We start from the raw sequence: 56373 nt of genomic DNA on the forward strand, positions 1-56373 counted from the left end.
CTGGCTCGACGACAGCGAATCGGTCAAGTCGGTCGCCATCCTGCCGCTGCGCGTGGGCGCGTCGCCGGATGCCTTCGGCCTGCTGGTCCTGGGTTCGCCCGATCCCGGCCGTTTCACCTCCGACATGGGTATCGATTTCCTCACCCGTATCGGCGAAACCGGCAGCGCCGCCCTGGCCTGCCTGCTGCGCTGATCAACCAACGGCGACAGATGAAGCCGCGTGCACCTGGCGTGACGCGGCAACATGGGCTGGAAAGCGGATGAGCATGGACACCACGACATCCTCACTGATCGGACACTACCTGTCCTTCCTGCGCTCGCAGCGCAAGCTCTCACCACATACGCTGGACAACTACGGCCGCGACCTGCAGGAGCTGCGCGCCCTGCTGGCACCCGCCGGCGATGCACAGGCCGACGTCGACCTGCCGCGCACCACCCAGGCCCAGATCCGCAAATGCGCCGCGCGCCTGCACGCCCGCGGCCTGGATGCCCGCTCGATCGCCCGCAAGCTGTCGGCCTGGCGCGGTTTCTTTGACTGGATGTCGCAGGAGGTCGCCTTGACGGCCAATCCGGTCGAGGGCGTCAAGTCCCCCAAGAAGAGCAAACCCCTGCCCAAGGCGCTGGCCACCGATGATGCCGTGCGCCTGGTGTCGCAGGGCGATCCGGCGCGCGACCCCGATTCCACCCTGGCTGCCTGCAACCGGGCCATGTTCGAATTGCTTTACTCAAGCGGGTTGCGGGTCTCCGAGCTGGTCGGCATCGATGTGGCCGATGTGCGCGAGCACGGCCACGAGTCGGCGGGCTGGATCGATATCGCCGAGGCCGAAGTCACCGTCACCGGCAAGGGTGGCAAGAAGCGCAAGGTGCCAGTCGGCCAGGCCGCCCTCCAGGCCATCACTGCCTGGCTGCCACTGCGGGCCGGACTGGTCAAGGCCGATGGGGGTGCTGATGCGCATGCGCTGTTCCTGAGCGAACGCGGCACCCGCATGTCGCCGCGCGTGACGCAGCTGCGCCTGAAGGCGCACGGCCGGGCGCTGGAGATGGCCGGCGACGTCCATCCACACATGCTGCGCCATTCCTTCGCCTCACATGTATTGCAGAGCTCCGGCGACCTGCGCGCGGTCCAGGAGATGCTGGGACACGCCTCCATCAGCGCCACCCAGGTCTATACCGCCCTGGATTTCCAGCGCCTGGCCCAGGTCTACGACCAGGCCCATCCGCGCGCCCGCAAGGGTGGTGGCAAATAGGCCAGCGCGGCAAGGCAGGGGAAAGTCCCTCCCGCATGGGCTAAAATAGCGAGGCAAGGGACGTGGTCCGCTACGTTCGTCTTTCGCCAGTCGCCTGGCCCCTTGAATCCTCCAGCAGATGCCGACCATGAAAGCCAAAGCCGCCGATCACCCCACCGCCAGCAGCACTGCCCAGGCCGCCGCCATGACGGTGCTGGCCGAGGCCCAGCTGCGCGAAGCCGGCGTGCGCGTGACCCAGGCACGGGTCAATGTGCTGGGCGCCTTGCTGGAAACCCGCAGCGCGGCATCGCACCAGGATATCCAGGACCGCTTTGCCGGCATGGACCGCGTCACCCTCTACCGCGCGCTGGATTGCCTCACCGAAGCCGGGCTGGCGCACAAGATTTCCAGTGACGACCGCATCTTCCGCTACAGCGCTGGTACCGACCATACCGAACACGGCCTGCACGACCACACCCAGGGCAAGCAGCACCAGCACGGCCATTTCAAGTGCACCCGCTGCGCCCGGGTGTTCTGCCTGGATGCCAGTGACGGCACCGACTTCCTGGCGACCGTCCTGCCGGATGCGGACAAGCATCGCTCCACCGCCGCCCAGTTGCAGTCAGCCCTGCGCAAGACCCTGGGCAAGGGCTTCCAGAGTCACGAAGTGGAACTCACCATCAAGGGCTGGTGCGCCGACTGCGCCGACTGACACCAGCCGGCATCCTCAGCGCAGCGCCGCCAGCCGGCGCGGCAGCTGGCGCACCGAGCGCACCTTCACATCGACATAGCCCGGAAACCGGCTCAACACCCGCTGTCCACCGATATGCCCCAGCAGGGCCTGGCTGCCGCGCAGGTACTGGGTCACCCAGGCCGTGCGCACGCCCAGCTGGCGGGCCGTCTTGAGGTTGTCCACGGTATCCTCGACCAGGATGCAACGGTGCGGCGCGATCTTGTGACGCGCCAGCAGCTTGCGCAACATCAGCCGCGAAGGCTTGGGCCGCAGCTGGCGGTGCACATGCATGGATTCGATGGAGAGATGGTGCGAGAAATGGCGATGCAGCCCCAGGTGTCGCACCAGCTCGCGCGAGTAACGGTGCGGCGCGTTGGTGAGCAGGATCTTGCGACCCGGCAGCTGGCGCAGCCAGCGGCCGATGCCGCGCTCGGCCCTGACCATGCCGGGCAGGTCATCGAAGAGATGTGCCTCGTGCAGGAAATCCTCGATGCGCACGCCATGGTGGCGCACCATGCCCAGCAGGGTCGCACCATACAGCTTCCAGTAATGACGACGCAGGTGATTGACCGCCGCCTCGTCGCTGGGATGCCCGCCCTCCTCCAGCACCCGCGTGATGATGCGATTCATGTTGGCATTGATCGCCGGAAAGATCGCATGCGACGCGTTGTGCAGGGTATTGTCGAGATCGAACAACCAGAGCGGTGTAGTATTGGACGCCATAAATCAGAAACGACCGCCCCCGGCGACGAGCGCAGGCGCGGATCAGCAAGCAGAAAAAGAGAATAGAAAGGCCAGCAGTGACCGGTGTGATGCAACGACTGATTATAGTGATATTGACCTGGCTGTCCTGCTTTTACTTGCCCGAGGCGCTCGCGCAAGTACCGTCGGCCCCCACCCCGGCAGGCCCCCATGCGGCGCCACCACGCGGCGCGCTCTACCAGATCTCCGATGGCCACCATACGCTGCTGCTGTTCGGCACCATCCACGTCGGCGCTGCCGACTTCTACCCGCTGGAGCCACGCCTGGCACAAGCCCTGGCCGAGGCCCCGGTACTGGCCCTGGAGCTGGATCCGGGCAATGCCGTCGCGCTGCAGGCGGCAGTCCGGCGCCATGCACTCTATCCGGACGGCCAGCGCTTCCAGGACCAACTCGACCCCGCGCTGACGCAGCGCACGCTGGCCGCGCTGCAACGCTACCAGTTGCCGCTGGCCCCGATGCAGGCCATGCGTCCCTGGATGCTGGCCATGGCGCTGACCGTGCAGGCCTACGAACAGCATGGCTACCATGCCGAGCTGGCGGTCGACAGCTACCTGGCCAATGCCGTGCGCCAGCATGGCGGGCAAGTGATGGAGCTGGAAAGCGCGGAACGCCAGATGGGTATCTTCAGCCGCCTGAATGGCGCGCAGCAGGCGCAGTTCCTCAAGGACAGCCTGGACGAGCTGGAGGACGACGACCTCACCCGCAAGCTCGATGAACTGGTCGGCGCCTGGCGCCACGCCGACAGCGCCGGCTTCGCTGCCGCCCTCAAGGAACTGCGGGACGACGACAGCTTCAGCAACCGCTTCACCCTTCAGGCGCTGCTGGAGGAACGCAATCCCGGCCTGGCCGACGGCATTGCCAGCTTGCTGCGCAAGAACGACCAGGCCATCGCCGCCATCGGCATCCTGCACCTGATCGGCCCGGACGGCGTCCCGGCCCTGCTGGCCCGGAAAGGGCTGCAGGTCAGGCAGCTCTACTGACGGGATGACATGCCGGGGACCTGCCCCGGCCACTGCGGATAAAAAAAGGGATGAGCATGCTCATCCCTTTTTCACTTGCGCTATTGCATCGGCCGCGCTCAGTTGGCGGCCTTCAGGTCGGCAATGAAATCACGCTGGATCTGCTCCATCTGCGGTTGCATGCTCACCGTCAACTGCTGGATCAGCGCCGTGTTCTTCTGCATCAGCACAGGCATCTTGTGGATCACGGCCTGCCCGGCCGGGGTCTTGTAGAACGCCAGCATGCCCGTCACCTCTTCTTCGGTGAAGGTCTCGCTGTAGAACTGCAGATAGGACGGCTCCATCTTTTGCCAGGAGACCGTGTCCTTGACCAGGCTCAGCAAGCGCACCTTGAGCTTGTCGGCGGCCTGTTGCTGCTTGGCATTGGGCGCATTGCCCCTGAGCGCCTGCTTGACGACGGCATCCACCAGGTTGCCATACTGCAGCTGCACGCCGTCGATCACCTTGCGGGCCTGGGTAACCTCGAGCAACTGGCGAATCGACGCATCGCTGGCCGGGGCGGCCGAGGCGATGCCGGATGCCGAGACAAGGGCGGCAGCGAACAGGATGTGCTTGAGCAATTTCATGACTTCTCCGTGAGCGTGAATGGGCAAAACAATGGACGGCAGACTAGCACGCCGTACCTGCTGCGACAATGCGCCGCGCCTGCAGGCGAAAAAAAGGGATGAGCCCGCTCATCCCTTTCCTGTTGACCCTGTTGATCCTGTTGATACCGGCAGTCGTACTCAGTGCGAGCGGATCATGGTGCCGAACGCCTGTTCGGTCAACACTTCCAGCAGCAGCGAGTGCTCGATGCGACCGTCGATGATGTGTACCGTGTTCACACCCGACTTGGCCGCATCCAGGGCCGAGGAGATCTTGGGCAGCATGCCGCCGGAGATGGTGCCGTCGGCAAACATCTCGTCGATCTCGCGTGCCGACAGGTCGGTCAGCAGGTTGCCGGCCTTGTCCTGGACACCCGCGATGTTGGTCATCATGATCAGCTTTTCGGCATGCAGGATCTCGGCGATCTTGCCGGCCACCACGTCGGCGTTGATGTTGTAGGCCTGGCCATCGTCACCGAAGCCGATCGGCGAAATGATGGGAATGAAGGCGTCATCCTGCAGCGCCTTGACCACCGCCGGGTTGATCGCCTCGATCTCGCCCACATAACCGATATCCAGGAACTGGCCCGGGTTCTCCTTGTCCGGCATCTGCATCTTGCGCGCGCGGATCAGGCCGCCATCCTTGCCGGTCAGGCCCACCGCCTGGCCACCATAGTGATTGATCAGCATCACGATGTCCTGCTGCACTTCACCGCCCAGCACCCATTCCACCACTTCCATGGTTTCTTCATCGGTAATGCGCATGCCCTGGACGAAGGTCCCCTGCTTGCCGATCTTCTTGAGCGCGGCATCGATCTGCGGGCCGCCACCGTGGACCACCACCGGGTTCATGCCCACCAGCTTCAACAGGATCACGTCACGGGCGAAGCCGTGCTTGAGGCTTTCCTCGGTCATCGCGTTGCCGCCGTACTTGACCACGATGGTCTTGCCGTGGAATTTACGGATATAGGGCAGCGCCTCGGCCAGGATTTCGGCTTTGATCTGGGGGGCTACGTTGGTCAGGTCGGTGGTCATGGCAATGTCCTGTGGCTGGATGGGATGGGTTAGGAGCGGGATTTTACATGGAAAGAAGCCGGGCTTCGCACTGCAACATGCAGCGTGTGCGATCCTGACAACGCCGCCGGGCTCAGGCGCTGCAGGCGCGGATTTCCTGGTCCGGGAAGGCGCTCTTGATCTGGTCCAGGGCGCTGCGCGCCTCCGGGCTCAGGTCGTGCAACTGGAACACCTGCTTGCCGGCCCCGGAACGGCGCGCAATGATGCGCGCACTGCGCACGCCGCGCGAGATCAGCTGGCTGACATAGGCCTTGGCCGCGTCTTCGGTACGGAAGATACCCAGCGAGACGCCAGAGCGCAGCGCCGGATTGGGGAAACTGTCGGGAATCACGTAGAAATCGCCAATCCCCAGGCGGCGCAGCTCGGCCACGCGCCGGTCCGCCCCCTCACGGCCATCCTGGGGCGGGATATAGACCATGTGGCTGGTGACGTCCTGGGTCAGCTTCTGCACCAGCTTGTCACCCAGGTTCAGGCTGGCTACCTGTTCCGAGAAGCGGCGCGCATCGGCCACGCTGAAATTGCCCACCTCGGTACAGGAAGGTGCCACCGCAGCAACTGGCGCTGGCGCAGGTGCCGCCGTCGGCGCCGCCGAAGCAGGCGCTGCATTGGCCACGGCCGGGCTGGCGGCGGCCGGCTGGGCACGCAGTTGCGAGGCCAGCTTCTCGCTGTTGGCCGGCAACACGCTGAGCAATTCCGGATGCAGCTGCTCGGCCAGGCGCTGCGGCTCGCGCCGCTCGGTGGCGCTGGCGCCGAAATAGCCACGCGGCAACCCGAACAGGATCACGTTCCCGACCAGCAGTAGCCAAAAAAACAATTTCAGCTTCATCCGCGCGTTGTCTTCCTTGCCCTTGTCAGATGTTTCAATGTCAGTTCCAGATGAGGAAGCGCGCTACTGGCGTTCCTGCTTCATCGCTTCATGCAAGCCGATGAGCACCAGATTATCCACCTTTTCCAGCGGGACATCGCCCAGATCCAGATAAGGGGCCAGCAACAAGCCGGCGCCACCGGCCAGCAGGCAGCGCAACGGCCCCGGTGGACCGGTGCGGCGGCGCTCGGCCAGGGCATGCTCGATGGCGCCCACCTGGGCGGCGATGCAACCCGAGACGATGGCCTCCACCGTATTGTCGGCGAAGACCCGCTCGGGCGGGACAGCCCCATCGATGCGCGGCAACTGCGCCGTATTCAGGGCCAGCGAGGTCGCCATGGTACCGAATCCGGGCAGGATCATGCCACCCTCGAAGAGACCATCGGCGCTGACCGCATCGATGGTGGTGGCGGTGCCGCAGGTCGCCACCAGCAATTGCTCCCCGGGAAACAGGGCATGCGCGCCGATGGCCGCAGCAAAGCGGTCGCAGCCCAGCTGGGCCGGATGGCGATAGCCGTTGCGCAAGCCGGCACGCTGTTCGGTGGAGGCGAACCATTCGACCGCCGCGCGGCCACCGAAGACCTCATGCAGCACCGCTTCCAGGCTCTCGCGCAGGGCCGGGCCGGCCACGTTGGAGACGCACACCTGCGTCACCGCCTGCGGGCCTGTGGCCAGCGCGCGCCAGGCCGACGCCAGTGCCTGCACTTCGGCACGCGCCACAGCCCCGTGCTGCAGCCAGGGCGATGCGCCACCGGGCTGTGCGGCCGGCACCGCCCACTTGATGCGCGTATTGCCCGCGTCGATCAGCAACATGTTCAATCCTGCAGGCGCAAGGACAGGTCGCCGGCCAGGATCTCGATCTGGCCGGCCTCGGTATCGAGCAGGAAGCGTCCCATCATGTCCACGCCGGCCGCCGTCCCTTCGTGGACGATGCGACCGTTGTCGACGATCTTCACGGCCTGGCCGGCATAGGCGTGGAAGGCTTCCCAGCGTTTGACGAAGGCGCCAAAACCGCGGTGCTCGAACTCGGTCAGCACATCGACCAGGGCGCTGGTGATGATGGCCAGCACCGTCTCGCGGGGGGGCTTCTGCAATTCGGGGGCGGAACCGATGGCGCGCTCCAGCTCCTGCTCCAGTCCTTGCGGCACGCCCAGGTTCAGGCCGATGCCGATGACCGCCCAGGTGGCGTCGCCACGACGACCGTCAGAGGCCGTCTCGATGAGGATGCCGGCCAGCTTGGCGCCATCACGCAAGACATCGTTGGGCCACTTTAGCTGCGGCTGCACGCCGAACACCTCCAGCGCCTCGGCCACTGCCACGCCCACGGCCAGCGGCAAACCCAGCAGGGCATGCAAAGGCCGCTCGAAGCGCCAGGCCAGCGAGAAGCTCAAGCTATCCTGCGGCGTGGTGCGCCAGGGCCGGCCGGCACGGCCACGGCCGGCGGTCTGGCGGTCGGCCACCCGCAGCAGCGGGCGCGAGAGACTGGTCACGCGCTGCATCAGGTCAACGTTGGTGGAACCGGTCTGCGCGACCGCCTCGACATCGACACGCTCCCGGCCTTGGCTATCGGAGCCGGCCAGCAGCATGGAAATACGTTCCGGGCGCACCAGCGGCTGGCGCTCGTCGCGATCCGGCACCGGCGCATCCTCGGCCGGCTGGGGAGAAGTCATGGTCATAGCGCGCATTGTAACGGCAGACGGCGCCTGCGCGCTGCCCGCGCGGCAATGTAAAGGCGCGCGCGCAACGCGGCAGGCCGCCATGAAATGGGTTACCCTCTGGCCCATGCACGCCAAGCCCGTCCCTTCCTCCGCGCCGCCAGCGGCCTCGTCCTTCGCGCGCGTCAGCCTGGCGATCTATACGCTGCTGATCGTCTATGCCAGCTGGTATCCGTTCTCGGGCTGGCGCGACATGGGCATCAAACCCTTCGACTACCTGTGGGCGCGCCTGCCCTACTACTGGACCGGCTTCGACGTCTGGACCAATATCGCCGGCTACGCGCCGCTGGGCCTGCTGCTGGTGCTGTCCATGTATCCGCGCCTGCGCGCGCGCTGGGCCATCGTCCCGGCCATCGCCGCCGGGGTGCTGCTGTCGGCCTGCATGGAAGCCGGCCAGACCTACCTGCCCACCCGCGTCCCCTCCAATCTGGACCTGTTGACCAATTCCGCCGGGGTCACTCTGGGGGCCTTGCTGGGCGCGGCCTGCAGCCGCTACTTCCTGCGCGAGAGCCGCCTGCTGCTGCTGCGCCAGCGCTGGTTTTCCGGCGAGGCCAGCCGGGGCCTGGTGGTGGCCGGACTGTGGCCGCTGGCACTGATCTACCCGCAGAACCACCTGTTCGGCCTGGGCCATCTGGTACCGCCGCTGTCGGGATTCTTCTCCGACCTGCTCGACACGCCCATCGACCTGTCCACCGCCTGGCTCAACAATGCCCAGCTGAGCGCCGAGCAATACTGGCTGGCCGACATCATCGTCAGCGCCTGCGGCCTGACCGGCGCCTCCCTGCTGGCGCTGCTGCTGATGCGCCGGCAGGCGCCGCGCCGCCGCCTGGTCGGGCTATACCTGCTGGCCTGCATCGCTACCAAGTCGCTGGCCTGCGCGCTGTTCTTCGCGCCCCAGAATGCCTTTGTCTGGATCTCGCCCAGCGCAGTGGGCGGCATCATGCTGGGCGCCATGATGGTGGCCGGCCTGTCCTGGGCGCCGCCGATCGCGCAACGGCGCGTGGCCGCCCTGGCGTTGATCCTGAGCCTGGTGGTGACCAATGTGGTGCCGGTCAATCCCTATTACATCTCGACGCTGGAAACCTGGGTCCAGGGCAAGTTCCTCAACTTCGACGGCGCCGCGCAGTTTCTCTCGGTGCTGTGGCCCTTCCTGGCCATCTGGTTCCTCTACCACCCGGTGCACCGCAAGCAACGATGACCGGGGTGTATCATTGATGCTTTCCCCCAGGCCGGTGCGCCGGCCCGTGACCAACCTCCACAGGTCCCCTCCCATGAGTGATGAGCCCTTCTACGAACACCACGTCTTCTTCTGCCTGAACCAGCGCAAGCCGGGCGAGCGTACCTGCTGCGCCGACAAGGGCGCGCAGGCCGCCCAGGAACACGCCAAGAAACGCATCAAGCAACTGGGCCTGGCCGCCCCCGGCAAGGTCCGCATCAACAAGGCCGGCTGCCTGGAGCGCTGCGAGGAAGGCCCGGTGGTGGTGATCTACCCGCAAGGCACCTGGTACACCTACGTCGATAACGAAGACATCGACGAAATCATCGACAAGCACATCGTCGGCGGCAAGGTCGTCGATCGCCTCAAGATCTAAGCATCTCTCCCTCCGTTTTTAGCAAGCCATGAACGCACACACCCAGAATTTCATGATCGCTGGCGCCGTCGGCCAGCTCGAATGCGCACTCGACCTGCCGGACCCCGAGGTCTTCCCCGCCCCGGTCGGCCTGGCCCTGGTGGCCCACCCGCACCCGCTGTATGGCGGCACCATGGACAACAAGGTCGCCCAGACCCTGGCGCGCACCTTCCTGGCGCTGGGCTATGTGGCGGTACGCATGAATTTCCGTGGCGTGGGCAAGTCCGAGGGCGTGCATGACCACGGCGCCGGTGAGACCGACGACATGGCCCTGCTGCTGCAACACATGCGTGCGCAATATCCGACGCTGCCGCTGGCACTGGGTGGTTTCTCCTTCGGAACCTTCGTGCAGGCCCAGCTGCAGCAGCGCCTGCTGCAACAGGACGCCGCCAGTGCCGCCGAACGCCTGGTGCTGGTGGGCACGGCCGCCGGCAAGTGGCCCATGCCGGTAGCGCCAGCCAATACCATCCTCATCCACGGCGAGCAGGACGACACCATCCCGCTGTCGGCGGTGCTGGACTGGGCACGCCCGCAGGAACTGCCGGTGGTGGTGATTCCCGGTTCGGATCACTTTTTTCACCGCAAACTGCAACATATCAAGAATGTGGTGGTCGAAAGCTGGCATCGCCGCCCGGCCCAGCTGCAAGCCTGAGTGCCCAGCCACGGCGGCGATGCGATGGAAACGCCGCCACGGCGGCTTCGCGAGGGGATTTTCGGGGATGAAGATCCATTCAATTGGGAACGAAGCCGCATGACGTTTATAATTCCGGGCGTGCAGCCGGCCCTGGCTGCCGCCACAGACTGACCCGCCCGGCCTTATCCTCTTATCAAACCAACAGCTACGATGTTCCCCCGTGCTGGCATTTTTTCTTAGGCACCGATGAAAAAGCTTCTCGCGGCGCTCGCCGCAACCGTCCTTTCCATTTCCACCCTCACCGCATCCGCACAGAGCCTGCCGCCGCCCACCGTCGCGGCCAAGAGCTGGCTGCTGCTGGACGCCTCGGCCAATCAGGTGATCGCCTCCAGCGACCCCGACATGCGCGTCGAGCCGGCCTCGCTGACCAAGCTCATGACCGCCTACCTGGCCTTCGCCGCCCTGCGCGACAAGCGTCTGAGCCTGGAGCAGGAAGTCAATGTCTCGGTCAATGCCTGGAAGGTCGACCCGAGCAGCTCCAAGATGTTCATCGAGCCCAACAAGCCGGTCTCCATTGACAACCTGCTGTACGGCCTGATCTCGGTGTCCGGCAATGACGCCGCCGTGGCGGTGGCCGAAGCGGTCTCCGGCACCGAAGATGCCTTCGTGCAACTGATGAACCGTGAAGCCCAGCGCCAGGGCCTCACCAACAGCCACTTCGGCAATCCGCATGGTCTGCCCAACGCGGAGACCTATACCACCGCACGCGACCTGTCCATCCTGTGCCGCAACCTGATCAACGACTTCCCCGACTACTACAAGCGTTACTACTCGGTGAAGAAGTTTACCTACAACAACATCACCCAACCCAACCGCAACCGCCTGCTGTGGCTGGATCCGACCGTTGACGGCATGAAGACCGGCCACACCTCCAGCGCCGGCTTCTCGCTGATCACCTCGGCGCATCGTCCGGTGCCCAATGGCGAGCGTCGCCTGATCTCGGTGGTGATCGGTACCGTCTCCGACCAGGTCCGTACCCAGGAAAGCCAGAAGCTGCTGAACTGGGGCTTCCAGAACTTCGACGCCGTGAAACTGTATGGCAAGGGTCAACCGGTCGACACGCCTGACGTGTGGAAGGGTTCGCAGGGCAAGATCAAGGTCGGCTTCAAGAACGACGTCTACATCACCATCCCCAAGGGCACGGCTGACAAGGTCAAGACCAAGCTGGATCGCAATGATCCGCTGATCGCCCCGATCGCCGAGAATGCCAAGGTCGGCACCCTGAAGGTCAGCATCGACGACAAGGTCGTCGCCGAGCTGCCGGTGGTGGCGCTGGAATCGGTGGGCCCGGCAGGCTTCATCGGCCGCGCCTGGGACTCGCTGCGCCTGATGTTCAAGTAATCCCCGCAGGTTCGCACCAGGAAAAACGCCATCGGGCAACCGATGGCGTTTTTTTATGCCCGCGTCATTTGCCCGGGCAAGCTGCACCAGCAAAAACGCCACCGGCTAAGCGGTGGCGTTCTGCTTGTTGCGGACAATGGCCTTGAATCAGGCGGCGACTGCTTCCTGAGATGCGGCCGGGCTCACCTCATCGACCGACGAGCGGATCAGGTGGTCGAAGGCCGACAGCGCGGCAGTAGCACCAGCGCCCACGGCGATGACGATCTGCTTGTACGGCACGGTGGTCACGTCACCCGCGGCGAACACGCCGGGAATCGAGGTCTGGCCACGCGCATCGATCTCGATCTCGCCGTGCTTCGACAAGGCCAGGGTTCCCTTCAGCCACTCGGTGTTGGGCACCAGGCCAATCTGGACGAACACGCCTTCCAGCTCCACGTGCCTGATCTCGCCGGTATCACGTTCCTTGTAGCTGATGCCATTGACGCGCTGGCCATCGCCGGTGATCTCGGTGGTCTGCGCCGAGGTCACGACGGTGACATTGGGCAGGCTCTTCAACTTGCGCACCAGCACCGCATCGGCCTTGAGTTCGGCAGCGAATTCGATCAGGGTAACATGGGCGACGATACCGGCCAGGTCGATGGCCGCTTCCACACCCGAGTTGCCGCCACCGATCACCGACACGCGCTTGCCCTTGAACAGCGGACCATCGCAGTGCGGGCCATCTGTTTCCTTCACCGAGACGAAGTTCTCGATGGCCATGGTGTCGAGCACCTGGCCGCCGAAACGCTCGGCCACCACACCGGTGCGGATACCCTTGCGGGCGGCGTAGATGGCAGCAGCGGCGCCAGCGGGGCCACCGCCGACGATGAGCACGTCGTAGGGCTCCTTGGTGCTGAGTTCCTCACCCTTGCGGGCGGCAGCACCGGTATCGAGCTTGGCGAGGATTTCTTCCACGCCAGTACGGCCCTGGCCGAACACTTCGCCATTCATGTAGACGGTCGGCACGGCCATGATCTGGCGCTGCTCGACTTCACCCTGGAACAGCGCGCCATCGATGGTCACCGAGCGGATGCGCGGATTGATGATGGACATCACGTTCAGGGCCTGCACGACTTCCGGGCAGTTCTGGCAAGTCAGCGAGACATAGGTCTCGAAGCTGTAGTCGCCATCCAGGTTCTTGATCTGCTCGATGACCTTGTCGTCGAGCTTGACCGGGTGGCCACCCACTTGCAGCAGGGCCAGCACCAGGGAGGTAAATTCGTGGCCCATCGGGATGGCAGCGAATTCGACGCTGATATCGGTCCCGGGGCGGTTCAGTGTGAACGACGGGGTACGTGCGTTCGCGGCGGAATCACGTTGCTCGACCAGCTTGATGCGGTCCGACAGCAGCACGATGTCCTGCAGGAGTTCCTGCATCTCGCGGGACTTGGCGCCATCATCGAGCGACGCGACGATCTCGATCGGGTGGCTGACCTTTTCCAGATAGGCCTTCAGTTGGGTCTTGAGATTGGCATCCAGCATGATGATTGCTTCCTTGTTGGGAGATTCAAATCGTCCGGAGCACGGCCTCGCCCTTGTGGGGGTCGACCGCTGGCCCCTGGGGGCCACTCCGGACGGATACAGCGGGGTAATTACTTCAGGTCATTGCATGACCCGGCGGGCCTGGCCCGACCGGTCATTAGATCTTGCCGACCAGATCCAGCGACGGCTTCAGGGTTGCAGCGCCTTCTTCCCACTTGGCGGGGCAGACTTCACCCGGGTGCGAGGCGACGTACTGGGCAGCCTTGACCTTGCGCAGCAGTTCGGAAGCGTCACGGCCGATGCCGTTGTCGTGGATTTCCAGGACCTTGATCTGGCCTTCCGGATTGATCACGAAGGTACCGCGCAGGGCAAGGCCTTCTTCTTCGATCAGCACTTCGAAGTTGCGTGCCAGGGTGGTGGTCGGGTCGCCAACCAGCGGGTATTGGACCTTCTTGATGGCTTCCGAGGTGTCGTGCCATGCCTTGTGGGCGAAGTGGGTGTCGGTCGAGATACCGTAGATTTCAACGCCCAGCTTCTTGAATTCAGCGTAGTTGTTGGCCAGGTCTTCCAGTTCGGTCGGGCACACGAACGTGAAGTCAGCCGGGTAGAACACGAACACGGACCACTTGCCCTTCAGGGTGGCTTCGGAGATGTCGACGAACTTGCCATCGTGGAAAGCGGTTGCCTTGAACGGCTTGATAGTGGTGTTGATCAGGGACATGTCTATTTCCTTTTAAGGGGGGGTTGAGTGAAGCGACGGGATGAATAGTAGAACGCCATTCAAAATAGATCAATTTTATTTAATCAATACTTTTGATTGGATTTAACTATCACCATGACGAACAAGGCTATCGGAGATGCGCCCGCCGTTCATCTGGTGGCGCCACGTGCAGATGCAAGCCGGACCATCAGGCATTCTCTGCAATTTCCGATAGCAATCGCTTAACATGAGCGCTCCCGCGCATCGAGGCAAGCGCCCCGGTGCGCGGAAGTGGGAGCCATGTTACTGCAAGCAAGACGATCTTGTGCAAGTGCACAAGCTGACCAATTCCACCACCCAGCCACCGATGAGCGAGCCACGCCAGCAAGCCGGCCACCGTGCCGATTTCCGCCACTTCCACCCGATCCAGACGCGCTGGATGGACAACGACGTCTATGGTCACGTCAACAATGTCGTCTACTACAGCTGGTTCGATACCGCCGTGAACCACTACCTGGTGGCGCAAGGCGTGCTCGATATCGAGCATGGCGCCGTGATCGGCCTGGTCATCGAGACCCGCTGCAACTATTTCGCTTCGGTGGCCTTCCCGGAGCAGATCGAGGTCGGCGTGCGGGTGGCGCACCTGGGGCGCAGCAGCGTGCGCTATGAACTGGGGATCTTCAAGGCCGGTGAGGAGACGGCGGCGGCACAGGGCCACTTCGTGCACGTCTATGTGGATCGTCAATCGCGCCGGCCGGTGGCGCTTCCCGAGGCCTTGCGCGGCGCGCTGGCCGCACTGTCGCCCCGCTGACGCCGCAAAAGAAAACGCCTGCCGCATCACTGCGGCAGGCGCTTCCCTGTCTCCTGCTAGCCGGAACCGGCCGGTCAGCTTAGGCTGCCAGCTTCTTCTCCAGCTTCTCCTTCACACCTTGCAGTTCGGCCGGCAGCTTGTACTTGAGCTTGTCGAACAGTTCGGCATGCAGCTCCAGTTCCTTGAGCCAGGCGGCCTTGTCGATGGAGGTGATGGTGGTGAACTGCTCGGCGCTGAAATCCAGGCCTTCCCATTGCAGATCGTCGAAGCGCGGGGTGATGCCGAACAGGTGCTCGACACCGCCGGTCTTGACGCCTTGCGGATCCTCGATACGGTCCAGCATCCACTTCAGCACGCGCATGTTGTCGCCGAAGCCGGGCCAGACGAACTTGCCGTCGGCATCGGTACGGAACCAGTTCACGCAGTAGATCTTGGGCAGCTCGGCCGGGGAGGCGGCGATCTTCTTGCCGATATCCAGCCAGTGCTGGAAGTATTCGCTCATGTTGTAGCCGGCGAAGGGCAGCATGGCGAACGGGTCGCGACGCACCACGCCCTGCTGGCCGACGGCCGCGGCGGTGGTTTCCGAACCCATGGTGGCGGCCATGTAGACGCCTTCGACCCAGTTGCGGGCTTCGGTCACCAGCGGCACGGTGGTGGAACGGCGGCCGCCGAAGATGAAGGCCGAGATCGGCACGCCGGCCGGATCGTCCCAGGCCGGATCGATCACCGGGTTCTGGGTGGCGGCAACGGTGAAGCGCGCGTTCGGATGGGCTGCCTTGCGGCCGGTTTCCTTGGCGATTTCCGGGGTCCAGTCCTTGCCCTGCCAGTCGATCAGGTGCGCCGGGGCTTCCTTGCTCATGCCTTCCCACCAGACGTCGCCGTCATCGGTCAGCGCCACGTTGGTGAAGATGGTGTTGGCCGAGACCGAGGCCATGCAGTTGAAGTTGCTCTTCTCGTTGGTGCCCGGGGCCACGCCGAAGTAGCCGGCTTCCGGGTTGATCGCGTACAGGCGGCCATCGGCACCCGGCTTGATCCAGGCGATATCGTCACCGATGGTGGTGACCTTCCAGCCGCCGAAGGCCTTGGGCGGAATCAGCATGGCGAAGTTGGTCTTGCCGCAGGCCGACGGGAAAGCCGCTGCCACGTAGTGCTTCTTGCCTTCCGGGGACTCCACGCCCAGGATCAGCATGTGCTCGGCCAGCCAGCCCTGGGCGCGGCCCATGGTGGAGGCGATACGCAGGGCGAAGCACTTCTTGCCCAGCAGCGCGTTGCCGCCGTAGCCCGAACCGTAGGACCAGATCTCGCGGGTTTCCGGATAGTGGACGATGTACTTGGTGGCGTTGCACGGCCAGGCCACATCCTTCTGGCCGGCGGCCAGCGGCGCGCCCACGGTGTGCACGCAAGGCACGAACTCGCCATCGCTGCCCAGCACGTCATACACGGCGCGACCCATGCGGGTCATGATGCGCATGTTCACGGCCACGTAGGGCGAATCGGACAGTTCCACGCCGATGTGGGCGATGGGCGAGCCCAGCGGGCCCATCGAGAACGGCACCACGTACAGGGTGCGGCCGGCCATGCAGCCGTCGAACAGGCCGTTCAGGGTCTGGCGCATCTCGGCCGGATCGGTCCAGTTGTTGGTCGGACCGGCGTCTTCCTTGTTCTGCGAGCAGATGAAGGTGCGGTCTTCCACGCGGGCCACGTCGGACGGGTCCGAGCAGGCCAGGTAGCTGTTGGGACGCTTTTCCTGGTTCAGCTTCTTCATGGTGCCGGCGGCGACCATCTCGGCGCACAGGCGGTCGTATTCTTCCTGGGAGCCATCGCACCAGTAAATGCGAGCCGGCTTGGTCAGGGCGGCGATTTCAGCAACCCAGTTGATCAGTTTCTGCTGTTTGACGTAGGCGGGGGCATTCACTGCGGGAATGCCTGCCATCAGGGGTTGGTTCATGTTGATACCTCCAATGCCACAAGTTAAAGATGAATTCGGTTGGCACGGCAGGAGCGTCGCTGCAGGACGCCGGCGGAAGGTCCACACGCCAGCCAGCAATACGGCGGTCCTGTCGATGGCGACGGCCTCGGTGGAGGCCCTGCACCTTGCCCGCCACCCTGGTTGGAAGCGGGTTTTACACATTCCCGGACAGCCAGGAATGCAGGAAAGTGGCTGCGATTGTACCCCGATAAAAAGCAAATTACTGAAATTTGTAGCGAGAAATACCCGACTTATGTAGTAGGTAATTACAAATTAAAAGAATTCTGTTTTTTCATTACTGAGACGCATAACAGCGATTTCGGGAAAAACCGCATCAACACTGGATTTGCGGGGCATTGCGGCCGATATGCCATTCACGCCGTGAATATCTCTTGCAAAAAGGCGACGAAAACTTTCACCTTGGCCGTCTCCCTGCGGGTCGGTTGGTAAAGCGCCACGATATCCGGTCCGGCCACCTGCCACTCCGGCAGGACCGGCACCAGGCTGCCCTCCTGCAAGGCAGGATCGAGGGTCACGGACATCTGCTGGATGATGCCGCCACCGGCCTGGGCGGCGGCGACCAGGGATTCCACGTGGTCCATCGCCAGCAGGCCCTTGGGAATATGCGAGCTTTCCATCCCGCCATGACTGAAGCGCCAGGGCTTGATCATGCGCGTGCGCGGGTTGAGGAAACCCAGGCAGGCAAACTGGTCCAGCGCCTCGGGCGTCTGCGGCCAGCCATGCTGCTGCAGGTAGGTCGGTGCCGCGCAGCACAGATAGCGGGTCCCCGCCAGCTTGCGCGCCACCATGCCGGAATCGCCCAGCGTGCCGATGCGCACCACCACGTCCAGCCCCTCCTCCACCATGTCGACCATGCGGTCGCTGACCGTGACGCGCAGTTCCAGATCGGGATACTGGCGCAGGAAACGCGGTAGCGCGGGCGCCACGTAGCGGCGACTGATGACGCTGGGCAGATCCACCCGCAGCAGGCCTGCGGGGCGTGTATCGGATGCCCGCAGACCCGCCTCCAGCTCGCCCATGTCGGCCAGCAGCCGCAAGGCCTGCTGGTGGCAATGCCGACCCTCTTCGGTGAGCGACATGCTGCGCGTGGTGCGATTGAGCAGGCGCACCTTGAAGTGCGCTTCCAGGGCGGCGATGTGGTTGGTCACGGAGGAAGTCGACATGGACAGCTTTTCAGCCGCACGGCTGAATGCGCCCGCCTCGACCACCGCGCAAAAGACCTTGAGCATGTCCAGCCTATCCATGTTGCTCTCCTGTACCGTCGTTATAGGTGGGCTGATTCTAGGCCATGGCGGGCCACGGATTATTCGGCGTTGCGCAATTCTGACTTGGGCGCAGCCCGCTTTTTCCGCCGGACGCCCTCCCCCAGACTGCGTGCATCGACCTGCCGCCATGCGGTGAGGCGATTCTTCCACCACCATCAGGAGTCATCATGTCCAACGCCAGTCCTCTCATGCAAGCCGCCCTGCTGACCCAGTTCGGCGCCCCGCTGTCCATCGCCGCCATCGAACAGCCCGCCTTGCGCCCCGGCCAGGTGCTGGTGCGCGTGCTCGCCAGTGGCGTCAACCCGCTCGATACCAAGATCCAGGGCGGCAATGCGGCCCACGCCCAGGCCCGTTTGCCGGCCATCCTCGGCATCGACCTGGCCGGCGTGGTCGAGGCGGTCGCGCCCGGCGAAACGCGCTTCCTGGCCGGGGACGAGGTCTATGGCATGACCGGCGGCATTGGCGGCGTGCCAGGATCGCTGGCCCAGTTCGCGGCGGTCGATGCCGACCTGCTGGCCCACAAGCCGCGCACCCTGGATATGCGCCAGGCCGCCGCCCTGCCGCTGATCTTCATTACAGCCTGGGAAGGCCTGGTCGAGCGCGCCCGCGTGCAGGCCGGCCAGAAGGTGTTGGTGCATGGCGGCGCAGGCGGGGTCGGGCACATCGCCGTGCAGATCGCACGTTCGCTGGGCGCCCAGGTCTACGCTACCGGCAGCGCCGACCAGAAGGCGCTCATCGAAAGCCTGGGCGCCACGGCCATCGACTACCGCAGCCAGACGGTGGACGACTACGTGCAGCAATACACCGGCGGCCAGGGCTTCGACGTCATCTACGACACCGTCGGCGGCGCCACCCTGGATGCCTCCTTCGCCGCCGCCAGGCGCTATGTCGGTCATGTCGTCAGCTGCCTGGGCTGGGGTGCGCACAAGCTGGCGCCGCTGTCCTTCCGGGGCGCCACCTATTCGGGCGTCTTCACCCTGTTGCCGCTGTTGACCGGGGAAGACCGCCAGCGGCACGGCCAGATCATGCGGGAAGCGGCGCGCATGGCCGATGCCGGGCAATTGCGGGTGCTCATGGATGGCCGCCGCTTCACGCTGGAGCAGGTCAACCAGGCCCATGCGCTGGTCGCCGAGGGCCAGGCGCGCGGCAAGCTGGTCATCGACATCGGCCAGTGAGATCGAAGGGAAACGGCGCAGGTTGCGCAGCCCGTGCCGAATCCCGGCAATCGCTTTATGATGGACGCCCACGCTGGCCACGCACGTGGCCGGTCACCGCCCATCAAGAGTACCAGGAGACTTCCCCATGAAAATCGCCATCCTCGATGACTACCAGGACACGGTGCGCCACCTCGACTGCTTCAGCCTGTTGAACGGCCATGACGTCAAGGTATTCACCAATACCATCCGCGGCACCGGCCAACTGGCGGCGCGCCTGGCCAGCTTCGATGCGGTGGTGCTGATCCGGGAACGCACCGCGCTGACCAGGCCGCTGCTGGAAAAACTGCCCCTGCTCAAGCTGATCTCGCAGACCGGCAAGGTCAGCGGCCATGTCGACGTGGCCGCCGCCACCGAGCGTGGCATTGCCATCGTGGAAGGCGTGGGTGACCCGACCGCCCCGGCCGAACTGACCTGGGCCCTGATCATGGCGGCCATGCGCCGGGTCCCCCAATATTGCAGCGCATTGCGCGCCGGCGCCTGGCAACAGGTCTCGCCGACCCCGCATCACAACCTGATCGGCACCGCCCTGAAGGGACGCACCCTGGGCGTATGGGGTTACGGCAAGATCGGCCGGCTGGTGGCCGGCTATGGCCGCGCCTTCGGCATGCAGGTGGTGGTCTGGGGACGTGACGCCAGCCGCGAGCAGGCCCAGAAGGATGGCTACCAGGCCGCTGCCAGCAAGGAGGCGTTCTTTGCCCAGGCCGACGTGCTGACCCTGCACCTGCGCCTCAACGACGCCACCCGCGGCATCGTCACGGCCGCCGACCTGGCGCTGATGAAGCCCACTGCCTGCTTCGTCAATACCAGCCGCGCCGAACTGGTCGAGAGCGATGCCCTGGAAGCCGCGCTGACGCAGGGCCGTCCCGGCCTGGCTGCGCTCGACGTGTACGAGCGCGAACCGCTGCCGGTGGACTCGGCCCTGCTGAAGATGGATAACGTGGTCGCTGCCCCGCACCTGGGCTATGTGGAAAAGGATGGCTACGAACTCTACTTCCGCGCCGCCTTCCAGAACATCGTCGACTATGCCGCCGGCACGCCGAAGAATGTCCTCAATCCTGAGGCTCTGGGGTGATGCGGTGGATGGTGCGCACCGGCGGATCGTAGGCCAGTTGCGGCAGGCGGCCGGAGGCCTTCCACAGGTGCCGCCATCCCGGCGGCCAAGGCAGTGGCGGGCCGGAATATTCAGGAACATTGCGCCGCACCGGGATCACCGGCAGATGTTCAGGCATCGCACCGTTGTGGTGCCAGCCGAGACTGAAGGCATAGTCGGGCAAGAGCGTGGCGCAGACCAGCTCGAACCAGTTGGCGTGATCCTGATCCTCGCCCAGCGCCTGTGCCAGCCCCTGCGGATCGAATTGCGCCAGCAGGCGCGCCAGTTCCTCGGGTGACGCCGCCGGGCCATCGCCCCACCCCATCACCGGATTGAAATTGTAGTCCGCACCCGAGCCATACCAGCCCTCGCGCCAGGGGCGCTCCATCCAGTTGCGCGGACCGCTGAACAGATGCCAGCGCCAGTGCAGCCCGGAAGGCTTGGGCCAGCTGTACAGATAGAGACGCTGATAGCCGGCCCGATGCAGCTCGCGCACCATCGCCATCAGGCGCGCGTGCGGCATGCGGTCCGGTGGCTCGCGGCGGAACAGGATGGGCGTGCCATCGGCATGCTGGACCTCGTCCGAGGAGAGGTTCAGGTCCAGTGTGCGCAGTTCACTGCCAAAGCGCGCAGAAATCCATCCCGTCAACAGGTTGACGAGCACGATCACGCCATAGCCGCGATGACGATGAAAGATGACGGTGCCGGGAGCCAATGGTTTCATATGCGTTCCATTATAAGCGGCCCGATGAAATCGCATTTCCGGTGCCGCCTGACGAGGCTCGCGGTCTGACCAGTCATACCGTTGCGGCCGATCCACGCAGAATTTTTCATTAGTCGATAACCATCCTGTATCGCTACAATCCGCGGCGCATCAAAACAGTATAAAAAATTAGTCCTGCCCGGATCCACGCCGTGACCACCCACCGCAAACGCTTGCGCGCAGTGGCATGCAACTTGCTGGTCTACGCAGGCAACAAGAAAAAATAACAAACAACAGATGTCGGAAGTTCCAACATCGAAGGGCGTTGGACTTGCGACAAACCAGAGGGATGTCAACCATGACCACGCGCAACGCCACGGATAGAGATAGAGACCGATCCAGTACGCCCCATACCGAAACCTTCCTGCCCTACATGCGCGACGTCGCCAGGTGCGAGCAGTCGCTGCAGGAGCTGAACCTGATGTGGCGCATCATCGAGGCCTCGGCCAAGATGAACTGCCCCGTCGAAGCCAAGAGCATCCTTCCCACCATGGCCGCGACACGCTCCGGCTTCTCGCGCCTGGAACACGAACTGGTCAGCAGTCTCGTCCAGGAAAAGGTGGGCAATGTGCTGGCCGAGATCGGCACCAAGGCGCGCTACGTGATCGACATCGTGGTGCGCAATCTGTTCGAGCGCACTGCCGATGTGGGTTTCCTGGCCACCGACCGCGAGCTGTGCAACTTCGTGGCGGGCGTCAGCGATTCGGTGGAAGCCACGCGCTACCGCCTGCGCGAGTATCGCAACAAGTACACCGTCTATGACGAGATCATCCTGCTCGATACCGAGGGCAACGTGCTGGTGCAGATCGACCCGGCCACGCCGCTGGAACACAGCGCCGATCCGCTGATCCGCCAGACGCTGGAGTCCGACACCTATGTCGAGACCTTCCGCGCCACCGACCTGCGGCCGGCCAAGGATCGCGCACTGGTGTATTCGCGACGCATGCACCATCCCCAAACTGGTGCGGTCATCGGCGTGCTCTGCCTGTGCTTCCACTTCGAAGAAGAGATGGCCGGCATCTTCGCCGCCCACTGCGATCCGCAGGCGCGCAGCAACATGCTGCTGCTCGATGGCGAGAACCGCGTCATCGCCAGCGCTGACGCGCTGTGGATCCCACCCGGCAGCGAGGTGCCGGTCAATACCGATGGCCAGCCACGCCTGATGATGCACAGCGGCCGCCAGTACCTGGTGCGCACCTTCGCTGCCGACGGCTACCAGGGCTATCCCGGCCCGGCCGGCTGGCAGGGGCAGGTGATGATCCCGGTGGACGTGGCCTTCAATGGCAGCACCAGCGATGCCCTCTCGCAGCTCGCGCCGGAGGTGGCCGAGGGACTGCTCGCGCATGCGCATTCCTTCTGTCCGCCGCTGCATGACATCATGACCGCCGCCAAGACCATCCAGCGCATCGTCTGGAACGGCCAGGTGATGACGGCCGGCCAGCGCGGCGACATGCTCAAGCTCAAGACCATCCTCGACCAGATCAGCGAGACCGGCAACCGCAGCAATGAACTGTTCGCGCAGTCGATCCATGATCTCTACCAGACCGTGCTGGTGTCGAGCATGCACGATGCCGAATTCACCACCGGCCTGATGGTGGACCTGCTGGACCGCAATCTCTACGAGCGCTCCGACGACTGCCGCTGGTGGGCGCTCACGCCGGAACTGCGCAGCGTGCTGGCGCATGCCGAGATCGATGCCGACGGCAGCGCCAAGATCGACGCCATCCTGGCCACCATCAATGGCCTCTATACGGTCTATACGCGCCTGTTCGTCTACGACCGCCACGGCCGCATCATCGCCAGCACTGGCGACGCGCGGGAGACCGTGATCGGCAGCCATATCGATCAGGCCACGCTGGCAGCGGTCAGTGCCCTGCGCAGCGCGCAGCAGTACCACGTCAGCCCGTTCCGCCCCAGCGCCCTGTATGATGGCCGCGATACCTACATCTACCACGCCGCCATCCGTGCGCTGGACCAGGATGCCGTGGTGGGCGGCATCGGCATCGTCTTCGATGCCGAACCGGAGCTGCGCAACATGCTGGTCGCGGGACTGGCCGGCAAGGAGCGCATGAGCGCCTTCTACGTCAGCCGCGAGGGCCGCATCCTGGCCAGCACCGACGCCAATCGCGCCGTCGGCGCCACGCTGGAGATCGATGTGGCCATGCTGCAGCTGGCCAATGGCGAGCACCTCTCCGGCGTCACCCTGCACGATGGCCAGTACGCCATCGTCGCCGCCAGCGCCTCCAGCGGCTACCGCGAATTCAAGACCAGCGATGGCTATCAGGAAGATGTGATCGCCGTGGTGTTCCAGTGCTTCGGCGCGGTCAGCGAAGGGGGCAGCGTCAATGGCGGCAGCGCCTTCCAGCTGGAGCAGGATGGCGCCGTCAATGGCAACGGCGACGACCTCGAATACGCCACCTTCTTCTCCGATCACAGCCTCTTTGCGATCGCCGCCGCCCAGGTGATGGAAGCGGTTCCCTACAGCGAGGTACTGCCCACGTCCATGGGCAACCGGGTCGAGCAGATCGGCGTGCTGGGGCTGGAACGCGATGGCCAGCACAGGGACTTCATCTGGGTCTTCGACCTGGGCTTCCTGATCCGTGGCACGCGCTCGGCCATCACCAGCAGCAGCCAGGTGATGATCGTGCAGCATGGCGCACACACCATCGGCCTGCTGGTGGACGAACTGCACGCCGTGCCGCAATTCAGCCAGGCGCAGATCATCCATACGCCCTTCGCGATGCAGGGCGAGTCCATGCTGGTCTCGCAGGTGATCAAGGCCAATGGCGGCAAGCTGCTGATCCAGGCCATCGAGGTCGAGCGCCTGTTCGCCTGGGTGGTGGATGGCAGCATCCCGCAGCCGCCCGCGCTGGAACTGGTGACGCAGCCGCCAGGCACACCCCTGGTGGCGCAGAAGGAGGCCCTGCTGGCAGCCTGACCCGGGTAGCCTTTGCAACAAGCCCGCATGCCGTCCGTGTAAGATAGCGGACGGCATTTTTCATATCAGGAAACGGAACCACCATGAGCCTGCGCATCATCGCCACCGGCGGCACCTTCGACAAGCATTACAACGAGATCGCAGGCGAACTCGGTTTCGGCGCCAGCCACCTGCCGCAAGTGATTGCACGCGCGCGCATCACCGCAGAAGTGGTACTGGAGGAATTGCGCCTGCTCGACTCGCTGGAGATGCAGGACGCCGACCGCCAGCGCATCCTGGCTGCCTGCCAGGCCGCGAGCCAGCGCGCCATCGTCATCGTGCATGGCACCGACACCATGCAGCTGACCGCCCAGGTACTGGGCCAGGCGCTGCACGACAAGACGGTAGTGCTGACCGGCGCCATGATCCCCTACGAGATCGCCAATTCCGACGCCCAGTTCAATTTCGGTTTCGCCTGCGGCGTTGCGCAGGTGCTGCCGGCGGGTGTCTATGTGGCGATGAATGGCCGCATCTTCGCCTGGAACAAGGTCGCCAAGAATCGCAGCGCAGGCGTATTCGAACCGCTCTGAGCGCGCACCGGCCTCAGTGCGGTTGGGGCGGCTGGGGCGGCCGGCCCGCCCACTGGCGGCAGAAGTCCAGCAACTTGCCCAGGCTGGGCGAGGGCGCCCGATGCCGGCTGACCACCATGTAGAAATGACGACGCAGGGTCGGCAGCGGCGTGGCCAGCTCGACCAGCTTGTGCGACTCGATCATGTCCTGCACCACCGAACGTGACAGGCAACTGATGCCCAGCCCCTCGGCGGTAGCGCGCTTGATCGCTTCGGAATTGCCGAACTCGAACGAGGACGGCAGGTAGTGCAGGTAGGGAATCAGCGCATGCTCGACCGCCTCGCGCGTGCCGGAGCCGGCCTCGCGCAACAGCCAGTCGGCCTCGCGCAGCATCTTCAGCGTGATCTTGCGGCCTGATTGCAGGATGGGGTGACGCGGCGCGGCCACCACGATCAGTTCATCCGTCATCCACGGCTCGACCTCGACGTCGTCGGCATGGCAAGGCCCCTCGATCAATCCCGCATCGACCTCGAAATTGACCACGGCATCGACGATATCGGCAGTATTGGCCACCAGCGCCCGCACCCGCGCACCGGCATGGTCCTTGCGGTACGCCGCGATCATGGCCGGCAACAGATAGCTGCCGATGGTGGTGGAGGCGCCGATATGCAACTCGCTGCCCGCCGTCGGGTCGGCAAACTGGCGCTCGATGGTCTGCGCGGCATCGAGCATGTGGCGCGCCTGCGGCAGCAACTGGCGGCCACTGTCGTTCAACACCAGGCGCTTGCCGACGCGGTCGAACAATTGCACGCCCAGGAGATGTTCCAGTTCATTCAACGCGGCGCTGGCCGCCGATTGCGACAGCGCCACCATGCCGGCGGCCGCCGTGGTAGAGCCTGACTGGGCCACCGCCAGGAAGATCTGCAATTGCCTCAATGTAATTTTCATCCTGCCCTGCTCTCCATGGCCATGTTCCCGGAATACGGGACGCATCTTCAATCTACCTACTTAACAGGTAGATATTAGCAAAATAACGTGTTTTTCTTTTAAATCCACCCCGCGTACAGTGCAGGCATCGACAGCCCAACCCTCATGTGGAGAGCATCATGCGTAGCGCCGCCCAGACTTCCCCCCTGCATCCCGCCCTCGCCGGCCTGGCGCTCTCGGGCGCGGTAGCCTGGGCCGCCATGGGCCTGGGCGATATCGGCTGGCTGCAGGCACACGGTTTCTCGGCACTGACGGTGGCCATCGTGCTGGGCATCGTCATCGGCAACACGATCTACCCGCGCCTGGGCACAGCCTGCGGCGAGGGCGTGCGCTTCTCCAAGCAAACCCTGTTGCGGGCCGGCATCATCCTCTACGGATTTCGCCTGACCTTCCAGGACATCGCCCATGTCGGCGTGGCCGGGGTCGTCATCGATGCCGCCATGCTGCTGTCCACCTTCGGCCTGGCCTGGCTGGTCGGCACCCGCGTGCTCAAGCTGGATCGCGATGCGGCCTTGCTGATCGGCGCCGGCAGCTCGATCTGCGGCGCCGCCGCCGTCATGGCCACCGAACCGGTGCTGCGCGCACGCAGCGAGCAGGTCACGGTGGCGGTGTCGACCGTGGTCATCTTCGGTTCGCTGGCGATCTTCCTCTATCCGCTGCTCTACACGCTGCAGGCCGAACCGGCATGGGGTGTGCGCCTGCCCGACTTCGGTGTCTACATCGGCTCTACCGTCCATGAAGTGGCGCAGGTGCTGGCCGCGGCCCGCTCCATCGACCAGCACACTGCCGATGTTGCGGTGATCACCAAGATGGTCCGCGTGATGATGCTGGCGCCCTTCCTGCTGATGCTGTCGATGAGAGTCGGTCGCCATAGCTCCGGACACCAGCATCAGCAAAGCAAGCTGTCTATCCCCTGGTTCGCCTTCGCTTTCATCGCTGTGGTGGTGCTCAACTCCTTCTTCCCGCTGCCCGCCGCGCTCAACCGCGTCGTGCTGCAAGCCGATACCTTCATGCTGGCCATGGCCATGGCCGCCCTGGGCCTGAGCACCCACCTCTCGGCGCTGCGCAATGCCGGCATCAAGCCGATGATCCTGGGCGCGGTACTGTTCGGCTGGCTGGTGGTGGGTGGGGCCCTGGTCAACGGAGCATTGGGACGGCTGCTAGCCTGAACGGGCAGGAATAAAAAAACGCGGACCACTGGTCCGCGTTTTTTCATGTACCTGCGTCTTGTGCAGCGATCAATGCAGGGACCCGCGCTGGGTCATCTCGCGGATGATGCGGATGGTATCGATGTCGGCTTCCTGGTAGGCCGAGCGGCGGAAATTGTCATAGAAGGCTTCGCTGCCATCGATATCCTCGGGCTTGCCATCGTCGTACTCGAAGCGCACGAACAATATCTCGGCCTGTGGCTCCTCGATGGTCATGCTCATGCGCGAGGCCGGGATCTCGCCCTGCGCCGGCACTTCGTAGATCACCTGGATCTGCGGCAGGTAGATCACCTTGTCCTGGATCACCAGCTCGCCGTAGCGCAAGGCGCGGCGCACGCTGTCCACGCTCTTCTCGGAGAGCTGGCAATCGTCCAGATGCGGCATGAACAGGCGCGGCGACTCGGCGCGCAGGACCAGGCCGTGCCACAGCTGTTCGCGGGTCAGTGAATCGATCAGCGGATTGAGCGGATCGTTGATCTGGATGAGGTGATTGAATTTCATGTTGGCACTCTGATGCGCTTGCGCGCGGATAAATGTGGGACATGCATGTGGGACCTGCCTGCGGCCGGTCCGATGTGGCCATTGTCCCACAGGGAGGCCTCCCCCGGGCTGCTACAATGGCGCCTCTTTCCCCCCTGCCGATGCCCTCGCTATCCGTATGTCCGCTCCCTCCTTCGGCCTGAACAAACCGCAAAGCGAAGCCGTCCACTACATGACCGGCCCTTGCCTGGTGCTGGCCGGTGCCGGCTCGGGCAAGACGCGCGTGATCACGCAGAAGATCGCGCACCTGATCGAGAACTGCGGTTACGAATCGCGCAACATCGCCGCGCTGACCTTTACCAACAAGGCCGCGCTGGAAATGCAGGAACGCATCGCCAAGCTGCTGAAGGATCCCAAGCAGGCCAAGCACCTGACGGTCTCGACCTTCCATGCGCTGGGCGTGAAGATCCTGCGGCAGGAGTCCAAGCATCTGGGGTTGAAGGACCGCTTTTCAATCATGGACAGCGACGATTGTTTTTCCCTGGTGCAAGAACTGGCGGTGACCACCGACAAGGCCATCATCCGTGGCATCCAGAATGCCATCTCGCTGTGGAAGAATGGCCTGGTCGACCCCAACCTGGCCGAGAAAAACGCCCGCACCGAAGACGAGGCCCAGGCCGCGCGCATCTATCGCAGCTACGTGGCGACGTTGAAGGCTTACCAGGCAGTCGATTTCGATGACCTGATCCGCCTGCCGGTGGAACTGTTCCGTAGCAACGAAGAAGTGCGCGACCGCTGGCAGCGCAAGCTGCGCTACCTCCTGATCGACGAATACCAGGACACCAACACCTGCCAGTACGAACTGGTCAAGCTGCTGGTCACCGGCGTGGGCAAGAAACCCATGTTTACCGCCGTGGGTGACGACGACCAGGCCATCTATGCCTGGCGCGGCGCCACCATCGAAAACCTCAAGCTCTTGGGCGTGGACTTCCCCAACCTGCACCTGATCAAGCTGGAGCAGAACTACCGCTCCAGCACCCGCATCCTGCAGGCGGCCAACGCGGTGATCTCCAACAATCCCAAGCTGTTCGACAAGACCCTGTGGTCCGAGCATGGCCTGGGCGACCCCATCAACGTGATGGCCATGGACGACGAGGAAGCCGAGGCCGACCAGATCGCCATCACCCTCTCGGCCCATCGCTTCGAACGGCGCGCCAAGTTTGCCGACTACGCCATCCTGTATCGCGGCAACCACCAGGCGCGCATCCTGGAAAAGTCACTGCGCCGCGAACGCATTCCCTATGTGATGTCGGGCGGCCAGAGCTACTTCGACCGCGCCGAGATCAAGGACATCATTGCCTACCTGCGCCTGATCGCCAACCAGGACGACGACCCGGCCTTCATCCGCGCTGTCACCACGCCGCGCCGGGGTGTCGGCCAGGCCACGCTGGAAGTGCTGGGCACGCTGGCCGGGCAATGGCAGTGCTCGCTGTTCGAAGCCGTCTACAAGGGCGGCCTCGAAGACAAGCTGACCGACCGCCAGCTGCTGCCGCTGCGCAAGTTCTGCGACTTCATCAACGCGCTGGAGTCGCGCGCCACCCGCCCCGGCCCCTCCGGCAGCGGCGAGGAGGCCGGCCGCGTGCTGGACGACATGATGGAAGCCATCAACTACGAGTTCTACCTCTACGACAGCTTCGAGGAGCGCGCCGCCCAGGCGCGCTGGCAGAACGTGGTGGACTTCGTCAACTGGTTGAAGGAACGCGCCTGCGGTGGCCGCGATGGCGAGGGCGAAGAAAAGAACCTGCTGGAAATCACCCAGATGGTGGCCCTGATGAGCATGCTCGAAGGCCGTGACGAAGAACAGGATGCGGTGCGCATGTCGACCCTGCATGCCTCCAAGGGATTGGAATTCCCGCATGTGTTCCTGGTGGGGGTGGAAGAAGGCATCCTGCCGCACAAGGGCGATCCCGATACCCCGCCCGAGGAGGCAGCGGCGCGCGTGGAAGAAGAACGCCGCCTGATGTACGTGGGCATCACCCGCGCCCAGCGCTCGCTGCACCTGTCCTGGTGCAAGCGCCGCAAGCGCGCCAAGGAAGTGATCGAATGCCAGATCTCGCGCTTCGTCAAGGAAATGCGCCTGGACGAAGGCGAGGCGCCCCCCAAGGAAGACGAGAAGATCACGCCCCAGGCACGCCTGGCCAATCTCAAGGCCCTGCTGCAGAAGCCCCGGACCACACCCGAAGGCAGTTGAGCCAAGGGTTCGGGCAGCTGCGGACAGGATCGTGCAGGAGCGGACCAAAGCCGCCCGGACGTGGCAAAAAACCGCCAGGCTGCGCATTTATTGTGCATTTTTGACGGCAAACTGCACGCTCCGGCGGCGTCGCGGTTTACAATGCGGCCTGCAAAAAAATCCCCGAGTTTCACCGGAGCAACATCAGCCACTGCGCAAGCCGCGCGGCCGGCCCCGTTCCGTTCCACCATTCCAGACAAGGAAATCCGCAAGATGATCAAGATGTTCTCCCGCCACGCCCGCGCGCTGGCGCTGACCGCCGGCTTCGTCGGCATGCTGGGCCTGGCCGCCTGTGGCAAGCAGGAAGACAAGAGCGCCGCCGCGGCACCGCAAGCTGCCGCCCCGGCCCGCGTCTACGTGGTGGGCGTGGAATCGGCCTACGCGCCCTTCTCCTCGGAAAACGAACAGAAGGAAGTGGTTGGCTTCGACATCGACGTCATGAAGGCCCTGGCCAAGAAGATCGGCATCGAGGTCAAGTTCGTGCCGACCCCGTTCGAAGGCTTCTTCAACTTCCTGGCCCAGGGTGACCGCGACCTGCTGATCTCGGCCATCACCATCACCGACGAGCGCAAGAAGTCGGTGAGCTTCTCGGACCCGTACTTCGTGGCGACCCAGACCATCGCCCTGCCGGCGGCCGACACCAAGGTCAGCAAGATGGATGACTTGAAGCCCCTGACCGTGGGCACCCAGAGCGCCACCTCCGGTGACGAGCTGGTGCAGCAGGTGCTGGGCAAGAACAGCGCCAAGATCAAGCGCTTCGACTCCACCCCGCTGGCCCTGAAGGAGCTGGAAAGCGGCGGCGTCGATGCGGTCGTGGCCGACGAGCCGGTGGTGAAGAACTACATCGCCAACAACCCCAACAGCAAGCTGCGCACCGTGACCGACCCGAGCTTCCCCAAGGAAGACTACGGCATCGCCGTGCGCAAGGATGATCCGGAACTGCTGGCCAAGATCAACAAGGGCCTGGCCGACATGAAGGCCGATGGCAGCTTCGCGGCCATCAGCGCGCAATACTTCGGCAAGTAAGCCGCAAGCAAGCAGCAAACGCACTACCATGACGGCGGCATGATGCCGCCGTCATGTCGTTACAGAACCCGTTTTTTTCACCCACCAATCGAGTCCGACATGGATTTCCGCTGGAGCATCATCCAAGGCTATGCGCCGCTGTTCGCCAAGGGCGTTCTCATGACCTTGCAGGTGTCGCTGATCAGTATCGTGATCGGCACCGTGATCGGTTTGCTGGTGGGCATGCTGCGCCTGGCCGACGTACAGCACGGCGCCTGGAAGTGGCCGCTGAAGTGCCTGCGCTGGCTGGCCAGCTTCTACGTGGCCTTCTTCCGTGGCACGCCGCTGTTCGTGCAGATCATGCTGATCCACTTCGCGCTCATGCCGGTACTGGTGCAGCAGGAACATGGCCTCCTGATCAGCGGTGAACTGGCGCGCACCATCAAGCAGGACTACGGCGCCTTCCTCTCGGGCACGGTGGCCTTGTCGCTCAATGCGGGCGCCTATATCTCCGAGATCTTCCGCGCTGGCATCCAGTCCATCGAACGTGGCCAGTCCTACGCCGCCGCCAGCCTGGGCATGAACTACGGCCTGACGATGCGCTACGTGGTGCTGCCCCAGGCCTTCCGCCGCATGCTGCCGCCGCTGGGCAACGAAGCCATCACGCTACTGAAGGATTCCTCCCTGGTCTCGGCCATCGGCCTGGCCGAACTGGCCTATGCCGCCCGCACCGTCGCCGGCACCTATGCCCGCTACTGGGAACCGTATATCACCATTTCCGTGCTGTATTTCTCCATGACCATCTGCCTGGCGCTGGTGGTGGCACGACTGGAAAACAAGTACAGCGCTCCCCACCGCCGCTGATCTGTACCGTTGTGCGTGCGCCAGGCGCGCGCGGGCGGTATCATCGCGCGCATGACTCCGATGCACAACATCCCCTCCCCCACCCACGGCCAGCCACGACGCGTGGCCGTGATCGGCGCCGGCCCGGCCGGCCTGATGGCCGCCGAAGTGCTGGCGCAGCACGGCGCCACGGTCGACGTCTACGACGCCATGCCCTCGGCCGGACGCAAATTCCTGCTGGCTGGCCGTGGCGGCATGAACATCACCCATTCCGAGCCTCAACCCGACTTCCTGCCGCGCTATGGCAACCGGCGCGAACAGCTTGCGCCCTTCGTGCGCCGCTTTGATTCGGAACGCCTGCGTCAGTGGATCCACGACCTCGGCATCGAGACCTTCGTCGGCACGTCCGGCCGGGTCTTCCCGCGCGAGATGAAGGCCGCGCCGCTCTTGCGCGCCTGGCTGCACCGCCTGCGCGAGGCGGGCGTGCGTTTCCATACGCGCCATCGCTGGCTGGGCTGGGACGCTGACGGCGCGCTGCGCCTGAGCCATCCTGACGGCGAGATCGCCGTGCAGGCCGACGCCGTGGTACTGGCCCTGGGGGGCGCCAGCTGGTCGCGCCTGGGCTCGGATGGCGCCTGGGTCCCGCTGCTGCAGGACCGGCAAGTGGAAGTGGCGCCGCTGCTGCCCTCCAATTGCGGTTTTGAACTGGACTGGAGCGAGCACCTGCGTGAGCGCTTTGCCGGCGAGCCGGTCAAGCCGGTGGTGGCCAGCGTGGCCCTGCCCAGCGGCGGCATGCAGAACCGCCGTGGCGAATTCATCGTCACCGCGCAAGGCATCGAAGGCGGGCTGGTCTATGCCATGTCGGCGGCGCTGCGCGAGGCCATTGCCACCGAAGGATCCGCGCGCCTGTACCTGGATCTGCTGCCCGACTGGACGCTGGAAAAGGTCGAGGCCGAACTGGCCCATCCGCGTGGCGCACGCTCCATGTCCAGCCACCTGCAGAGCCGCCTGCATCTCAAGGGCGTCAAGGCCGGACTCTTGCGCGAGATCGCCAGCCGCGACGACTTCGCCGATCCCGCCAGACTGGCGCGCGCCATCAAGGCGCTGCCGCTGACGGTACGGCGACCACGACCGATCGACGAAGCCATCAGCACTGCTGGCGGCGTCAGTTTCGAGGCGCTGGATGATGCCCTGATGCTGCGTGCGCTGCCGGGGGTGTTCTGCGCCGGCGAAATGCTGGACTGGGAAGCCCCCACCGGCGGCTACCTGCTCACCGCCTGCTTCGCCACCGGCCATGCCGCCGGCACCGGTGCGTGGCAATGGCTCAACGGCGAAGACCGCACGGCCGGACTGCCGGCACCTCAACAGGAACAACACAAGTGATCAACGAAGACCGCATCATCGACATCGAAGTGAAAATCGCCCACCAGGAAGACCTGGTGGACGAGCTCAACCAGACCGTCTATCGCCAGCAAAAGAAGATAGAGGAACTGGAAATGCTGCTGGGTGCGCTGGCCAAGCGCTTTCGGGAACTCTCCGACAGCAGCCAGGATCGCGCGGCGGCTAACGAGAAGCCGCCACACTATTGATTCCCGTCCACACGGGATGGGAGAAATTACCCGGAAGCGTGGACAATCCGACATCGCTTGCCTCTGGAGGGACGTGTAGAATCTCTTTCTTTTACCCTGCCCCGGAAGCTCTATGTGGTTTAAGAATCTACAGATCTATCGTCTGCCCGCACCGTGGGCGATCAATGCCGACGAACTCGCATCCCAACTCGCGCCGCAAGCCTTCGCCGCCTGCTCCAGCCTGGAAATGCAAAGCCAGGGCTGGGTCTCGCCGCGCAACAATGACAAGCTGATCCATGTGGTCAACCGCCAGCTGCTGCTCAAACTCGATACCGAAAAGAAACTGCTGCCCTCCACCGTCATCAACCAGGTGACCAAGGCACGTGCGGCCGAGCTGGAAGAACAGCAAGGCTTCCCCCCGGGCCGCAAGCAGACCAAGGAATTGAAGGAACAGGTCACCGACGAACTGCTGCCGCGCGCCTTCTCGGTGGTGCGCAGCACCTGGGTGTGGATCGATCCGGTCAATGGCTGGCTGCTGGTCGATGCCGGCAGCCCCGGCAAGGCCGAGGAAGTCCTGAAGCTGCTCTTCAAGGCCATCCCCAAGTTCCCGCTGGAAACGCTGCGCACGGTGATGTCGCCGGGCGCTGCCATGACCGACTGGCTGGCCAGCGACGAAGCGCCCAATGGCTTTACCGTGGACCAGGATACCGAACTGCGCTCCACCGCCGAGAGCAAGGCCACCGTGCGCTATGTGCGCCATGCCCTGGAAGCCGAGGACATCCGCCGCCACATCGAGGCCGGCAAGCAATGCACGCGCCTGGCACTGACCTGGGCCGACAAGGTCTCCTTCGTGCTGACCGAGAACCTGTCGGTCAAGCGCATCGCGCCGCTGGACGTGCTTAAGGAAGACAGCGAGATCGCCGGCAAGAACGACGATGAACGCTTCGATGGCGACTTCATGCTGATGAGCGGTGAATTGTCCAAGCTGCTGGCCGCCCTGGTCGATGCCCTGGGTGGACAGTTGAAGGAAAACGACGGCACCCTGGCACGCGCAGCCTGATCCATTGCGCTGACCTCCGGTCCGACAAAAAACGGGAGCCCTGGCTCCCGTTTTTTTATGCTGCCTGCGACGACTCAGGTACGACGACTCAGGCGCTCCTCTCAACGGGCCTGGTCAGGACATTCTCCAGCGGCAGCATCGCATGCCCCAGCGTCGCTGCCAGGCGCGTGCTGGACACGCCATCGCGCGCCCCCAGGGCCAGGCCATTGAGGAAGCTGGTGTAGAAGTCACCCAGTGCCGTGACATCGGCATCGGCCCGGATCTCGCCCTCGCGCTGCGCCTGCAGCAGCCGGGCGCGGATCTCGTTGCGACGCTTGTGGCGGCGCTGCGACATGGCATCGCTGTGCTGGCTGTTCTCAGGCGCGCAGTTGATGGCCGAGATCACCACCATGCACCCCTTTCCCACCGGCAAACCCGGTACCGTCGATTTGCCCGAGTACATGCGCACGCTGGCGCGCAGCATGGCGTGCAGGTCTTCGCGTATCCCCTTTCCGGCCTGCAACAGCCGCAGCGGCTCGGCACTGATCGTGCGCGAATACAACTCCACCGCCTCGCGGAACAGGGCATCCTTGTCGCCAAAGGCGGCATAGAGGCTGGGCGCCTTCACCCCGATGGCCTCGGTCAGGTCGGCCATGGTGCTGCCTTCGTAGCCCTTGTTCCAGAAGACCTGCATGGCCTGGTGCAGCGCCTGTTCGCGGTCAAAGCTGCGCGGGCGGCCGCGGGTTCGTATCATCGGTGTCCTTTGCGGGGTATTACCCCTTGCGGTAATGGATTCGTCAGGCAGTGTAGTTTATTTTAATTGGCATTACAAAATATTCGATTTCCCCTTGAATATTGCGTCAGGCATTCCTATTATCTAATGCTCGTTACATAAATAAATGTGTGGCGAGCAAAAAATCAACCTGTCACCAGACCCACCCACCTTGATTGAACGCTTGAAGAAAAGCATTTGACGGCACCCATCGAAAGGACATGCCATGAGCCGCAAGACCCGAATAGAAAACTACCGCAACATCGGTATCAGCGCCCACATCGACGCGGGCAAGACCACGACCACCGAGCGCATTCTTTTTTATACGGGTGTGAACCACAAGATCGGCGAAGTGCATGACGGTGCGGCCACCATGGACTGGATGGAGCAGGAGCAGGAACGCGGCATCACCATCACCTCGGCGGCCACCACGGCGTTCTGGAAGGGCATGGCCGGCAACTACCCCGAGCATCGCATCAACATCATCGACACCCCGGGTCACGTTGACTTCACCATCGAAGTCGAACGTTCGATGCGCGTGCTCGACGGCGCGGTGATGGTGTACGACTCGGTGGGCGGCGTGCAGCCCCAGTCGGAAACCGTGTGGCGTCAGGCCAACAAGTACAAGGTGCCGCGCATCGCCTTCGTCAACAAGATGGACCGCATCGGCGCGGACTTCTTCCGCGTGCAGAAGCAGATCGAGGAACGCCTCAAGGGTCGTGCCGTCCCCATCCAGATTCCGGTGGGTGCGGAAGACCATTTCTCGGGCGTGATCGACCTGGTCAAGATGAAGGCCATCATCTGGGATGAGGCCAGCCAGGGCGTGCTGTTCAAGTACGAGGATATCCCGCTGGAGCTGGAGGACACCGCACGCCAGTGGCGCGACCACATGGTCGAGCAGGCGGCCGAGGCCAATGAGGAACTGCTGGAGAAATATCTCTCCGGCAATCCGCTCTCCGAAGAGGACATCAAGCGCGGCCTGCGCCTGCGCACGGTGGCCAACGAGATCGTGCCGATGCTGGCCGGCAGCGCCTTCAAGAACAAGGGCGTGCAAGCCATGCTGGATGCGGTGATCGACTACCTGCCTTCGCCGGTGGACGTGCCCGCCATTGCCGGCCACGCCGAGGACGATAGCGAGATCGAGCGCCATCCCTCGGACGAAGAACCGTTCTCGGCGCTGGCCTTCAAGATCATGACCGACCCGTTCGTGGGGCAGCTGACCTTCTTCCGTGTGTATTCCGGCATCATCAATTCGGGCGATACGGTCTACAACCCGGTCAAGGGCAGGAAGGAACGCCTGGGTCGCATCCTGCAGATGCACGCCAATGAACGCAAGGAGATCAAGGAAGTCTTCGCCGGCGACATCGCTGCCGCCGTGGGCCTGAAGGATGTGACCACCGGCGACACGCTATCGGACCCGGAGCACCCGATCATCCTGGAACGCATGATCTTCCCCGAGCCCGTGATCTCGCAGGCGGTGGAACCGAAGACCAAGGCCGACCAGGAAAAGATGGGCATTGCCTTGAACCGCCTGGCGCAGGAGGACCCGTCCTTCCGCGTGCATACCGACGAGGAGTCGGGTCAGACCATCATGTCGGGCATGGGCGAGCTGCACCTGGAAATCCTGGTGGACCGCATGAAGCGCGAGTTCAACGTCGAGGCGACGGTGGGCAAGCCGCAGGTGGCCTATCGCGAGGCGATCCGCAAGGCGGTGGAAGATGTCGAAGGCAAGTTCGTCAAGCAGTCCGGCGGACGTGGCCAGTACGGCCATGTGGTGATCAAGCTGGAGCCGCAACCGGCTGGCAAGGGCTATGAATTCGTCGATGCCATCAAGGGCGGTGTGGTGCCGCGCGAGTTCATCCCGGCGGTCGACAAGGGCATCCAGGAAACGCTCAAGGCCGGCGTGCTGGCGGGCTATCCGGTGGTGGACGTGAAGGCCACGCTGACCTTCGGTTCGTATCACGACGTGGACTCCAACGAAAACGCCTTCCGCATGGCCGGCTCGATGGCCTTCAAGGAAGCGATGAAGCGCGCCGGCCCCATGCTGCTGGAGCCGATGATGCAGGTCGAGGTGGAAACGCCCGAGGAATTCATGGGCAACGTGATGGGCGACCTGTCCTCGCGGCGCGGGATGGTGCAGGGCATGGAAGACATGATCGGTGGCGGCAAGCTGGTGCGCGCCGAAGTCCCGCTGTCGGAGATGTTCGGCTACTCGACCACGTTGCGTTCGCTCTCGCAGGGACGGGCGACCTACTCGATGGAGTTCAAGCACTATGCCGAGGCACCGCGGCAGATCGTGGACCAACTGACCGGCAGCAAGGGCCGGGCCTGACTTGTCCGGTGTGATCAAGCGCTGGCGGGTCCATGCAGGGAAGTAACAAAGCCGGGGCATCTTGCGATGTCCCGGCTTTTTTTCAGGCAAACATGTCGGGCTGGGTCGCCACCAGCTCGTCATAGATCGGCTGGAAGTGTAACCAGCCGATGTAATCGCTGCCGACGTGTTCGCGGCTGTAGCGGGCCTTGTCTTCGGGCACCAGGCGCGGCGTCTGGCCGCTGGCGGCGATGAGCAACTGCTGCTTGCAGCAACGCTCCAGGGCGATGAACCAGAAGGCGGCCGATTCGATGCTGTGGCGGCTGGCAGTCAGCAGGCCGTGGTTCTGATGGATCGCCGCCTTCACGCCGGCAAAGGCATTGGCCACGCGATGGCCGGCCTTGACCTCGACGGCGACCTGGCCGGCCTCGTCACCGATGACCACGTGGTCTTCAAAGAAGGCGGCAGCGTCCTGGCTGATCGGCAGCAGCGACTGGCCCAGGGTGGAGAAGGCGGTGCCATATTCGGTATGGGCATGGCACATGGCGACGATCTCGGGGTGCGCTTCATGCACGGCGGCGTGCAGCACGAAACCGGCACGGTTGACGGCATAGTCGCCTTCGACCACGCGCCCTTCGTGATCCACCAGGATCAGGTTGGAAATGCGTACCTGCTTGAAATGCACCGCCATCGGATTGGTCCAGTACAGGTGAGGACGCTCGGGATCGCGCACCGTCAGGTGACCGGCGAAGCCATAGTCGAAGCCTTGCTGGCCAAAGGCGCGGCAGGCGGCGACCAGGCGCTTCTTGAGGTAGAGACGATGCTCGTCGAAGCTCTTGAACTCGGGGATCTCGGGAAACTTCAGGCCCAGTTGCTCGGGCTGGTAGACGGATGTGCGTTTGACGGTGTCGAGCATGATGCGGTCTCCTGTATGGGTGTGCTGGGGTGCAGGTGGCTTTCCTGGCAGCGGCTTGCCATGGTGGCAGCACGCCCGCGCGTTGACAAAAGACCTGTTTTCACAGATTGTTGAATCTGGCTCAAGCATCAGTCCGTCCGCCGCCCACTCCATCCTGCCAGCCCACCGCCATGCGCAAACTGCCCTCCTTCTTCTCGCTACGCGCCTTCGAGGCCGCCGCCCGGCTGGGCAGTTTCACGCTGGCGGCGCAGGAGCTGCATCTGACCACGTCGGCCATCAGCCACCAGGTGCGTTCGCTGGAGGAGTGGTGCGGCAAGGAGTTGTTCGTCCGCCAGACCCGGCGGGTGACGCTGACCATGCAGGGCCAGCTGTTGCTGGGCAAGCTCACGCCGGCCTTCGATGCCATCGAGGATGCCTGCGCGGTATTCCGCCAGGCTGATGAGCAGGCGGTGCTGGCGGTGCATTGCGCGCCCAGCTTTGCCAGCAAGTGGTTGAGTCCGCGCCTGGGGCAATTCATGCAGGCGCATCCGGCGATCACCTTGCAGATGTCCACCAGCGCCGAGCCCATCGACCTGCAGCGCGACGGCGCCATCGATATCGACATTGCCTATGGCGCTCCGCCGCATCGTGACGGTGTCATCATCGAGGCCCTGGGCATGGAGCCGACGGTGCCGCTATGCGCCCCGGCGCTGCTGCAGCGTCATGCCATCCGCGGGCCACTGGATCTGCTGGAACTCACGCTGATCGAATCCAAGCTCAATCCGGTGCGCTGGAAGGACTGGTTCGACCTGCACGGCGTGCGCCTGCCGCTGCGCGCGCATCCCTCCTTCGACCGCGGTTCATTGGCAGTGGCCGCCGCCGTGGATGGCCTGGGCGTGGCGCTGGAGACGGCGCGCTTCGCCGAGACTGAACTGGCGCGCGGAGACCTGGTGCGACTGGACGAGACGGTCTTCAAGTCCATCCACAAGGAAATGCACTTCCTGTGCTATCGCCGGGGGGATGCCGGCATGCGCGCGGTGAAGGCGTTCCGTGAGTGGATACGCATGGTCGCCGGCGAGCCCGTCGACGATCATGCGCGACGCGACTAGAGCGACTGGCGACTAGCGCCGCGGCATCACCAGGCAGGTGGTGCTGGCGTGGGCATACAAGCGCCCTTCGGCATCGACCAGCCGGGCTTCTGCAAAACCCAGTTGTCGTCCCGCGCTGAGGACGCTGGCAATGGCCCGCACGCGTTCGACCTTGGGCGTGAGGGCGCGAATATAGCTGATCTTCAGCTCGGCCGTGGTATAGGCCGCCGTGGCCGGCAAGGTGGTCTGCACGGCGCAACCGACAGCGGAGTCGAGAATCATGGCGATCCAGCCACCGTGCAGCGTCCCCATGGGATTGAAGAAGGCTGGCGAAGGCGTTCCCTGGAAGATGAAACCACCGTGGCTGGCCTGGATGGGCCAGATGCCGGCGGTTTCACCGATGGGTGCGAAAGGCAGCTCACCCCGGAAGATGGCCTCGAAGATCTCCATGCCGCTCAAGCCCTGGATCTGCTCGGGACTGGCCACGCCGGGCGCCGACAGACGTGCGCGCACGGCGGCCTCCTCGCTCTTCCAGTGCGCCAGGGTGGCGGGGGTAGCGTCGTTGCTGCTGACGAGGACGGTATTGTGCTGGGTCATCACATCTTCCAAGAAAGGGCTGCGGGAACTCCAGTCCCGGGCCACGATTGGCGCCGGTGGTGAAGGCCATGGATCCTTTGACATTCATGCTGATCTTTTTTGCGCGATGCGCATCCATTTCAATGGATTTACGCCGGACCTACCGGATACCGGATCTGATGGCGATCGGCTCCCGCATCGTTCAACGCGATGATCAAGTCACTTTCATTACAATAGTAACAGCACTTTCATAATGAAAGTTACGTGTCGGCGTGCTGTGGATAAAAAACAGCGGCATACCAGGACGTGGCTGTGCCAAAACAAACAGTCTGGGGGGAGAGGGGCGAAGCGATGGAAAATGCAAAAACAAAAACGCCCCGTTCTTGCGAACGAGGCGTTTTATTTGGCGGAGCGGACGGGGCTCTCCTACACAAGCGCAGGCCGCGGAATCGCTTGCAAGCGATTCCCTTCTCGCCCCGCCGGGAGCCGCGCAGGCGGCTCCCTCCGCTCCGCAGGTTTTTGCTGCGCAAAAACAAAAACGCCCCGTTCTTGCGAACGAGGCGTTTTATTTGGCGGAGCGGACGGGGCTCGAACCCGCGACCCCCGGCGTGACAGGCCGGTATTCTAACCAACTGAACTACCACTCCTAAAACCGTTTCAGCTGTCTTTGCTTGCTGAAAGATCGCTATTATAGGAGAGCCTTTTTCAAAAAGCCAGGCCTTTTTTTAAATAATTGCGAAATATTTTACGGCAGGTCTTCAGGCCTTGAATTTGCCTTCGAACGCCAGCTTGGAGAGCGGCTCACGCGGGCTAGGTGTTTCGCGGGCTTGCAGGCCTTCCGGCAGGATGGACTTGTCGCCCAGCTTGCCGACCACCACCATGGCTTCCACCGAGAACTCGGCCGGCACGTTCAGTTCGGTACGGGCCTTTTCCTTGTCGAAACCGGCCATGCCGTGGGCATGCCAGCCGGACAGAGTGGCTTGCAGGGCCAGGTAGCCCCAGGCCGAACCGGTGTCGAAGGAGTGCGTCGGAGCCGGCACGGCTTCGGTGGCGCCCGGCGGGACCATCACGGTACGCGACAGCACCACGATCAGCAGCGAGGCCTTTTCGGCCCAGGCGCGGTTGAATTCGTTGAGCAGACCCAGCAGGCTATCCCAGGCCGGGGTGCCACGGCGTGCGTAGACGAAGCGCCAGGGCTGGGCATTGAAGGCGGACGGCGCCCAACGGGCGGCTTCCAGGAAAGTCAGTGCGGTCTCTTCGGGGATATCGACGCTGGTGAAGGCGCGCGGGGACCAGCGCTGGGTGAATTGCGGATCGATGGGGTAGTCGGCTTGACGTGGATTGGCGGACATCTTGTTTTCCTGTCGATGAAATGATGAAGGGGAAAAATCGGGCAGGAGGCATATTAGCAGCGCAACATTTTTCCTGCAGAGCTCCCTCGGCGGGAGGCGCCCTCCCCTGCGGCACGCCGACATAAAAAAACCCGCGCACCTTGCGGCGGCGGGTTAAATCCAATTCTCAGGGGTGATGAATTGGAGGGGGAGGAACTTCAGAATATCGACGGCCCCGCTTCACCTCCAAGCTTTTTACACGCTGTAACATCCGTTGCAAATTTCCCACCTGGCTGTTGCCCAGGCAAACACCCCTCCGGATATGGCCAAGTACCGATCCACACTTCCCGCGCCGACAAGATCCCCCGCTTTTGCCAGAGCGCCTGCAACTTTCGCTGCACATGCAAGATAGCTGCAGATATCGCCATTTCTTCCAGCTGTTCTTGCGATGGCGGCGAGCACCTCATCACCCTACAGGCCGCGTGAATCCCCGCTATCCAGGATTTCAGGCAGGCTCTCGCCCACCGTCAAGCACCTGCTCAATTGTCGGGCAATTTTACAAAAAATCATCAAAAACACACTCATTTACTGACAACTTCTGACATTTCCCAATGAAAGCCGCACTCCTATTGTGGTGGCATATCGGTTGCTATAAGGATGTCGCAAGGCAATATTGCCTTGCCCAACCTATAGGGAATTCACATGAATAAAATCCGGTTACTCACCGCTTCACTGGCGCTTCTGTGCAATACGAGCTTTGCTGGCACGATCCAGAATGGCAACTTCGCCACGGGTGATCTAAGCGGCTGGGACCATACGTCGCGGGTTTCAGTCGTCTCCAATGGCACGGGCGAATATGCTGCCAAGCTCATCGCGGGCTTGGGGAAGGGGATCTACACGACCCTGTCTCAACACATCTACCTCAATGCAGGAGACACCCTCAACGGCTGGGCGCAATGGATTGGAATGGATTACATGCCTTATAACGATCTGGGCTTTGTCACCATTGGCACCACCCCCTTGTTTGAAGCAAGCATCAGCAAATACGGCAACTACCAATCTTCTTCCGTCGTCAATTTCAGCTTCACTGCCGCAACATCGGACTGGTACACCCTGAGCGCCGGCGTGGCAGATATCAAGGATCCCCAGTTGCACAGCGAGCTGAATGTCGGCGGATTTACCTTCCCCTCCAGCAACGTGCCAGAACCTGGCAGCCTGGCACTGCTAGGCGTTGGCCTTGTTGCGTTGGCGATGCGTCGACGCACACACCAGCGGCGCTAAGCCGCTGGCCACCAGGCCGGCAAGGTCGCGGCCTGCCCCATGTAGCAGGGATGCGGCTTCATGTCGGTTGTGCGGCTTACTTCCCGATGCAGAAGCGCGAGAAGATCACCCCCAGCAAATCATCCGGCGTGAACTTGCCGGTGATGCTGGAGAGGCGCTCCTGGGCCAGCCGCAACTCTTCGGCAAAGAGATCCAGCGCGTGTTCGCCGGCCTCGTTATCCAGGTCAGCATGCGCCGCCGCATGCGCCAGATGCTCATCAGCCGCCTTCAAGGCCAGCAGGTGCCGCTCGCGCGCCAGGTAGCGCGATTCCACCGTCTGCTGCCAGCCGGCGATGCGCAACAACTCCGCACGCAACAGATCCACACCCTCCCCTTCGGCTGCCGACAAGTAGACGTGGGTGGCGTCGGGCATCGGGTCCACCGCCGGCTTGTGGCCGGATTGGTCGATCTTGTTCCAGATGCGGATGATGGGTACGCCGTCAGGGAAGCGCGCCGTGATCTTTTCATCTTCCAGCGTCGGGCCGCGATCGGCATCCAGCATGTGCAGGATGACATCGGCCTTGGCGACCTCGACCCAGGTACGCTCGATGCCGATGCGCTCCACTTCGTCAGGACCGCTGCCGTCGTCATCGGCTTCGCGAATGCCTGCGGTATCGATGATATTGAGCGGCATGCCCTCGATCTGGATGGTCTGGGTCACCTTGTCGCGGGTGGTGCCGGCAATGGGCGTGACGATGGCCACGTCGGAACCGGCCAGCACGTTCAGCAGCGACGACTTGCCCACATTGGGCTTGCCGGCCAGCACCGCATTCAGGCCGTCACGCAGCAGCGCGCCCTGGGCGGCATGCTTGAAGACTTCTTCCAGCGTGGCGCGAATGGTCGCCAGTTGGCCGCGCGCGTCGGACTGCTTGAGGAAGTCGATCTCTTCCTCGGGGAAGTCCAGCGTGGCTTCCACCAGCATGCGCAGGCGCGTGACCTGATCCACCAGTTCGTGGATCACCTTGGAGAAGGCCCCCGAGAGCGACTCCGAGGCCGACTTGGCGGCGGCTTCGGTGGTGGCTTCGATCAGGTCGGCCACGGCCTCGGCCTGGGCCAGGTCGATCTTGTCATTGAGGAAGGCGCGCTGGGTGAACTCACCCGGCTCGGCCAGGCGCAGGCCGATCTCGACGCCGGCCTGGACGCAACGCGCCAGCAGCATCTGCATCACGACGGGGCCGCCGTGGCCCTGCAGTTCCAGCACGTCTTCACCGGTATAGGAATGCGGCGCCGGGAAATGGATGGCCAGGCCCTGGTCGATGGCACTACCATCGGCATTAAGGAAAGGCAGGTAGGTCGCGTGGCGCGGTGCCAGGCTGTCGCGGCCGCACAGCGCGCGGATCACCGGCGTCAGGTCGCGGCCGGAAATGCGCACCACACCGATACCACCGCGTCCGGGCGCGGTCGCAATCGCGGCGATGGGAGAAGAATCAAAAGTCATCTGAGGTCATTGTTGTTGTGTGGTCTATCGTCGCCGTAACCCCTTCCAGGGCGGCTTCATGACAATGTTAATCCTGCCGGCTGGCGACAAGCGAAAAAAAACCCGTGGAATCCACGGGTTTTTCCTTTGATGGCCTGCAAGAACCGGCTTACTTGGTCTTGCCGCTCTCGATGTTGCGGGTGATCACCCATTGCTGCGCGATCGACAGGATGTTGTTGGTCACCCAGTACAGCACCAGGCCGGACGGGAAGAAGAAGAACATGAACGAGAACACCAGCGGCATGAACATCATCACCTTGGCCTGGACCGGGTCCGGCGGGGTCGGGTTCAGCTTGGTCTGCAGGAACATCGATGCAGCCATGATGATCGGCAGCAGGCCGATGGGCATGTTGAAGTAGGGGATGGTGCCGAACAGGCGATCCGGGGCGGTCAGGTCATGGACCCAGCCCAGCCAGGGCGCGCCACGCATTTCTACCGAGGCCAGCAGCACCGAGTACAGGGAGATGAACACCGGGATCTGGATCGCGATGGGCAGGCAGCCGCCCAGCGGGTTGATCTTCTCGGTCTTGTACAGGCTCATCATCTCGCGGTTCATGGCCTGCGGATCGCTCTTGTGACGCTCGCGGATGGCTTGCATCTTGGGCGAGACCGCCTTCATCTTGGCCATGCTGCGATAGCTGGCGGCCGACAGCGGGAAGAAGATCAGCTTGATCAGCACGGTCAGCAGGATGATGGTCCAGCCCCAGTTGCCCACCAAGTTGTGGATGTGGGTCATCAGCCAGAAGATCGGCTCGGCAATCACGGTCAGGTGACCGTAGTCACGCACCAGATCCAGACCCGGGGCGATGGCTTGCAGGGTCTTGGAGACGGTAGGGCCGGAGTACAGCTGCGCATCCATGGTCACGCTGGCGTTGGGAGCAATGGCGCCCAGCGGCAGGATGGAACCGACGGCGTACAGGTTGTCACCGACCTTCTTGCTGAAGATGTCGCGCTGCGCCTTCTGCGGCGGGATGTAGGCCGACACGAAGTAGTGCTGCACCATCGCGATCCAGCCGTTGTCGGCCTTGTTCACGTGCTGCTGCTTGCCATTGGCGATCTTCTCGAAGTCCAGCTTCTCGAAGTGCTCGCTGTCGCTGTAGACGGCCGGACCGGTGAAGGTGCTGTAGAAGTGCGATTCGCCGCCCGGCTTGTTGCCGTCGCGTACCAGCTGCAGGTACAGCGAGGGATTGATGGCCGCAGCGGAGGTGTTGGTCACCGTGTGCTTGACGTCGATCAGGTAGCTGTCGCGCTTGAAGGTATAGGTCTTGGTCAGCTTCACGCCGCCCTGGTCAGCCACCAGCACCAGTTGCACTTCATTGCCATTGTCCAGCGAGCGGGCGCCGGGCTGGGCCGTGAAGATGGTCTTGTGGGTGGGGAAGGGGCCACCGATCAGGCCCGATTCGGCCAGGTAGGTGTGACCGGCTTCGGAGTCGAACAGGACCACGTTCTTGGTCGGATCGACCACGTCAGGCTGCTTGAGCAGTTCCAGGCGCTTGAGTTCACCACCGACGGTATCGATGCTGGCCTTGACCAGGTCGGTGGTGATGACGATGGTTTCACCCTTGGTGGCGACAGCGCTGCTGTCGTTGCCCGGCAGGGCGGCCGGCGTCGATGTGCCGGCTTGCGGCACAGGCGAGCCGTTCGGGCTGGCGGTCGGCGCGGCCGGATTGGCCGCGGCTTGCTCCTGAGTCGGATTGGCCGACGGGAAGAACATCGACTGATGTCCGTTATGGCGCATCCAGCTATCCCAGAGCAGCAGCAGGGAGAAGGAGAATACAACCCACAGGACGGTACGTTTGATATCCATATGCGATATGCGTATTGATGAGTTCAGGAGTGGCTGCAACCGTCAGCGGCCACAGGGAGGGAAACCCGCGCAGCACCAGGCTGCGAGGAAGCATTCGGCAACACGGAGGAAGACGCGCGCGCAGGCTCGGCCTGCGCAATTGCATCAGCGGCGGCGGCCCGGGCTTCGGCAGAACCGGGCACCAGATCGAGCCCGCCGGGATGCCAGGGATGGCATTTGCACAGGCGTTTGCCGGCCAGCCAGCTGCCCTTGAGGGCGCCATGCACACGCACCGCCTCGGCGGCATAGTCGGAACAACTGGGATAGAAACGGCAATTCTGCCCCAGGAAAGGACTCACTCCCAGCTTGTAGGCTCGTAACAGCAGGAGCAAAGGCGTTTTCATCGTTCCTATTTCCTGGCAAACGCTGGTGCGTTCGGCAAAAAGGCGAACAGTTGCGTCAATTCAGCCCGCACCACCGCCTTCAGGGCAGTGGTGCGCGCCGGATCGCGCTTGCTGTTGAGCGGGCGCGACAGGCGCACGATGCAATCCACCGCAGGCAACTCGGCCTGGCGAAACAGCTCGCGCGTGGCACGCTTGATCGTGTTGCGGGTGACCGCGCGCGGCGCCAGCCGCTTGGCCGCCACCACGCCCAGGCGGGCTTGCGGCCGGCTGTTGCGGCATGCGTACAACACGAAATGCTCGGTACGAAACACGGGGCGCAAACGAAAAACGGATGAAAATTCATCCGTTTTAACGATTCGCCGATCGCGTGGGAAGTCGCCTGCTAGACGTGCTGGAAGCGGTGAACGGACGTCCGTCACACGAAACGGCAGCGCAGTGTCGTGGCTTAAACTGCAGCCAGACGCTTGCGGCCCTTGGCGCGACGGGCGTTGATCACGGCACGGCCGCCACGGGTTGCCATACGGGCACGGAAACCATGGGTACGCTTGCGACGCACGACGGAAGGTTGGTAAGTACGTTTCATGTTGGACTCGCTAAGTTGGGCTGCCTTGGAGCAAACAGCAAAAATAAATCGGAATTCTGGAACCGCTTTCGGTGTGCCTGTTCCGCATCACCGATGCCCTGCCGCCCATGTAAGCCGGCAGCCCCTGCATCGCTGACACCATTTGTTGGCCTCTGCCGCCTTCCAGCCCCAATATTTGCCTCGCTTTGCTCTGGCATGGACCCGGTCGACAACTGAAACAGCACTGCGACGGCACCGCGCGCAATTCTTCAGATGGTGAACCCTGAATTAGACTGCATTTTCTACTTAGCTGTCAATGACTTATGGGCTTTTGGGGCGATCTGTACACAAGCCGAGGCCGGGTTTTCCACCAGAATGTGGCGAATCGGCGATTTCCGCCATCGCCCGGGATGAAAAGTTACTCATGAGACATGTCGTGCCACGGTTTTTCCGGCAACTGCAGCCCGCCCCTTTGCAAGACAGGGAACCGCTGCGACGCATGCGCGCAGCGCATGAGCAAAACCGTAAATCATCTAAAGCGTTTTGGCCTGCCCTCCCCTGCGCAGCCCGAATGAGGCAGATGCGCAACACCGTGGCAGTGCCGCAGGTGCGTTACAAAAGAAGAGAAGCGAGTATGCCCCCGCCGCAAACGCCCGGCAAGAGACCTGGCACGATTCCAGCTACAGGGGAGAGAGGAGCGATGACGCAGCGCGATAGCCGCGCCGGCCATGGAGAAGAAGCGGGGCAGCAGCATCTGCCCGGACATGCTGCAACATGCTACCCACGGCGGGATACTGCGCCAGTTTGCGACGTGCGGCTATCAGGGTTTTCACGATGGCGCGCTGCGCGAAAATAGCGCACTGTGAGGTCAACCGCCATGGCATGCCGCACATTGAAAGAGCATGAGGGATGTTTGCTTCGCATTGGATGGGATGAATCACACACGATGCGCAAGAAAATCCCGTCCATACTGAACCAAGGTTCATAGGTGGGATCACTAAGTGGAAGCAAAAAAAGGACTAGAATAAAAGCCAGAGCTGAAATGATCTTCGCAACACGCTGTTGATGCTACGGCTTTCAAAGAACACACCGGCAATGACGCTCACCAGAGTCACCGACGCGTTCTTCGATAACCGCAGATGGCAAGTCCAGACATATAAATCTGTTTCGTACTTTTTTCGAGAGCGACGGAGGTGGTATGGATATCTACAGCAGCTTTGCAAGCCGGTTCGACAAGACCAGAGAAGAAGAGTTATCGCTTGAAGAGTATCTGAATCTTTGCAAGAGCGACCCGGCGGTCTATGCATCTGCTGCCGAACGGATGCTGATGGCCATCGGCGAACCCGAAAAGGTGGACACCCGCGAAGATCCCCGCCTCTCGCGCATCTTTGCCAACAAGGTCATCAAGGTCTATCCCGCCTTCAAGGAATTCTACGGCGCGGAAGAAGTGATCGAGCAAGTGGTGGCGTACTTCCGTCATGCCGCCCAGGGTCTGGAAGAAAAGAAGCAGATCCTCTACCTGCTGGGTCCGGTCGGCGGCGGCAAGTCTTCCATTGCCGAGCGTCTCAAGCAGTTGATGGAGCAGGTGCCCTTCTATTCCATCAAGGGCTCGCCAGTCAACGAATCGCCGCTGGGCCTGTTCGACTATGACGAAGACGGCGCCATCCTGGAAGAACAGTACGGCATCCCGCGTCGCTATCTCAAACCCATCCTCAGTCCCTGGGCCGTCAAGCGCCTGCACGAGTACAACGTCGACATCCGCCAGTTCCGCGTGGTCAAGCGCTATCCGTCCATCCTGCGCCAGATCGGCATTTCCAAGACCGAGCCGGGCGACGAGAACAACCAGGACATCTCCACGCTGGTGGGCAAGGTCGATATCCGCAAGCTGGAACAGTATTCCCAGGACGATGCCGACGCCTACAGCTATTCGGGCGGCCTGTGCCTGTCCAACCAGGGCCTGCTGGAATTCGTGGAAATGTTCAAGGCCCCCATCAAGGTGTTGCACCCGCTGCTGACAGCGACCCAGGAAGGCAACTTCAAGGGCACCGAGGGCTTCGGCGCGATCCCCTTCGATGGCGTCATCCTGGCCCACTCCAACGAATCGGAATGGAAAGCCTTCCGCAACAACAAGAACAACGAGGCACTGCTGGACCGCATCTTCATCGTCAAGGTGCCGTATTGCCTGCGCGTGTCCGAAGAGATCAAGATCTATGAAAAGCTGATCCGCAGCTCCTCGCTGGCCCAGGCCACTTGCGCGCCGGGTACGCTGAAGATGATGGCGCAGTTCTCCATCCTGACGCGGCTGAAAGAGCCGGAAAACTCCAGCCTCTTCTCCAAGATGCAGGTCTACGATGGCGAGAACCTGAAAGACACCGACCCCAAGGCCAAGTCCTACCAGGAGTACCGCGACTACGCCGGCGTGGACGAGGGCATGAACGGCATCTCCACGCGCTTCGCCTTCAAGATCCTCTCGCGCGTGTTCAACTTCGACACCACCGAGGTGGCGGCCAATCCGGTGCACCTGATGTATGTGCTGGAGCAGCAGATCGAGCGCGAGCAATTCCCGCAGGAGGCCGAACAGAAGTACCTCTCCTTCGTCAAGGACACGCTGGCCTCGCGCTATGCGGAATTCATCGGCAAGGAAATCCAGACCGCCTACCTGGAGTCGTATTCGGAATATGGCCAGAACGTCTTCGACCGTTACGTGACCTATGCCGACTTCTGGATCCAGGACCAGGAATACCGCGATCACGATACCGGCGAAAGCTTCGACCGTGCGGCCCTGAATGCGGAACTGGAAAAGATCGAGAAGCCGGCCGGCATCAGCAATCCCAAGGACTTCCGCAACGAGATCGTCAACTTCGTGCTGCGCGCACGGGTCAACAACGGTGGCAAGAACCCGCTGTGGACCAGCTACGAAAAACTGCGCGTGGTGATCGAGAAGAAGATGTTCTCCAACACCGAAGACCTGTTGCCGGTGATCTCCTTCAATGCCAAGGGCTCCACCGAGGAAATGCAGAAACACGAAGACTTCGTCAATCGCATGGTCAGCAAGGGATACACGCCCAAGCAGGTACGCCTGCTGTGCGAATGGTACCTGCGCGTGCGCAAGTCCTCGTAAGCGCCGCGTGCGCGCACCGCCCCGGGGACGGCGCGGTGCGCCATGCGACTCCTCGGCGCCGTCCGCCGCGATGCGGGCCGCCGACCACTAGCAGGAGAGACGAGTGCTGCATCAGATCATCGACCGCAGGCTGGCTGGCAAGAACAAGAGCATCGCCAACCGGGAGCGCTTCCTGCGGCGCTTCAAGGGGCATATACAACGTTCGGTGGCGGACGCCGTGCGCGACCGCAGTATTACCGATCTCGAAAAATCCAAGAGCATCAGCATCCCGCGCAAGGATGTCTCCGAACCCTTCTTCCATCACGGACGGGGCGGACGGCGCGAGGCTGTGCATCCGGGCAACCAGGACTACCTCCAGGGTGACCGCATCCCGCGCCAGGGTGGCGGGGGCGGCGGGGGTGGCAGCAGTGCCAGCAACGAGGGCGAAGGCCAGGACGATTTCACCTTCGAGCTGACCCGCGAAGAATTCATGAACTACTTCTTCGAGGACCTGGAATTGCCGCGCCTGGTGGAAACCAATCTGCTGCAGGTCCCCAACTGGAAGAACCAGCGCGCCGGCTATTCGGTCGATGGCTCGCCCAACAATATCGACGTGGTGCGCTCGCTGCGCTCCTCGCTGGGCCGGCGCATTGCGATGGGCGGGCCACTGCAGCGCCAGCTCGACATCGCCGAAGAAACCCTGGCCGAGATGAAGCGCAAGCCGGACGAGCACCAGTCCGACATCAAGCTGCTGGAAGAAGAAGTGCGCCAGCTGCGCGCGCGCATCCTGCGCATTCCCTTCATCGATCCCTTCGACCTGCGCTACGTCAATCGCGTACGCCAGCCGCAGCCATCCAGCCGCGCCGTGATGTTCTGCGTAATGGATGTGTCGGGGTCGATGGACGAGCAGCGCAAGGACTTGTCCAAGCGCTTCTTCATCCTGCTCTATCTCTTCCTGACCCGCAATTACGAGCACATCGAGGTGGTCTTCATCCGCCACCACACGCGGGCCGACGAGGTGGATGAGAACACCTTCTTCCACTCGCAGGAAAGCGGCGGCACGGTGGTTTCCAGCGCGCTGGAATTGATGCACGACATCATCACCAAGCGTTATTCGCCCAGCGAATGGAACATCTATGGCGCCCAGGCCTCCGACGGCGACAACTGGAATGACGATTCACCCAAGTGCCGGGAACTGCTGGAGTCGGCCATCCTGCCGCTGACGCGCTATTTCGCCTATATCCAGGTGGCCGAGCCGGAACAGAACCTGTGGACCGAGTACCTGCAACTGATCGAATCGCATCCGCACTTCGCCATGAAGAAGGTGCAGTCGGCGGCCGAGATCTATCCGGTGTTCCGTGAACTCTTTGAAAAGCAGGTGCACGCATGAACAGCCGCTTCAAGCATGATCCCCTGCCTTGCCCCTCGGACTGGAGCTTCGAGCTGATCGAGCGCTACAACGAGGAAATCGCGCGCGTGGCCAAGGGCTATGGACTGGACATCTATCCCATCCAGCTGGAGATCATCTCGGCCGAGCAGATGATGGATGCCTATGCCTCGCACGGCATGCCGGTCAACTATCGGCACTGGTCCTACGGCAAGCATTTCATGCTGACCGAGCGTGACTACAAGCGCGGGCAGATGGGCCTGGCCTACGAGATCGTGATCAACTCCGATCCCTGCATCGCCTACCTGATGGAAGAAAACACGATGACCATGCAGGCCCTGGTCATCGCCCATGCGGGCTATGGCCACAACTCCTTCTTCAAGGGCAACTACCTGTTCCAGCTGTGGACCGATGCCAGCGCCATCATCGATTACCTGGTGTATGCCCGCAACTACATCTCCGAATGCGAAGAGCGCCATGGCTTCGAGCGCGTGGAAGAACTGCTGGATTCCTGCCACGCCCTGATGAGCTATGGTGTGGACCGCTACAAGCGTCCACAGCGGCTGTCGCTGGCGCAGGAAAAGGCCCGTCAGCGTGAGCGCGAAGCCTACATGCAATCGCAGGTCAACGAGCTCTGGCGCACCCTGCCGACCAAGAAGGAAACCGCCGCCACCGCCGTGGAAGAGCGCTTCCCCAGCGAGCCGCAGGAGAACCTGCTGTACTTCGCCGAAAAGAATGCGCCGCTGCTGGAGCCCTGGGAGCGCGAGGTGATCCGCATCGTGCGCAAGATCGGCCAGTACTTCTATCCGCAGCGCCAGACCCAGGTGATGAACGAAGGCTGGGCCACTTTCTGGCACTACACCCTGCTCAATACGCTCTACGACCAGGGCCGCCTGACCGATGGCTTCATGATGGAATTCCTGCATTCGCACAGCAATGTGGTGTTCCAACCGCCCATCACCAAACCCTATTACAACGGCATCAATCCCTATGCCCTGGGCTTCTCGATGATGAGCGACATCCGCCGCATCTGCGAGCATCCCAGTGACGAGGACCGCGAGTGGTTCCCCGAGATCGCCGGCAGCAACTGGCTCGATACCCTGCACCATGTGATGCGCAACTACAAGGACGAGAGCTTCATCGCGCAGTACCTCTCGCCCAAGCTCATGCGCGACATGCGCATGTTCGCCGTGCTCGACGACGACACGCGCAGCGAGATGGAAGTCTCGGCCATCCATAACGAGCGCGGCTTCCAGTATGTGCGCCAGGCGCTGTCACGGCAGTACGACATCAATCACCGCGAGCCCAACATCCAGGTCTGGTCGGTCAACACGCGCGGCAACCGCAGCCTGACGCTGCGCCACTTCCGCAGCGATGGCCGCTCGCTGGGCGACAGCACCAACGAGGTGCTGCGTCATATGGCGCGACTGTGGCAGTTCGATGTCTATCTGGAGAGCGTGGACGACAACGGCTACATCGTGCAACGCTACGAATGCGTGGCCGAGAACCGCTATTCGCTGCGTTCATGAAGGCCTTCCCCTTGCCGCGGCCGGAGTGACCATGCCGGCCGCGCCCGCCACTCCCCGTCCGCCGATCTCGGCGCAGACCATCCCGCTGTTTCCGCTGGCCAGCACGCTCTTTCCCGAAGGGCGGCTGCCGCTGCAGATCTTCGAGGTCCGCTACCTGGACATGATCGGCAAATGCATCGCCGAGGGTAGCGGTTTTGGCGTGGTCGCCCTGACCGAAGGCTCGGAGGTGCGCCGTCCCGGCCACAGCGAGCGCTTCGTCGGCGTGGGTACGCTGGCGCGCATCAGGGAATGGTCCACCCCTTCGCCGGGCTTGATGCGCATCGCCTGTAGCGGCGGCGAACGCTTCCGCATCCTGCAGGCCGAGCAGCACAAGCATGGCCTGTGGACAGCCGAAGTGGAGATGATGGAGAGCGACCGCGCCGTCATCATCCCGGAAGAATTGCGCAATACTGCGCGGGCGCTGGACGACCTGCTGCAATCGGTCATGCGTCAGGGCCTGCCGGACAGCGAAGTCCCGATTGCCGCGCCGTTCCGCCTGGACGATTGCGGCTGGGTCGCCAACCGCTGGGCCGAGATGATGCCCATCACCGTCGACATGAAGCAGAGCCTGCTGGCGCTGGACAATCCGCTGCTGCGGCTGGAGCTGGTGCAGGATGCCCTGGATGAACTGGGCTGGCTGAAATAGCCCCCGACTGCCCCTCCCCCTACCATGCGCCCTTACGGCGCCACGCCACTGATCCCAGCCTCGGCCAGCAAGGCCGCCATCCCCGACCAGAAGATCTGGATGCCGATGCACAGCAGGATGAAGGCCGACAGGCGCAACACCACCATGGTGCCCAGGCGGCCCATCAGCTTGACCAGCTTGTGCGCGTAGTTGTAGCACAGGAAGATCACCAGCGAGGTCAGTGCCGCACCCAGGGCCGCGCTTCCCACCGAGATGACCCAGTCCAGCAGGCGCGTGGGTGTATTGGCGCCCAGCGTGATGGAAGCGGCAATGGTGCCCGGCCCCACGGTGAGCGGGAAGCTCATGGGATAGAAGCTGCGCGCCTTGATCTCCTCGTCGGGCAGATCCTCGTCATAGGTCTTGGCGACCTGGGTGGGAATGGCGTTGTCCTGGCTGTTGTCGTTGAGCAGTTTCCAGCCCGACACCGCCACCAGCAAGCCACCGCCGACGCGCACGATGGGCAGCGAGATGCCGAAGAAGGTCAGCACATGCGAACCGATGAAGATCGCCGCCACCAGCATGAACCAGCAATTGATGGCGACCTGGCGCGCGATGCGCTGCTCGGTGCTGCGGCTGACATTGCCCAGCAGGTTGGCGAACACCGGCGCAATGCCCAGGGGATTAAGGATGGGCAAGAGCGTGATCGGGATCAGCACGACCGCTTTGAGGAAGAGGATCAGCATGGGAGAAAAAAGGACAGAAGAAGCTGGAGCTGGCAGCGTAGCCGAAAGCCGCTACGCTGCCAACTCCACGCACGCACCGGCGTTCAGGCGGTGCGCAGATGCATGCTGCGCGCACGCATGAGCAGCAGCGCCGCAATGGCGAAGTTGAGCAGGTTCCAGCCGATGCCGTTGGCGAAGGCGGCATGGTAGGAGCCGGTCATGTCGAAGATCTTGCCCGACATCCAGCCGCCCAGCGCCATGCCGAACATGGTCGCCATGATGGCCGCGCCCACCCGCTGGCCGGTCTCGGCCGCCGGGAAATACTCGCGCACAATGATGGCGTAGGACGGCACGATGCCCCCCTGGAACAGGCCGAACAGGGCCGAAATCACATACAGGGAGGCCAGGCTGTCAAAGGGCAGGAACAGCAGCAGCGACAGGCCCTGCAGCATGGAACCCAGCAACAGCGTGCGCAGCCCGCCGATACGGTCGCAGATGGCCCCCGAGACCAGCCGGCTGACCACGCCGCAGGCCAGCATCAGCGAGAGCATCTGGGCGCCACGCGCCGGACCATAGCCGAGGTCGCCGCAATAGGCCACGATATGCACCTGGGGCATGGCCATGGCCACGCAACAGGCCACACCGGCCACGCACAACAGCAATTGCGCCGAACCTGGCGCCAGCCCGAAGGGCCGCGCGCCCCCACCGCTGTGCGCGGCCGTGGCACCGCTCTCCTGTGCCGGCGGACGGGCGCGCATGAACAGCGCCAGCGTACACATCACGACGGCACAGATGATGCCCAGGCCGATGTAGGTCTGCTGCCAGCCCACGCTATCGACGAAATGCTGGACGATGGGCGGCCAGATCGCGCCGCCCAGGTAGTTGCCGCTGGCGCACACCGCCACGGCAATGCCACGGCGCTTGCGGAACCACATCGAGGTATCGGCCACCAGCGGCGAAAAGGTACAGGCCGTGCCCAGGAGGCCGATCAGGATACAGTGGGCCGCCATGAAGAACCAGATGTTGGGCGCCAGCGCGGCGGCGATGAAACCACCGCCCAGGCAGGCGCCGCCCAGCAGCAGCGGACGGGTGATGCCGGAACGGTCGGCCATGCGGCCCATCAGCAGGCCCCCCACGCCCACGCCCAGCATGGTGAGGGTATAGGGCATGGAGGCCAGGCCGCGATCGACCTGGAAATGCGTCTGCACCGCCGGCAAGACCACGGCCATCACATACATGCCGCTGGCGCCGACGATCATCAGGACCATCGTGATGCACAGGCGCATCACCGCATAGGAGGAATCGACCTGGTGCAGGTCAGAGTGGCTGGCGCGGCTGGATGCAGCAGACAAGGTACTGGATGGAGGGGTATCCAAGGTGATCTCCGGCTAATTTTTTATAAAATTATGGTGGTGCTGGCCGGGATGGAATGATGATGTTGTCCCCGGCCACGTCCCGCACTCGATTGGTGCAAGCCTTGCAGACTAACATGCAAGCGCCGGCCTTGCAGGCAGGGCTGCAAAAGGCGGGGCCGGGAAAAACTAGCCGACGTGGTAGAGATGGACTTGCTGATAGCCCATGCGCTCCTTGTGGCGAGCGATCTTCTGCAGCATCAGCAAGCCGGCCTCATGGCCAGCCACCACGGTGCGCCGCGCGGCGCTGCGCATCTCGCCGCCATCCCAGGCCTGGGTGAGCACCCAGTCACCCAGCAGATCCTGCACCAGGTCGACGGTGAAGATGGCACGCGATTTTCCGTCCGAGAAATGCAGACGCATGGCCACGGTCACGGGCAGTGCATGGGTGACGTGGTCGGCGGAATCGATCATGGCTAAAGCGGGGCTACGGAACGGCGGGCGTGGATGATAGCAGGACGGCTGCCGAATACAAGGACAACAACAAGAACGACAACAAACCCGCCCGGCACGCAGCCGGGCGGGGCAAAGCTTAGAGGTTGGGCGCGAGCCAGCGCTCCAGGTCTTCCCGCGCGACCTGGCGGCGCTGGGCCATGTCCTCGACCTGGTCGGCACCGATCTTGCCGACCACGAAGTACTTCGATTGCGGATGGGCCAGGTAGAAGCCCGATACCGACGCCCCCGGGAACATGGCATAGGACTCGGTCAGCTGCATGCCGATCTCGTCACACTGCATGGCGCGGAAGGCATCGGCCTTGACGGTGTGTTCGGGGCAGGCCGGATAGCCGGGCGCGGGGCGGATGCCCAGGTACTTTTCCTTGATGAGGTCGACGCTGGAGAGTGCCTCGTCGGCGGCATAGCCCCACAGGTCCTTGCGCACGCGCTCATGCAGGTATTCGGCGAAGGCTTCGGCCAGGCGGTCGGCCAGGGCCTTGAGCATGATGGAGGAGTAATCGTCATGGGCGTCCTCGAAGCGCTTCTCGTACTTCTCGATACCCAGGCCCGCGGTCACGGCGAACATGCCGATGTAATCCTGGATGCCGGAGTCCTTGGGAGCGATGAAGTCCGACAGGCACTGGTTGGGACGCGCCACGCCATCGACCACCGGCTTCTCGGTCTGCTGGCGCAG

General features: G+C 63.3%; 53 protein-coding genes and 1 tRNA gene (2 of these 54 running past the window's edge). 27 read left to right on the forward strand and 27 right to left on the reverse strand.

Annotated features, from left to right (window positions below):
* The 3 genes from ACIPHN_RS18050 to ACIPHN_RS18060 all read left to right on the forward strand — a co-directional run.
* Positions 1 to 193, forward strand: the end of a protein-coding gene (locus tag ACIPHN_RS18050) for a DUF484 family protein (RefSeq protein WP_400438210.1). It extends 476 nt beyond the left edge of the window; the window shows 193 of its 669 coding nt (coding positions 477-669); the start codon falls outside the window, past its left edge; it ends in the stop codon at positions 191 to 193.
* 73 nt (positions 194 to 266) lie between these two features.
* Positions 267 to 1247, forward strand: coding sequence for a tyrosine recombinase XerC (gene xerC, locus ACIPHN_RS18055; RefSeq protein WP_400438331.1), 981 nt, complete (start codon positions 267 to 269; stop codon positions 1245 to 1247).
* Positions 1248 to 1365: 118 nt separating this feature from the next.
* On the forward strand, positions 1366 to 1938 hold the full coding sequence (locus tag ACIPHN_RS18060) for a Fur family transcriptional regulator (RefSeq protein WP_400438212.1): 573 nt from the start codon (positions 1366 to 1368) through the stop codon (positions 1936 to 1938).
* 15 nt (positions 1939 to 1953) lie between these two features.
* Here the strand turns inward: ACIPHN_RS18060 and ACIPHN_RS18065 are convergent, their stop codons facing one another.
* Positions 1954 to 2682, reverse strand: coding sequence for an HAD-IA family hydrolase (locus ACIPHN_RS18065; RefSeq protein ID WP_400438214.1), 729 nt, complete (start codon positions 2680 to 2682; stop codon positions 1954 to 1956).
* Positions 2683 to 2819: 137 nt separating this feature from the next.
* Here ACIPHN_RS18065 and ACIPHN_RS18070 point away from each other — a divergent pair, with 137 nt between their 5' ends.
* Positions 2820 to 3701, forward strand: a complete 882-nt coding sequence (locus ACIPHN_RS18070) for a TraB/GumN family protein (RefSeq protein WP_400438215.1) — start codon at positions 2820 to 2822, stop codon at positions 3699 to 3701.
* A gap of 98 nt (positions 3702 to 3799) precedes the next feature.
* Here ACIPHN_RS18070 and ACIPHN_RS18075 read toward each other — a convergent pair whose 3' ends face one another.
* From ACIPHN_RS18075 to ACIPHN_RS18095, 5 genes are all read right to left on the reverse strand, one after another.
* On the reverse strand, positions 3800 to 4306 hold the full coding sequence (locus tag ACIPHN_RS18075; protein WP_400438217.1) for a DUF2059 domain-containing protein: 507 nt from the start codon (positions 4304 to 4306) through the stop codon (positions 3800 to 3802).
* Between the two features lie 159 nt (positions 4307 to 4465).
* Positions 4466 to 5359, reverse strand: a complete 894-nt coding sequence (argB, locus tag ACIPHN_RS18080; protein WP_400438219.1) for an acetylglutamate kinase — start codon at positions 5357 to 5359, stop codon at positions 4466 to 4468.
* 112 nt (positions 5360 to 5471) lie between these two features.
* Entirely contained in the window at positions 5472 to 6224 is a 753-nt protein-coding gene (locus ACIPHN_RS18085; protein WP_400438221.1) for a hypothetical protein, read from the reverse strand.
* 63 nt (positions 6225 to 6287) lie between these two features.
* Positions 6288 to 7076, reverse strand: coding sequence for a type III pantothenate kinase (locus ACIPHN_RS18090; RefSeq protein WP_400438223.1), 789 nt, complete (start codon positions 7074 to 7076; stop codon positions 6288 to 6290).
* Between the two features lie 2 nt (positions 7077 to 7078).
* Positions 7079 to 7939 (reverse strand): biotin--[acetyl-CoA-carboxylase] ligase, encoded by an 861-nt coding sequence (locus ACIPHN_RS18095; protein WP_400438224.1) that lies wholly within the window; start codon positions 7937 to 7939, stop codon positions 7079 to 7081.
* A gap of 82 nt (positions 7940 to 8021) precedes the next feature.
* Here ACIPHN_RS18095 and ACIPHN_RS18100 point away from each other — a divergent pair, with 82 nt between their 5' ends.
* The 4 genes from ACIPHN_RS18100 (at position 8022) to ACIPHN_RS18115 (ending at position 11644) form a co-directional block, all read left to right on the forward strand.
* Positions 8022 to 9176 (forward strand): VanZ family protein, encoded by a 1155-nt coding sequence (locus tag ACIPHN_RS18100; protein WP_400438226.1) that lies wholly within the window; start codon positions 8022 to 8024, stop codon positions 9174 to 9176.
* 73 nt (positions 9177 to 9249) lie between these two features.
* A complete protein-coding gene (locus ACIPHN_RS18105; RefSeq protein WP_198982401.1) occupies positions 9250 to 9570 on the forward strand; it encodes a ferredoxin in 321 nt (106 codons plus the stop codon).
* Positions 9571 to 9598: 28 nt separating this feature from the next.
* Entirely contained in the window at positions 9599 to 10261 is a 663-nt protein-coding gene (locus tag ACIPHN_RS18110) for an alpha/beta hydrolase (protein ID WP_400438228.1), read from the forward strand.
* Positions 10262 to 10489: 228 nt separating this feature from the next.
* Positions 10490 to 11644 (forward strand): D-alanyl-D-alanine carboxypeptidase family protein, encoded by a 1155-nt coding sequence (locus ACIPHN_RS18115; protein ID WP_400438230.1) that lies wholly within the window; start codon positions 10490 to 10492, stop codon positions 11642 to 11644.
* A gap of 147 nt (positions 11645 to 11791) precedes the next feature.
* Here ACIPHN_RS18115 and ACIPHN_RS18120 read toward each other — a convergent pair whose 3' ends face one another.
* Positions 11792 to 13165, reverse strand: coding sequence for an alkyl hydroperoxide reductase subunit F (locus ACIPHN_RS18120; RefSeq protein ID WP_400438232.1), 1374 nt, complete (start codon positions 13163 to 13165; stop codon positions 11792 to 11794).
* A 157-nt stretch (positions 13166 to 13322) separates the two neighbouring features.
* A complete protein-coding gene (gene ahpC, locus ACIPHN_RS18125; protein WP_400438234.1) occupies positions 13323 to 13886 on the reverse strand; it encodes an alkyl hydroperoxide reductase subunit C in 564 nt (187 codons plus the stop codon).
* Positions 13887 to 14232: 346 nt separating this feature from the next.
* On the opposite strand from ahpC, the gene ACIPHN_RS18130 reads away from it, so the two are divergent.
* Positions 14233 to 14676, forward strand: a complete 444-nt coding sequence (locus ACIPHN_RS18130) for an acyl-CoA thioesterase (protein ID WP_400438333.1) — start codon at positions 14233 to 14235, stop codon at positions 14674 to 14676.
* A 79-nt stretch (positions 14677 to 14755) separates the two neighbouring features.
* Here ACIPHN_RS18130 and ACIPHN_RS18135 read toward each other — a convergent pair whose 3' ends face one another.
* Together ACIPHN_RS18135 and ACIPHN_RS18140 are read right to left on the reverse strand one after the other, a co-directional pair.
* Positions 14756 to 16624, reverse strand: coding sequence for a phosphoenolpyruvate carboxykinase (GTP) (locus tag ACIPHN_RS18135; protein ID WP_400438236.1), 1869 nt, complete (start codon positions 16622 to 16624; stop codon positions 14756 to 14758).
* 395 nt (positions 16625 to 17019) lie between these two features.
* Positions 17020 to 17910, reverse strand: coding sequence for a LysR family transcriptional regulator (locus tag ACIPHN_RS18140; RefSeq protein WP_400438238.1), 891 nt, complete (start codon positions 17908 to 17910; stop codon positions 17020 to 17022).
* 188 nt (positions 17911 to 18098) lie between these two features.
* On the opposite strand from ACIPHN_RS18140, the gene ACIPHN_RS18145 reads away from it, so the two are divergent.
* Positions 18099 to 19106 (forward strand): zinc-dependent alcohol dehydrogenase family protein, encoded by a 1008-nt coding sequence (locus ACIPHN_RS18145; protein WP_400438240.1) that lies wholly within the window; start codon positions 18099 to 18101, stop codon positions 19104 to 19106.
* A gap of 127 nt (positions 19107 to 19233) precedes the next feature.
* The gene (locus ACIPHN_RS18150) at positions 19234 to 20220 is read left to right on the forward strand and encodes a D-2-hydroxyacid dehydrogenase family protein (protein ID WP_400438242.1); all 987 of its coding nucleotides are present in this window, start codon (positions 19234 to 19236) and stop codon (positions 20218 to 20220) included.
* Here the strand turns inward: ACIPHN_RS18150 and ACIPHN_RS18155 are convergent.
* On the reverse strand, positions 20198 to 20962 hold the full coding sequence (locus tag ACIPHN_RS18155; protein ID WP_400438244.1) for an L-asparaginase: 765 nt from the start codon (positions 20960 to 20962) through the stop codon (positions 20198 to 20200). The genes ACIPHN_RS18150 and ACIPHN_RS18155 overlap by 23 nt on opposite strands.
* Positions 20963 to 21299: 337 nt before the next feature.
* Between ACIPHN_RS18155 and ACIPHN_RS18160 the strand changes: the two genes are divergently transcribed.
* Positions 21300 to 23939: a chemotaxis protein CheW gene (locus ACIPHN_RS18160; protein WP_400438246.1), complete on the forward strand. Its 2640-nt coding sequence runs from the start codon at positions 21300 to 21302 to the stop codon at positions 23937 to 23939.
* Between the two features lie 83 nt (positions 23940 to 24022).
* Positions 24023 to 24508: an asparaginase domain-containing protein gene (locus ACIPHN_RS18165; protein WP_400438248.1), complete on the forward strand. Its 486-nt coding sequence runs from the start codon at positions 24023 to 24025 to the stop codon at positions 24506 to 24508.
* Positions 24509 to 24521: 13 nt separating this feature from the next.
* On the opposite strand, the gene ACIPHN_RS18170 is transcribed toward ACIPHN_RS18165, so the two are convergent.
* Positions 24522 to 25436: a LysR family transcriptional regulator gene (locus ACIPHN_RS18170; protein WP_400438250.1), complete on the reverse strand. Its 915-nt coding sequence runs from the start codon at positions 25434 to 25436 to the stop codon at positions 24522 to 24524.
* Between the two features lie 158 nt (positions 25437 to 25594).
* On the opposite strand from ACIPHN_RS18170, the gene ACIPHN_RS18175 reads away from it, so the two are divergent.
* Positions 25595 to 26644 carry a YeiH family protein gene (locus tag ACIPHN_RS18175; RefSeq protein ID WP_400438252.1) on the forward strand — a complete coding sequence of 350 codons (1050 nt, stop codon included), beginning with the start codon at positions 25595 to 25597 and terminating at the stop codon, positions 26642 to 26644.
* Between the two features lie 69 nt (positions 26645 to 26713).
* Here ACIPHN_RS18175 and ACIPHN_RS18180 read toward each other — a convergent pair whose 3' ends face one another.
* Entirely contained in the window at positions 26714 to 27184 is a 471-nt protein-coding gene (locus ACIPHN_RS18180; protein ID WP_400438254.1) for an SRPBCC family protein, read from the reverse strand.
* Positions 27185 to 27341: 157 nt separating this feature from the next.
* On the opposite strand from ACIPHN_RS18180, the gene ACIPHN_RS18185 reads away from it, so the two are divergent.
* The 6 genes from ACIPHN_RS18185 (at position 27342) to ACIPHN_RS18210 (ending at position 33929) form a co-directional block, all read left to right on the forward strand.
* Positions 27342 to 29414: a UvrD-helicase domain-containing protein gene (locus tag ACIPHN_RS18185; protein ID WP_400438256.1), complete on the forward strand. Its 2073-nt coding sequence runs from the start codon at positions 27342 to 27344 to the stop codon at positions 29412 to 29414.
* Between the two features lie 252 nt (positions 29415 to 29666).
* Positions 29667 to 30479: a basic amino acid ABC transporter substrate-binding protein gene (locus ACIPHN_RS18190; RefSeq protein WP_400438258.1), complete on the forward strand. Its 813-nt coding sequence runs from the start codon at positions 29667 to 29669 to the stop codon at positions 30477 to 30479.
* 99 nt (positions 30480 to 30578) lie between these two features.
* Positions 30579 to 31322: an amino acid ABC transporter permease gene (locus ACIPHN_RS18195; RefSeq protein ID WP_400438260.1), complete on the forward strand. Its 744-nt coding sequence runs from the start codon at positions 30579 to 30581 to the stop codon at positions 31320 to 31322.
* A 51-nt stretch (positions 31323 to 31373) separates the two neighbouring features.
* Positions 31374 to 32684 carry a TIGR03862 family flavoprotein gene (locus ACIPHN_RS18200; protein WP_400438262.1) on the forward strand — a complete coding sequence of 437 codons (1311 nt, stop codon included), beginning with the start codon at positions 31374 to 31376 and terminating at the stop codon, positions 32682 to 32684.
* Positions 32681 to 32890 (forward strand): SlyX family protein, encoded by a 210-nt coding sequence (locus tag ACIPHN_RS18205; RefSeq protein ID WP_400438264.1) that lies wholly within the window; start codon positions 32681 to 32683, stop codon positions 32888 to 32890. The genes ACIPHN_RS18200 and ACIPHN_RS18205 overlap by 4 nt, the downstream gene beginning before the upstream one ends.
* A 112-nt stretch (positions 32891 to 33002) precedes the next feature.
* Positions 33003 to 33929: a recombination-associated protein RdgC gene (locus ACIPHN_RS18210; RefSeq protein WP_400438266.1), complete on the forward strand. Its 927-nt coding sequence runs from the start codon at positions 33003 to 33005 to the stop codon at positions 33927 to 33929.
* Between the two features lie 88 nt (positions 33930 to 34017).
* Here ACIPHN_RS18210 and ACIPHN_RS18215 read toward each other — a convergent pair whose 3' ends face one another.
* Positions 34018 to 34662, reverse strand: a complete 645-nt coding sequence (locus tag ACIPHN_RS18215) for a TetR/AcrR family transcriptional regulator (RefSeq protein ID WP_400438268.1) — start codon at positions 34660 to 34662, stop codon at positions 34018 to 34020.
* A gap of 244 nt (positions 34663 to 34906) precedes the next feature.
* On the opposite strand from ACIPHN_RS18215, the gene fusA reads away from it, so the two are divergent.
* Positions 34907 to 37012, forward strand: coding sequence for an elongation factor G (fusA, locus tag ACIPHN_RS18220; protein WP_400438269.1), 2106 nt, complete (start codon positions 34907 to 34909; stop codon positions 37010 to 37012).
* A gap of 82 nt (positions 37013 to 37094) precedes the next feature.
* On the opposite strand, the gene ACIPHN_RS18225 is transcribed toward fusA, so the two are convergent.
* A complete protein-coding gene (locus tag ACIPHN_RS18225; protein ID WP_400438271.1) occupies positions 37095 to 37907 on the reverse strand; it encodes a class II aldolase/adducin family protein in 813 nt (270 codons plus the stop codon).
* A 170-nt stretch (positions 37908 to 38077) separates the two neighbouring features.
* Between ACIPHN_RS18225 and ACIPHN_RS18230 the strand changes: the two genes are divergently transcribed.
* Positions 38078 to 38995 (forward strand): LysR substrate-binding domain-containing protein, encoded by a 918-nt coding sequence (locus ACIPHN_RS18230; protein ID WP_400438273.1) that lies wholly within the window; start codon positions 38078 to 38080, stop codon positions 38993 to 38995.
* Positions 38996 to 39007: 12 nt separating this feature from the next.
* Here ACIPHN_RS18230 and ACIPHN_RS18235 read toward each other — a convergent pair whose 3' ends face one another.
* The 3 genes from ACIPHN_RS18235 to ACIPHN_RS18245 all read right to left on the reverse strand — a co-directional run bounded on the left by ACIPHN_RS18235 (position 39008) and on the right by ACIPHN_RS18245 (position 40902).
* A complete protein-coding gene (locus ACIPHN_RS18235; protein WP_400438275.1) occupies positions 39008 to 39571 on the reverse strand; it encodes a PaaI family thioesterase in 564 nt (187 codons plus the stop codon).
* 549 nt (positions 39572 to 40120) lie between these two features.
* Positions 40121 to 40197, reverse strand: a tRNA-Asp gene (locus ACIPHN_RS18240).
* A gap of 111 nt (positions 40198 to 40308) precedes the next feature.
* On the reverse strand, positions 40309 to 40902 hold the full coding sequence (locus tag ACIPHN_RS18245) for a nitroreductase family protein (protein WP_400438277.1): 594 nt from the start codon (positions 40900 to 40902) through the stop codon (positions 40309 to 40311).
* Between the two features lie 681 nt (positions 40903 to 41583).
* On the opposite strand from ACIPHN_RS18245, the gene ACIPHN_RS18250 reads away from it, so the two are divergent.
* Positions 41584 to 42162 (forward strand): PEP-CTERM sorting domain-containing protein, encoded by a 579-nt coding sequence (locus tag ACIPHN_RS18250; RefSeq protein WP_400438279.1) that lies wholly within the window; start codon positions 41584 to 41586, stop codon positions 42160 to 42162.
* 76 nt (positions 42163 to 42238) lie between these two features.
* On the opposite strand, the gene mnmE is transcribed toward ACIPHN_RS18250, so the two are convergent.
* From mnmE to rpmH, 5 genes are all read right to left on the reverse strand, one after another.
* On the reverse strand, positions 42239 to 43639 hold the full coding sequence (mnmE, locus tag ACIPHN_RS18255; RefSeq protein ID WP_400438281.1) for a tRNA uridine-5-carboxymethylaminomethyl(34) synthesis GTPase MnmE: 1401 nt from the start codon (positions 43637 to 43639) through the stop codon (positions 42239 to 42241).
* Between the two features lie 148 nt (positions 43640 to 43787).
* Positions 43788 to 45485 (reverse strand): membrane protein insertase YidC, encoded by a 1698-nt coding sequence (yidC, locus tag ACIPHN_RS18260; RefSeq protein WP_400438283.1) that lies wholly within the window; start codon positions 45483 to 45485, stop codon positions 43788 to 43790.
* A 23-nt stretch (positions 45486 to 45508) separates the two neighbouring features.
* Complete coding sequence (gene yidD, locus ACIPHN_RS18265; protein WP_400438285.1) at positions 45509 to 45868, reverse strand: membrane protein insertion efficiency factor YidD; 360 nt, start codon at positions 45866 to 45868, stop codon at positions 45509 to 45511.
* A gap of 5 nt (positions 45869 to 45873) precedes the next feature.
* Entirely contained in the window at positions 45874 to 46287 is a 414-nt protein-coding gene (gene rnpA, locus ACIPHN_RS18270) for a ribonuclease P protein component (protein ID WP_400438287.1), read from the reverse strand.
* Positions 46288 to 46313: 26 nt separating this feature from the next.
* The gene (gene rpmH, locus ACIPHN_RS18275) at positions 46314 to 46451 is read right to left on the reverse strand and encodes a 50S ribosomal protein L34 (protein WP_006461360.1); all 138 of its coding nucleotides are present in this window, start codon (positions 46449 to 46451) and stop codon (positions 46314 to 46316) included.
* A 1177-nt stretch (positions 46452 to 47628) separates the two neighbouring features.
* Between rpmH and ACIPHN_RS18280 the strand changes: the two genes are divergently transcribed.
* The 4 genes from ACIPHN_RS18280 to ACIPHN_RS18295 all read left to right on the forward strand — a co-directional run bounded on the left by ACIPHN_RS18280 (position 47629) and on the right by ACIPHN_RS18295 (position 53131).
* Positions 47629 to 49551 carry a PrkA family serine protein kinase gene (locus ACIPHN_RS18280; RefSeq protein ID WP_400438290.1) on the forward strand — a complete coding sequence of 641 codons (1923 nt, stop codon included), beginning with the start codon at positions 47629 to 47631 and terminating at the stop codon, positions 49549 to 49551.
* 103 nt (positions 49552 to 49654) lie between these two features.
* Complete coding sequence (locus tag ACIPHN_RS18285; RefSeq protein WP_400438292.1) at positions 49655 to 50920, forward strand: YeaH/YhbH family protein; 1266 nt, start codon at positions 49655 to 49657, stop codon at positions 50918 to 50920.
* The gene (locus ACIPHN_RS18290; RefSeq protein ID WP_400438294.1) at positions 50917 to 52446 is read left to right on the forward strand and encodes a SpoVR family protein; all 1530 of its coding nucleotides are present in this window, start codon (positions 50917 to 50919) and stop codon (positions 52444 to 52446) included. Before ACIPHN_RS18285 ends, ACIPHN_RS18290 begins: the two co-directional genes overlap by 4 nt.
* Before the next feature lie 31 nt (positions 52447 to 52477).
* Positions 52478 to 53131 (forward strand): LON peptidase substrate-binding domain-containing protein, encoded by a 654-nt coding sequence (locus ACIPHN_RS18295; protein WP_400438296.1) that lies wholly within the window; start codon positions 52478 to 52480, stop codon positions 53129 to 53131.
* Positions 53132 to 53163: 32 nt separating this feature from the next.
* On the opposite strand, the gene ACIPHN_RS18300 is transcribed toward ACIPHN_RS18295, so the two are convergent.
* From ACIPHN_RS18300 to metH, 4 genes are all read right to left on the reverse strand, one after another.
* Positions 53164 to 53853, reverse strand: coding sequence for a MarC family protein (locus ACIPHN_RS18300; RefSeq protein ID WP_400438298.1), 690 nt, complete (start codon positions 53851 to 53853; stop codon positions 53164 to 53166).
* A gap of 83 nt (positions 53854 to 53936) precedes the next feature.
* On the reverse strand, positions 53937 to 55118 hold the full coding sequence (locus ACIPHN_RS18305; protein ID WP_400438335.1) for an MFS transporter: 1182 nt from the start codon (positions 55116 to 55118) through the stop codon (positions 53937 to 53939).
* 255 nt (positions 55119 to 55373) lie between these two features.
* A complete protein-coding gene (locus ACIPHN_RS18310; RefSeq protein ID WP_400438299.1) occupies positions 55374 to 55658 on the reverse strand; it encodes a hypothetical protein in 285 nt (94 codons plus the stop codon).
* 118 nt (positions 55659 to 55776) lie between these two features.
* Positions 55777 to 56373 carry the end of a methionine synthase gene (gene metH / locus ACIPHN_RS18315; RefSeq protein WP_400438301.1) on the reverse strand. It continues 3147 nt past the right edge of the window, so the window shows 597 of its 3744 coding nt (coding positions 3148-3744); its start codon lies beyond the right edge, outside the window; it ends in the stop codon at positions 55777 to 55779.

The sequence above is a fragment of the Herbaspirillum sp. NPDC087042 genome, from assembly GCF_044745245.1.
Taxonomy (GTDB): Bacteria; Pseudomonadota; Gammaproteobacteria; order Burkholderiales; family Burkholderiaceae_D; genus Herbaspirillum.

Excerpts from the sequence above, each read along its gene's own strand:
- ACIPHN_RS18180 (WP_400438254.1), bottom strand. The coding sequence starts at position 27,184 with ATGAAATTCAATCACCTCATCCAGATCAACGATCCGCTCAATCCGCTG.
- yidC (WP_400438283.1), bottom strand. The coding sequence starts at position 45,485 with ATGGATATCAAACGTACCGTCCTGTGGGTTGTATTCTCCTTCTCCCTG.
- ACIPHN_RS18155 (WP_400438244.1), bottom strand. The coding sequence starts at position 20,962 with ATGAAACCATTGGCTCCCGGCACCGTCATCTTTCATCGTCATCGCGGC.
- ACIPHN_RS18075 (WP_400438217.1), bottom strand. The coding sequence starts at position 4,306 with ATGAAATTGCTCAAGCACATCCTGTTCGCTGCCGCCCTTGTCTCGGCA.
- ACIPHN_RS18245 (WP_400438277.1), bottom strand. The coding sequence starts at position 40,902 with ATGTCCGCCAATCCACGTCAAGCCGACTACCCCATCGATCCGCAATTC.
- argB (WP_400438219.1), bottom strand. The coding sequence starts at position 5,359 with ATGACCACCGACCTGACCAACGTAGCCCCCCAGATCAAAGCCGAAATC.
- ACIPHN_RS18225 (WP_400438271.1), bottom strand. The coding sequence starts at position 37,907 with ATGCTCGACACCGTCAAACGCACATCCGTCTACCAGCCCGAGCAACTG.
- ACIPHN_RS18165 (WP_400438248.1), top strand. The coding sequence starts at position 24,023 with ATGAGCCTGCGCATCATCGCCACCGGCGGCACCTTCGACAAGCATTAC.
- ACIPHN_RS18295 (WP_400438296.1), top strand. The coding sequence starts at position 52,478 with ATGCCGGCCGCGCCCGCCACTCCCCGTCCGCCGATCTCGGCGCAGACC.
- ACIPHN_RS18170 (WP_400438250.1), bottom strand. The coding sequence starts at position 25,436 with ATGAAAATTACATTGAGGCAATTGCAGATCTTCCTGGCGGTGGCCCAG.
- ACIPHN_RS18120 (WP_400438232.1), bottom strand. The coding sequence starts at position 13,165 with ATGCTGGATGCCAATCTCAAGACCCAACTGAAGGCCTATCTGGAAAAG.
- ACIPHN_RS18310 (WP_400438299.1), bottom strand. The coding sequence starts at position 55,658 with ATGATCGATTCCGCCGACCACGTCACCCATGCACTGCCCGTGACCGTG.
- ACIPHN_RS18280 (WP_400438290.1), top strand. The coding sequence starts at position 47,629 with ATGGATATCTACAGCAGCTTTGCAAGCCGGTTCGACAAGACCAGAGAA.
- ACIPHN_RS18160 (WP_400438246.1), top strand. The coding sequence starts at position 21,300 with ATGACCACGCGCAACGCCACGGATAGAGATAGAGACCGATCCAGTACG.
- ACIPHN_RS18190 (WP_400438258.1), top strand. The coding sequence starts at position 29,667 with ATGATCAAGATGTTCTCCCGCCACGCCCGCGCGCTGGCGCTGACCGCC.
- ACIPHN_RS18100 (WP_400438226.1), top strand. The coding sequence starts at position 8,022 with ATGAAATGGGTTACCCTCTGGCCCATGCACGCCAAGCCCGTCCCTTCC.
- mnmE (WP_400438281.1), bottom strand. The coding sequence starts at position 43,639 with ATGACTTTTGATTCTTCTCCCATCGCCGCGATTGCGACCGCGCCCGGA.
- ACIPHN_RS18140 (WP_400438238.1), bottom strand. The coding sequence starts at position 17,910 with ATGGATAGGCTGGACATGCTCAAGGTCTTTTGCGCGGTGGTCGAGGCG.
- ACIPHN_RS18215 (WP_400438268.1), bottom strand. The coding sequence starts at position 34,662 with ATGATACGAACCCGCGGCCGCCCGCGCAGCTTTGACCGCGAACAGGCG.
- ACIPHN_RS18250 (WP_400438279.1), top strand. The coding sequence starts at position 41,584 with ATGAATAAAATCCGGTTACTCACCGCTTCACTGGCGCTTCTGTGCAAT.
- ACIPHN_RS18110 (WP_400438228.1), top strand. The coding sequence starts at position 9,599 with ATGAACGCACACACCCAGAATTTCATGATCGCTGGCGCCGTCGGCCAG.
- ACIPHN_RS18305 (WP_400438335.1), bottom strand. The coding sequence starts at position 55,118 with ATGCGCCTGTGCATCACGATGGTCCTGATGATCGTCGGCGCCAGCGGC.
- ACIPHN_RS18105 (WP_198982401.1), top strand. The coding sequence starts at position 9,250 with ATGAGTGATGAGCCCTTCTACGAACACCACGTCTTCTTCTGCCTGAAC.
- ACIPHN_RS18145 (WP_400438240.1), top strand. The coding sequence starts at position 18,099 with ATGTCCAACGCCAGTCCTCTCATGCAAGCCGCCCTGCTGACCCAGTTC.
- xerC (WP_400438331.1), top strand. The coding sequence starts at position 267 with ATGGACACCACGACATCCTCACTGATCGGACACTACCTGTCCTTCCTG.
- ACIPHN_RS18195 (WP_400438260.1), top strand. The coding sequence starts at position 30,579 with ATGGATTTCCGCTGGAGCATCATCCAAGGCTATGCGCCGCTGTTCGCC.
- ACIPHN_RS18175 (WP_400438252.1), top strand. The coding sequence starts at position 25,595 with ATGCGTAGCGCCGCCCAGACTTCCCCCCTGCATCCCGCCCTCGCCGGC.
- fusA (WP_400438269.1), top strand. The coding sequence starts at position 34,907 with ATGAGCCGCAAGACCCGAATAGAAAACTACCGCAACATCGGTATCAGC.
- yidD (WP_400438285.1), bottom strand. The coding sequence starts at position 45,868 with ATGAAAACGCCTTTGCTCCTGCTGTTACGAGCCTACAAGCTGGGAGTG.
- ACIPHN_RS18130 (WP_400438333.1), top strand. The coding sequence starts at position 14,233 with ATGAGCGAGCCACGCCAGCAAGCCGGCCACCGTGCCGATTTCCGCCAC.
- ACIPHN_RS18060 (WP_400438212.1), top strand. The coding sequence starts at position 1,366 with ATGCCGACCATGAAAGCCAAAGCCGCCGATCACCCCACCGCCAGCAGC.
- ACIPHN_RS18235 (WP_400438275.1), bottom strand. The coding sequence starts at position 39,571 with ATGACCCAGCACAATACCGTCCTCGTCAGCAGCAACGACGCTACCCCC.
- ACIPHN_RS18095 (WP_400438224.1), bottom strand. The coding sequence starts at position 7,939 with ATGACCATGACTTCTCCCCAGCCGGCCGAGGATGCGCCGGTGCCGGAT.
- ACIPHN_RS18300 (WP_400438298.1), bottom strand. The coding sequence starts at position 53,853 with ATGCTGATCCTCTTCCTCAAAGCGGTCGTGCTGATCCCGATCACGCTC.
- ACIPHN_RS18150 (WP_400438242.1), top strand. The coding sequence starts at position 19,234 with ATGAAAATCGCCATCCTCGATGACTACCAGGACACGGTGCGCCACCTC.
- ACIPHN_RS18135 (WP_400438236.1), bottom strand. The coding sequence starts at position 16,624 with ATGAACCAACCCCTGATGGCAGGCATTCCCGCAGTGAATGCCCCCGCC.
- ACIPHN_RS18200 (WP_400438262.1), top strand. The coding sequence starts at position 31,374 with ATGACTCCGATGCACAACATCCCCTCCCCCACCCACGGCCAGCCACGA.
- ACIPHN_RS18115 (WP_400438230.1), top strand. The coding sequence starts at position 10,490 with ATGAAAAAGCTTCTCGCGGCGCTCGCCGCAACCGTCCTTTCCATTTCC.
- ACIPHN_RS18230 (WP_400438273.1), top strand. The coding sequence starts at position 38,078 with ATGCGCAAACTGCCCTCCTTCTTCTCGCTACGCGCCTTCGAGGCCGCC.
- rpmH (WP_006461360.1), bottom strand. The coding sequence starts at position 46,451 with ATGAAACGTACTTACCAACCTTCCGTCGTGCGTCGCAAGCGTACCCAT.
- ACIPHN_RS18065 (WP_400438214.1), bottom strand. The coding sequence starts at position 2,682 with ATGGCGTCCAATACTACACCGCTCTGGTTGTTCGATCTCGACAATACC.
- ACIPHN_RS18185 (WP_400438256.1), top strand. The coding sequence starts at position 27,342 with ATGTCCGCTCCCTCCTTCGGCCTGAACAAACCGCAAAGCGAAGCCGTC.
- ahpC (WP_400438234.1), bottom strand. The coding sequence starts at position 13,886 with ATGTCCCTGATCAACACCACTATCAAGCCGTTCAAGGCAACCGCTTTC.
- ACIPHN_RS18090 (WP_400438223.1), bottom strand. The coding sequence starts at position 7,076 with ATGTTGCTGATCGACGCGGGCAATACGCGCATCAAGTGGGCGGTGCCG.
- ACIPHN_RS18085 (WP_400438221.1), bottom strand. The coding sequence starts at position 6,224 with ATGAAGCTGAAATTGTTTTTTTGGCTACTGCTGGTCGGGAACGTGATC.
- ACIPHN_RS18210 (WP_400438266.1), top strand. The coding sequence starts at position 33,003 with ATGTGGTTTAAGAATCTACAGATCTATCGTCTGCCCGCACCGTGGGCG.
- ACIPHN_RS18290 (WP_400438294.1), top strand. The coding sequence starts at position 50,917 with ATGAACAGCCGCTTCAAGCATGATCCCCTGCCTTGCCCCTCGGACTGG.